The sequence below is a fragment of the Leekyejoonella antrihumi genome, assembly GCF_007845645.1.
Taxonomy (GTDB): Bacteria; Actinomycetota; Actinomycetes; order Actinomycetales; family Dermatophilaceae; genus Leekyejoonella; species Leekyejoonella antrihumi.
The window spans coordinates 115,344-168,863 of the sequence record NZ_VCQV01000007.1; the positions used below are offsets into that span (position 1 = coordinate 115,344).

A 53,520-nucleotide genomic window follows, 5' to 3' on the forward strand; every position below is an offset into this window, starting at 1 on the left:
GTCGATCTCCGCGATCGTGTAGCCACCCAACGACACCGGACCGGTCTCGACGAGGTGGACCAACGCCTCGAGGGTGCCATCGGGGATGTCCGGCTCGCCGGTCTGCAGTGTGCTCACTAGTCGTCCTTCTGTTGGTCGCTGGCCGGCACGCGCCGCATCGCGCACCGGATCTCGCGCTTCCCGCCACGCACTGTGGTCGCCGCCGTGTCTCCCGCCTCCGGCAGGGACCAGTCTTGGCCCGCCACCCGCGCCTCGTCCAGCAGCGTGCGGGCCACGGCCGGCGGCGCCCCCTTGGCATAGACCTCCGAGGCGCCGAACAGTCCTCGGCCATTGCGGGACTTGGGGCGCAGCACCAACTCGGCGAGGGTGTCGCGCCGCTCCGGGGGCGGAAACCGTCGTGCCAGATCGGGTGAGGCCGACGTGGTGTCGTCCTGTTCCTCGACCTGAGCGAGGGCCCTGGTCAGCTCTGCCTCCGCATAGGCGGGCACCGGCACCGTCGAGGACATACCCGGTGAGAGGTACACGGGGTGGCGTTCGGTCTGCTTCGACAGACCCCACGGCCCGACGTTGCTCTTGGTGAATCGATAGACGACGTAGTCACACAGGTGGAGGAAGTCGTTGAAGGTGGGCAGGTGGAAACCGTCCCCCATGGCCGCCGGCGTCTTCTCCAGCTGGACCCAGGTGCCGGTTTTCGTCCGACCGTGAAGCTTCTCGCGGACCAGCGGGCCCTTCAGCCCCAGATCGGGGTACTGCTTCTTGTCGATGTTCTTGTGATGGCTCGACAACCGCTCGTGGGTCTTGGGAAACCGCCAGCTGGTGTACAGATCCGGGTCGTCAACAAGGACGTGCGCACCGCACAGCACCTCACGCAGCTGGGCGACATCGAGCCCGTGCGTCTCGAGGTCGGCGATGACGGTGGCCTCGCCCTTGGTGAGCCGGCTCGCCGCGAGCTTCAGGCCGGTCCGGTAGACGCCGACCGTCGACGTGATGTCTACGAGCAGCCGCACCCGCCGGCGGACTCGCTCGGCCTCGGAATCGCTGAGGACGGGGCCGCCGGTCTGCTCCTCCGCTGGTCGTTCGCTCATGCCCGTACCGTACGGGATCTGGCGGGACTGCGTCAGGATCCGCGCATACCGGCGATCGTCAGCGCGGCCACCGTGCAGGCGTCCGCCATGGCCCGGTCCGACGCGGACTGCAGGTCGAGCAGCAGCAGGTGACGCGCCCGGTCCTGCGATATGTCGACGGCGGGGGAGTGGGCCAGTCCGAGATCGGCCGCGGCGCCGGTGGTTGCCGCCTGCTGCAGGACGCGCAGCGCGCGGCCCGGCAGCCCAGGGGGCAGGCCCCAGCCATTCAGGACGATGCGGTCATCGATCCGCCCTCGCAGGGTGGAACCTGCCCAGGGCTGCACGTCCAGGCCCTCGAGCGCGCCGATGGCGCCGGTGAGCTGCTCGCGAAACCCGCGTTCGATCTCGGACTCCCGCAGTGCCTCCAGCCGGTGGGTCGGGATGGGGTCGCAGTCGTATGCGGTGAACCGCACGGTCGTGCCGACGTCCCCCTCGGGTCCGAACTCCTCGACGGTCGGCACCAGTGCGCCTCCGATGCCGGGGACGAACACGCACTCGCCGCAGTCGGTGGCCGCCTCGACCAGGTCATTGTTGCCTCGTGGCAGGCCGCGGACATCGCCGGGACGGGGTAGAGCGCAGACCAGGACCCGTTCGCCGAGGTCCTGCCACAGCTGCAGCTGCGCCACGTCCCCATCGACGTGGTCTATGTCCGGCAGGGCTCGGCGGAGTGCCTCGGCCAGATCGACATGGCCGGACCACGCGGCCGTGATCCAGAGGCTGAGGCGCACCGAGGCAGGCAGGCTGGACATCCTTTCCATGATAGAGGGCCGGCCACCGCGCGTTGTCCTCCCTTTCACCTCGTGCACGCCACACCCGGTGCTGGCCGGGGGCCGTGCCCCGGCCCCCGCTAGGGTCGTGCCCATGAGTGATGTGCTGGCGCTGGCGGGTGTGTCTGTCGTGCGCGGCGGTCGTCCGCTGCTCGATGACGTCACCTGGGAGGTCGAGGAGGGCGAGCGTTGGGTCGTCCTGGGACCGAACGGTGCGGGCAAGAGCACCCTGCTGCAGCTCGCCGCGGGCCGGATGCATCCGACGACCGGCGTCGCGGGCGTGCTCTCCGAAGTGCTGGGTGCGGTGGACGTCTTCGAGCTGCGGCCACGGATCGGTTTGTCATCGGCAGAGATCGCCGGACGCATACCCAACCGGGAACGGGTGGGTGACGTGGTGGTGACCGCGTCCTACGGCATCGTCGGGCGCTGGCGGGAGGACTACGACAAGCTCGATCACGCCCGTGCGCTCGAGCTGCTCGGGACGCTCGGCGCCGCGCACCTGGTGGACCGGACCTACGGGACCCTCAGCGAAGGAGAGCGCAAGCGGGTGCAGATCGCACGGGCGCTCATGACCGATCCCGAGCTGATGCTGCTCGACGAGCCGGCCGCGGGTCTGGATCTCGGTGGGCGCGAAGACCTCGTGGCTCGACTGGGGACACTGGCTCAAGACCTCGAGGCGCCGGTGACGGTGCTGGTGACCCATCACGTCGAGGAGATCCCGTCGGGATTCACCGACGTCCTGATGTTGCGCGATGGCAAGATCGTCGCGGCCGGGCCGCTGGAGCTGACGCTGACCGCCGAGAACCTCAGCAAGACGTTCGGGATGCCTCTGGAACTGGATCGGCACGGCGACCGCTGGAGCGCCCGCGCGCGCAGATAGCGGGCCACCGGGTGACTAGAGTCTTGGCGTGACCGTCCTCCACGCGCTGCTGATCCTGCTGGCAGGGGTTGCCGCTGGGACGATCAACACCATCGTCGGATCGGGCACCCTGGTGACGTTTCCCACCCTGCTCGCGTTCGGCATACCCGCCGTGAACGCGAACGTGTCGAACACCTTGGGCCTGGTCGCCGGCGGTGTCTCCGGCAGCCTCGGCTACCGCAAGGAGCTCGTCGGCGCCGGGCGGACGGTCCGGCGGCTGCTCCCGATGTCGTTTCTCGGCGCGGCAACCGGCGCGCTGCTCCTGATCTGGCTGCCGCCGGGCTGGTTCAACACGATCGTGCCGGTGCTCATCTTCATCGGCGTCCTGCTGGTGGTGCTGGGTCCCTGGCTGCAGCGTCGGGCCGCGGCGGCACACACCGACCAGGCGGCGACCGCGTCGACCGCGCGGGGGATCGGGCTGCTGGTGGGCATCTACGGCGCCGGTGTGTATGGCGGGTACTTCGGCGCCGCGCAGGGTGTCCTGCTCGTGGGGCTCATGAGCGTGCTGATGACCGATCCGCTGCAACGGATCAACGGCATCAAGAACATCCTGGGCCTGGTGGTCAACGCGGTCGCAGCGGTCACCTTCATGATCGTCGCGTGGAACCACATCGACTGGCGGGTCGCGGGACTCATCGCGATCGGCTCCTTGATCGGTGGGGTCCTCGGGGCACGCGTGGGTCGCCGGTTGTCCCCGTGGGTGCTGCGTGCCGTCATTGTGGTGATCGGCGTCGTCGCGATCGTGCAGCTGTTGAGGAAGTGAGGTGAACACCCACGTCACGTCGATCACCGACCCCGCCGACGAACGGGTGCGGGACTACTTCTCGCTGACCGATGTGGCCCTCCGGCGACTGCTCGAGCCCGAGCGTGGCCTCTATATCGCCGAGAGCGAGAAGGTGATTCGGCGCGCATTGGGCGCAGGTCACCGGCCGCGATCGTTCCTCATGGGGGAGCGGTGGCTCACCGACCTGGCCGACGTCGTGGACGACGCTGCCGCTCTCGGGGTGCCGGTCTATGTGGCGGAGGCATCCGTGATCGAGCAGCTGACCGGCTTCAAGCTGCACCGCGGCGCACTGGCCGCGATGCACCGGCCCGCGCTGCCCTCATACGCCGAGATCCTGCGCGATGCGCAGCGCGCGATTGTTGTGGACCACAGCAGGGTGGGGTCTTCCGAGCCGCCTGCTCCGGAAGCGGATCCGCAGGTCCCATCCCGGTCCAGGATCGCCGTCCTCGAGGACTTGGTTGATCATACGAATGTTGGTGCCGTGTTTCGGTCAGCCGCGGCGATGGGCGTTGATGGCGTGCTGGTCACGCCGCGCTGCGCAGACCCGTTGTACCGCCGGGCGATCCGCGTGTCGATGGGCACTGTCTTTCAGGTGCCGTGGACGCGGATCGACCCCTGGCCCGATGGCATCGAGGTGCTGCAGGAGCAGGGCTATGTCGTAGCTGGGATGACCCTTGCGAATGACGCGATCACCCTCGATGAGTTGGTTGCGCAGGACCATTCGAGGCTTGCGCTCGTCTTTGGCACCGAGGGTCACGGCCTCTCGGCACGGACCTCGGCCGCCGTCGATCTACGCGTAAAGATCCCGATGAAGGGCGGGGTCGACTCACTGAATGTGGCGGCCTCGTCCGCGGTCACCTTCTACGCGACCCGGTAGCAGGCGGCGTCGGCGTCAGCTTCCTTGAGGGTTGATGTCGTGCGCAAGGTAGACCAGGCCGCCCTTTTCATCGGGCTGGAGCCGGTCACGGCTGAAGCCGACCCGGGCAAGGGCGCGTAGAGAGGCGGTATTCCGGGGACGCACGGTGGCCCAGACTGTAGCGGAGCCGGCACGGTGCGCCTCGGCAGCGACGGATCTGGCCGCCGAGGTGCCGTAGCCGCCGCCTGATGTTTGGCGCCGATCTCGAATCCCGGCTCTGGCTCGTTGCCGGTGCGTCCGACGAGCAGGCCGCAGTTGCCAATCGGCTCGCCGCCCGGCAGCCGCACGCTGTACCAGGTGACGCCGTGGTCGCGACGCCGTGCAGTTCGTCGAATGATCCAGTCGCGGGTCTGGTCCACACTGGTGAAGGGCCCGTCACCAACCGTGTGGGTCAGCGGATCGGAGAAGATCGCGTGCAGCGCACCGACATCGTCCAGAGAGAACACTCGAAGTTCGAGCCTGTCGCTGGTGAGTCCGTCGGCCATCTGCGGCACTGACCCCGTCACGGCGCCGGCGGCGCAGTGTCCACGGCCGGTTGTCTCACCGGTGGACCATAGCGCCGGTCGCTGCTCATTGATGCCGACCGGACAGGCCAGGTCGGGAGATCGGCCTACGGCGACGGCGACGCTACTTCGAGAGGCCGTCGATGACCTGCGCTCCGGGCAGCAGTGCCGCATCCGCGCCGGCGAGTCGCAGCTTGCTGTGCCGGACGCCGGATCCGATGACGATCGAGTCGGCCTGGATGACACGGGCGTCGATCAGCACCGGCCACGCCGTTGGCAGCCCGAGCGGGGTGATGCCGCCGTACTCCATGCCGGTGCGTTCGACCGCGGCATCCATCGACATGAACGACACCTTCCGCACGTCGAGGTGCTTGCGGACGACGGTGTTGATGTCGGCGCGCGTGCTTGCCAGCACCAGCACTGCTGCAACGCGCTCTTCGCCTGCGCGCTTCCCGGACACGACAACGCAGTTCGCGCACTCCTCGAGGCGGATGTCGGACCTTTCGACGAGCGTGGCCGTGTCAGAGATCGACGGATCGATCGGCGCGACCTCGACGCGCTCACGGATGGCGACAGTGGCGAGGGCGGACACCGTCGGCGGTGCGAGCAGCTCGGGGGAGTCCAGCGCGGGAGTCCAACGCAACGTGGTCATGCCCATACGGTAGCCAGCAAGATAGTTGGGTTGCAGTAGGCACTACACAGGTTGCTGCCCGCGCAGGTAGGCGGTGGCTGCGGGTCCGGTCAGTTCGGGGTCTTCGCCGGCGCGTTGGTAGGCGTCGGGGGTGGTCCAGTAGGTGCAGCCGTCGGACTGGGCGTACATCCATGCGTCGGGTGAGACTCCAGGGGGTCGGTCGGGACGGATCGGTGCCGTCGGTGGCGCGTCGCCTGGCATCGCCTCGGCCGGCGGCGCGTCGGGCGGCATCGCGTCGGGCGGCGGTGGTGGCGGCGGTGCTGGCGGCGGTTCGGGCTCAGCCGGCGCGGCAGCGGGGTGCTTACGGACGGCGTCGCTGGCCAGGTCGCGTGCGGTGGGTGCGTGGCCCAGGCCCCCTGTGGGCGGTGCTGGTGGGGTGCCGGGGCCGAAATCGACCCAGTACGGGTGCAACGCCTGGCCGGTCGGCCCGATATACCGCCGCGGCCTCGTCGGGCGCGGTGTGGCCTCGCGCGCTGACGTGCTCGTCGCGGTGCGCGTCGTGGTGGTGGCCGCACAGGCGGGCCAGATTATCGATGTCCGTCAAACCCCCGTCGCGCCAATGCTGAAGGTGATGGACCTCCAGGTGATAGATCGACAGGCACCCCGGATACCTACAGCCCCGATCACGGTCCTGCACGAGCCGGCGGGTCCGCTCGGGCACGATGTGCTGCGCCCGACCGACATCGACCGGTGACCCACCGGTCTCCCACACCGGTTGCAAGACCCCGTCACAGGTCAACCGGTCCACCACCACGCCGGGCAGCGCCCCACGCTGATGCAACCACCCGGTCCCCTCGGTGCCCAGATGCAGGTAGACCCGGTACCTGGACTCCCGCGACGGCGTGACCTGCCCCGCCTGCAGCAGAGACCGGGTGACCACCTCCTCCACCGCGGCGCCGAGAGTGGCCGCGGGATGCCCCGCCTGAAACAGGGCGTCCTTCGCCTCGATCAGCGCCTGCTCAACCAGCGCACCAACCTCCGCCGGGGCGCTGAACTCCAGATGGAACCGCCCCTCCCGGTATCCCATCCGCACCCACGCCGGCCGCACCGCGGGATCCCACGAGTCCGGACCCGCCGGCACCCCGAAAAGCCGACCCACCCGCCGGGGGGCCCTGGCCCTGCTCGTCCTCCTCCTTCCCGCCGTCTGCACCCGACTCCGACTTCGGGTCAGGCTCCGGGCCTGGCTCCTGGTCGGGATCTGCCGCTGCCGCGAACTCCGGCTCTGGTTCTGGCTCGGGGACAGGGGCGGGTTCGGGGAAGGAGTACTTGCACAACGCCCGACGGAGCTGGGTCACGCTCGCGTGCGGCGCGAACTCGGCCACCTCACCATCATGAGTCGCGGGAGTGTGCCGCGCCACGACCGCGGCCTGATCCAGCGTCAACGCGCCGGTGTCCACACTCGCGCGCATCCTCGGCAGCTCAGGCGTGCGAGTGGCGACGGCGACCAGGTCGCCCGCCCGCGAGGGCGAGACCCCCGCGAAGCAGGCCAACCAGTGCTCGATCGAGCGGATCCCCGCGACTGCCCACAACTGCTGATCGATCACCCGGTCGGTCAATGCCAACAAGTCCGCCTGCGCCGCATTGACCCGACCGATCACCACCGACAACTGCTCCCGAGCGGCCTGCGCCGCCCGATCGAACGGCACCACCGGCTCCCACGAATCAGAAGACACCGAACCTCCAGCATCATCAACCAGATCCGGCTGTTGAGATGTCGTCGACGTCCCCATAACCCACAGTCAACCACCCACCACCGACAACCCCTCACCACGGCGACAGGGCAGGCATCCCAGGCCTATCGCGACGGCAGTCGTGCGGTGGAAACGCAAGCAATTGCCGACGAACTCACTGCACGCGAGGTGGCAGGCGAAGCCCCATGAGCACGTCGTCGACTCTTTCGCCATCGAGCACGAACTCGCCCGGCAGTGTGCCTTCGACCACGAATCCCTCTGACTCGTAGAGGCGTCGAGCACTGCGGTTGTGTCCCAGCACCCGCAGCGTCACGCGCTGCGCGCCACGCTCTGACATCTCGCGGACAGCCGCCCGCACGAGGGCCTGGCCGACCCCCCGCCGGCGGGCACGCGGACTCACATCCAGGCCTTGGATCTGACGGACGTGGGAGCCGGTCTCCATCGGGTAGGGGCGGCCGATCAGGAGGTATCCCACGATCTCGCCGTCGATCTCGGCGACCAGCACGTCGTCCGGCTGGTGGTGCTCGTTGAAGAAGGGCTCACTCAGAGGGCTTGGCGCAGGCATGGGGTTGTGCACGTGTGACCAGGAGCTGTGGGCGAGCTGGCGCAGAGCTCGGTCATCACTCGGGAGCCCGGCGCGTATCAGGGGAGCGGGATGCCGGCCGTGAGGGTCGCCGAGCGCCGCAGCAGGATCGGCTGCGATAACCGACGGTTCCACTGCACCGCCTACCATCACTCGGACCAGACGCCGAAGCTCGACCGCCGGGTCATCGGTGACGCCGCCGTGCACCGGTCCCGGTTGCAGCACGGTGCTGCGTGGCGCACTCAACCACCCGAAACGCTGACCGGGTCGACGCAGCTCCGGTCGACCGGGAGCTGTGTCGCCACGACACAGCTGCACAGCCTCGTCCAGGCAGCGACGGAGGTCGACGAGGTCGAGCGACGGCGAGAACGACTGAAGTCGCTGCGCATCCAGCTCATACCCAATATCGAGGAACCCTGCCAGCTGGCTGTAGAGCACCACGCCGACGTTGCGGAACTCCTCGCGCACCACATCCGGCACGCAGCGCAGGACGACGTACTGGTATCCGAAACGGGAGGCCGTAGTCACGCCGGATCCCGGGGCAGCCAGGCCTGCGGCGCGGCAAGGCGAGCAACGAGGTTGTCGACGTATGCGGTGCGCACGGCAGTGGGATCATCAAGCCCCGCAGCGGGTTCCAGCCAGTCGTCGGGAACGAGGCCGACGACGTCCTCGAGCAGTGCGGTCGTCACGTGAGTCGACAGACGCTCATGGGTCTCGGACAGTCCCTTCGCAACGCCGCGCATGATGTGGGTGCTGCTGTCGAAGGGTTGCGCGGCAAAGCGATCCGGGCGCGAACCCTTCCCGGGCCAGGAGTGGTGGAAGTAGAGCGCGGCGCCGTGATCGATGCACCAGGTCTGGCCGTGCCAGCGCAGCAGGTTGGGATTGTTCGGCGTGCGATCGACGTTGGCGGTGAACGCGTCGAGCCACAGGATCGTGGCGGTCTCGTCAGGATCTGGCGGCGCGGACGCGTCATACCCGAAAGCGCCTGGCAGCAGGTCAACTCCGAGGTTGAGCCCCACACTCGCGGTCAGCAGGTCCTGCACCTCTTCGTCGGCTTCGTACTTCGCGATCTGCTCGGGCAGCTCCACTGCCTTGAGCTCGGGCACCCGCAGCCCGATCGCCCGTGCGAGCTCGCCGACGATGACTTCGGCGACCAGCACCTTGAGGCCCTGGCCGGCTCCGCGGAACTTCATCACCCAGGTGCCCAGGTCGTCCGCCTCGACGACACCGGGCAGCGAACCGCCCTCACGCAGCGGCGTGACATAGCGGATCGCGCGGGCGGTGGGTAGCACGTCCAGAGCCTACTGGCTGCGGTCCGCGGACATCAGCAGCTCGTAGGAATGCTGCCGCTCGGCCGCATCATGAATATTGGTCGTGACCATGAGCTCGTCGGCGCCGCAGGCAACCCCGCGCATCCGAATGCGCCGGAGCACTTCGTCGGGCGTGCCGACGGAGGTGAAGTGTGCGAACGTCGCGACCATGCGTTCGTCCAGCTCGGTCCATTCGTGGGCGGCGGCCTCCTCGGGCGAGGGGAGCGGCCCGGGGGAGTTCTGCCGCAGCCGCACCGTGGAGAGCGCAGCGGCCCGACCGAGCGCGGTGGCCCGGTCGGCATCGTCAGACACGATGGCGGACACGGCGAGCATGCTGTGCGGCTCGGTGAGCGACTCCGGCATGCCGTTCGGCCGGAAGGTCTGCCGGTAGGCGTCCATCGCCTCACCGGGGTCGGCGTTGCCGAAGTGTCCGGCGAACGCGAAGGCGGTGCCGAGCAGCCCGGCCGCCTGCGCGCCATACATGCTGGAGCCGAGGATCCAGATGGGCGGCAGGGGAGTGTCGTTCGGCTGGGCGCTGATCGGGGCGAACGGGTGGTCCTTCGGGAACCCGTGGACGTAGGCGAGCAGCTCGGCATACTGCTGCGGGAAGTCATCCGCGGCGACCGCCTCCTTGCTGCGACGCAGGGCGAAGGCCGTCAGCTGGTCGGTGCCCGGCGCCCGGCCGAGACCGAGGTCGATGCGCCCCGGGTGCAGTGCCTCGAGGACCCGGAAGGTCTCTGCCACCTGCAGTGGCGCGTGGTTGGGCAGCATGATCCCGCCGGCACCGACGCGGATGGTGGATGTCGCCGCCGCTATCGAGGCGATCATGACGACGGGTGAGCTGCTGGCGACACTCGGCAGGTTGTGGTGCTCGGCCACCCAGTACCGCGCATACCCCAGCCGTTCGGCCGTCTGGGCCAGCGCAATGGACTCCTTCAGCGCGTCGGACCCGGTGCGTCCTGACGAGATCGGGGAGAGATCGAGAACGGACAAGGGAATCGTTGGCTCAGTCACACAGACGTCAAGGCCCGCGGGCGCCGTGGCATTCCGTTGGATCGCCGAAATCGGTCCTCATCGAACGCTCCGATGTCGGTGGTGCAGTCGATAATGAGTTCATGACTACTTCGGGTGATGGACAGAGTGTTTCTGGCACTGCGACCGGTGGCGCCGCCTCTCGCACGGCCGCCGCAACCATCGTCTTGCGACGACGGGCCGGTATGTCGACCCTTGCCGACGTGGCGGGTCCCCTGACCTCCGCGCAGCTGGGGGAGCGGGTCGGTGCGCATCCCGATGATCTGACGGCCGTTCGGCAGGCGGCGGAGGAGTCCGGACTGACGGTGGTCGAGGAGCACGGACCGTCTCGTCGGATCCGGGTCGAGGGACCTGCCGACACAGTCAAGCAGTGGGTCGACAAGGTGCCGGAGCACGTCGGCGAGATGGTCACGGCGGTGCTGGGTGGAACCTCGCCGCAGGCCTACCCGCGGTCGATGGTCGCGAGCCCCCATGCTGCGGGTGTGAGCTACACCCCGCTGCAGCTGGCGGAGATCTACGGTATGCCGCGGGCGGACGGCACGGGCCAGACGATCGCCATCATCGAGCTCGGCGGGGGCTTCGGGCAGTCCGACCTCGACACCTATTTCAAGGGTCTGGGTCTGGCTACGCCCAACGTCAAGGCCGTCGGTGTCGACGGGGCCACGAACGTGCCGGACAAGGCTCCCAATGGTGCCGATGGTGAGGTGCTGCTCGACATCGAGGTGGTCGGTGCGATCGCGCCGAAGTCGGACATCCTGGTCTATTTCGCGCCCAACACCGATGCCGGCTTCCTGGATGCCATCACCACCGCCGCCCATGCCACTCCGGCACCGACGGCGATGAGCATCAGCTGGGGTCAGAGCGAGGACCAGTGGAGTCAGCAGGCGCGCACGTCGATGGACGACGCCTTCGCCGACGCCGGCTCGCTCGGCGTGACGGTCACCGTCGCCGCCGGTGACAACGGCAGCGGTGACAACGACACCTCGGGTTCGGGTGCGCATGTGGACTTCCCGGCATCGAGCCCGCACGTGCTCGGCTGCGGCGGTACGTCGCTACATGCCTCGGGCGGCAAGGTCAGCTCGGAGACCGTCTGGGACGACGGCGGGCAGGGTGGAGCCACCGGTGGCGGCGTGAGCGACACCTTCCCGGTGCCGGCCTGGCAGACGAATGCCGGCGTGCCGGCCCGGTCGGGTGGCGGCACGGGTCGTGGCGTGCCCGACGTGGCGGCAGTGGCCGACCCGCAGACCGGATATCAGGTGCTGGTCGACGGCCAGAGCATGGTGATCGGCGGTACCAGTGCCGTGGCGCCGCTGTGGGCGGGCCTGGTCGCGCGGATCGTCCAGCTGACCGGCAAGAGGGTCGGCCTGGCGCAGCCGACGCTCTATGCCGGGGTGACGCCGGCCGATGCCTCGACGCACCTTCGGGACATCACGCAGGGAAGCAACGGCGCCTACAACGCCGGGCCCAGCTGGGACCCGTGCACCGGTCTAGGGGTGCCCGAGGCGGCGACGTTGCAGGCGTTTTCCGGGCAGCCGGGCGACATCGGTGCGCCTGCCACCGGAGACGGGGGGAACACCGGCGGCTGAGGTCGCGGCCACCGGCCCAGGAACACCGGTTAGTGTCGACGGCATGCCGCTCAAGCCTGCCGAATCCGTATTCACCGCACCCATCGCCGCCACCGGTCTCATCGGAGGTTTCGTCGCTGCCCAGGAGACGGGCATACGTCCGCTCGGGGGTGTGCTGCTGGCCGCCGCCGGCGGGTATGCCGGCCGCACCTGGCTGGCACGCAAGGGGCCGGCGACGGCGAGCGCTCTGGGTGCCATCTACGTGCTCGGTTTCGGTCTGTCCCACCCGCTGGCCAAGAAGATCGGCGCCTGGCCGTCCGTGTTGACCGTCGCGGGGCTGTCGGCCGCCGCGTCGTGGGCGCTGTCGGATCGCGCTTGATTCGGGCCGCGCCGAGGTAGGACATGCACTCGGTAGCCGACTAGGGTTACTCGCATGGAACCGGTCTACTCGTCAGTAATCTCCTTCGCGATGGGCGTCTTCAAGGCGCAGGGGCTGCGCTTCACCTGGACCGGCACGCAGCACATCCCGCGCACCGGTGGGGCGGTCGTCGCAATGAACCACATCAGTTACATGGATTTTGCGTATGCCGGGTATCCGGCGAAGGATGCCGGTCGGCTGGTGCGGTTCATGGCCAAGAAGGAGGTCTTCGACCACGCGATCAGCGGGCCGTTGATGCGGGGGATGAAGCACATCCCGGTCGACCGAGCGGCCGGCGCCGGCGCCTACCGGGAGGCCGTTGCGGCGTTGCGAGGCGGTGAGCTCGTCGGCGTGTTCCCGGAGGCCACGATCTCCCGGTCCTTCGAGCTCAAGGAGTTCAAGAGCGGGGCGGCCCGGATGGCGCAGGAGGCGGGCGTGCCGATCGTGCCGATGGTGCTGTGGGGGTCCCAGCGGGTCTGGACCAAGGACCACCCGAGGCGGCTCGGCCGCACGAAGGTGCCGATCGCGTTGCGCATCGGCGAGCCCATCCCGGTGCCGGTCGACGCCGACATCGACCAGATCACCGCGGAGCTGCACCGGGCCATGGAGGCCATGCTGCACGAGGTCCAGGCCGGCTACGAACCGATGACCGGCGATGACGCCGTCTACCTGCCGGCCAGGCTGGGCGGCGCGGCTCCGACACCGGAACGGGCCAAGGAGCTGGATCAGCAGGAACTGGCGGAACGCCGCCGTCGCAAGGCCGGCTGAGCCCATGGAGCGATGTTCCGTCACCCGCCAGGGAATCCTGAGCGCTCACTTCTGACCTGCAACTCGACGGGCCTGCTGCCACCGCCGTTTGAGTGCTAGTCCGCCCAGCATGAAGCCCTCGGAGGAGCCAACTGTCGAGGTGCCGATCGACTGCTCAGGGTCCGGGCTGTGCCACAGGTCCGCCAGGATGTGTCAGCAGTTCTCCCGATCTTGGCGGTCTGTGGGTACTCGTCCTTGTCGACGATGTTCTTGTCATAGGCGCCTGCGTAGATCTTGTCGGCATGCTCGTCCATCCAGGTGCCGACGAAGGTGGCCAGGTTCAGCCGAGAGCTGCCGTCGAGGATCGTCTGGTCATGCACGATCTGGTAGGCGGTCTGCGGGAGTATCTCGCCGTCGCCCAGTCGATGTCGTGGCGTGGTCAACCGCTCGCCATACCGGGTGAACTCCGGTGTCATATCATCAAACTCGGGCCAATTCGGCATCGCGGGCAGCCCTTCGTCAACTGTGCTCCGATCGGCGCTTTCGACACTTGGTCGGATGGCTCGGACGCTAACACCGCAACCTTCGTGAATCGTGGGAGTCCGAGGTATTCGAGTCCGAGGTCCAGGCATTGACTTGTCTCGCGCGGGACGTCCGGGCGGCAGGGGCAGCAGCCCCGCTGTCGGACCCATCGGGCACAGTGGCGACATGACGGACACGACGACGAGTGATGGGGCGCCATCGATCGAGACGGTGGCCGACCGGGTGCTGCGTCAGTTGGCCGGTGACGGCGCAAGCCTGCGCGACGGCCAGCTGCAGGCGCTGCAGGCGCTGACCGGGCCGGGTGCTCGGGCGCTGGTGGTCCAGGCGACGGGATGGGGCAAGTCGGCGGTCTACTGGATCACGACCTCGTGGTTGCGCAGCAACGGGCGCGGCCCGACGCTGGTCGTCTCGCCGCTGCTGTCACTCATGCGAGACCAGGTCGCCGCCGCGGCACGCGCCGGGCTGCGCGCGGCCACGGTCAACAGCTCCAACCTGGGCCAGTGGGGCGAGATCGAGCGGGCCCTGCTCGCGGACGAGATCGACGTGCTGCTGGTGTCACCGGAACGCCTGGCCAACCCCGGCTTCGGCGCACGTGTGCTGGACACCCTGACCGGTCACCTCGGACTGGTCGTGATCGACGAGGCGCACTCCGTCTCCGACTGGGGCCACGACTTCCGGCCGGACTATCGCCGAGTCGCGGACGTCTTGCGACGGCTGAACCCGAGCGCGCCCGTCCTGGCCACCACCGCGACCGCCAATGCTCGCGTGGTGGACGACCTGGCCAGGCAGCTGGGTGAGGAGACCCTGGTGCTGCGCGGCCCGCTGGCCCGGTCCAGCCTGCACCTGGCCGTGGTGCCACCCCTTGCGCCCCTCGAACGCTATGCGTGGGTGGTTGACCATCTGGCGCAGCTGCCCGGCTCCGGGATCATCTACACCCTCACCGTGGCCGATGCCGGCCGGTTGACACAGGCACTGCAGCAGCACTTCGGCGACGACCCGCAGCTGCAGGTGGCCGCCTACACCGGCGCCCTCGACGGGGCCGAGCGAGAGCGTCTCGAGGACGCGCTGCGGGACAACCGGGTCAAGGCCCTTGTCGCGACGTCCGCCCTCGGAATGGGTTATGACAAGCCGGATCTCGGCTTCGTCGTCCATGTCGGCTCCCCTCCGTCGCCGGTCTCCTACTACCAGCAGGTCGGTCGTGCCGGCCGTGCGATCGACCGGGCGCTGGTCGCACTGCTGCCGTCCGCGGCGGACGACGGCGTGTGGGACTACTTCGCAACAGCAACCATCCCGCGTCGCGATCAGGTCGAGAAGGTGCTGGCCCTGCTGCGAGAGGCGTCCGAGCCGATGAGCGTGCCCGCGATCGAGGCCGAGAGCGGGGTGCGGCGCACGCGCGCAGAGTTGATGCTCAAGCAGCTCGCGGTGGATGGTGCGGTCGAACGCCGAACGGAGGGCTGGCTCAGCACGGGCGAGCCGTGGACCTACGACCAGGCCCACTACGACGCGGTGGTCGCGGTGCGGCGGCGGGAGGCCGACATCATGCGCCGCTACGTCGAGGGGAGTGGCTGCCTGATGCAGCTGCTCGGGGAGTCGCTGGACGACCCCGAGGCGGCGCCCTGCGGGCGGTGCTCGGTCTGCAGGGGTGGGCTGCCCGAGCCCCTCGTCAGCGCGCCCTCGCCGCAGACCGTTGCCGAGGTGCGCGGTGTCCTGCGGCAGGAGCAGCATGTGCTCGACCCGCGCAAGATGTGGCCGGGTGGCGCGTTCGGGGCGCGCGGCCGGATCCCGGCAGGGCTGATGGCGGAGCCGGGTCGGGTGCTCGTGCACGCCGACGCGGCCGAGTGGGGCGAGCTGCGGGACGGGCCGCTGCGCAGCGACGGCGAGCCGCCGGAGGATCTGCTGCAGGCGGCGGTGCAGTGTCTGGCCGGGTGGAAGGCACACTGGGCCGAGCGGCCCTCGATGGTCATGGCGTTGCCGGCGGCGGGGCATCCGGTGCTGACCGCCGGCGTGGCGCGGCACCTGTCCCAGGTGGGTCGGCTGGAGTATGCCGAGTGGCCGGTGCAGGCAGCCCCGGGCATCGATCTCACCTCGTCCGACGAGGCCGCGGGCTGGCGGTCGTGTCTCGAGGAGCACCCACCGCCTGCGTCGAGTGGCCAGGTGGTCCTGCTGGTGATCGACTCGTCGTCGTCGGGTTGGGTGACGACGGTTGCCGCGGCAACGCTGCGCCAGGCCGGGGCGGTCAGGGTGCTACCACTGCTGGTTCATCGCAACCTGTGAACCACGTGGTGGGTGCGTCGTCTCCATCAGTGGCTAGGGTCGGGGACATGCGTGCACTGACTGTGGTCCCGATGAAGAAGAACTCCCTCGAGGTGAAGGACATGCCGGCCCCGGACGAAGGGCTCGGCGACCTGCTCGTCCAAGGCCTGGCGGTCGGTGTGTGCGGCACCGACCACGAGCTCGCGGAGGGCCTGTATGGCTGGGCGCCGGAGGGTTCCGATCGGCTGATCATCGGCCATGAGGGGCTCGGCAAGGTGATCGATGCTCCGGACGGCAGCGGCTTCAGCGCCGGGGACCTGGTCGTGAGCATCGTGCGGATGCCCGACCCGGTGCCGTGTGGGGCTTGCGCTCACGGGGAGTGGGACATGTGCCGCAACGGCAAATACACCGAGCACGGCATCAAGGAGCTGCACGGATTCGCCGCAGAGCAGTGGCGGGTGCAGTCCAAGCACACCGTCAAGCTCGACCCGTCGCTCCAGTCGGTGGGAATGCTCCTCGAGCCGACCACAGTCGTGGCCAAGGCGTGGGAGCAGGTCGACCGCGTCGGCGGTCGCGGATGGTTCGACCCGAAGTCGGTGCTGATCACCGGTGCCGGTCCGATCGGCCAGCTCGGCGCCATGATCGGAGCACAGCGCGGCATGGACGTGCACGTCCTGGACCGGATGACCGACGGCCCCAAGCCCCAGCTGGTTGCCGACCTGGGCGCCACCTACCACAGCGACCCGGTCGACGAGGTGCTGAAGAAGGTCAGGCCGGAGGTCATCATCGAGGGCACCGGCGCGGTGCCGGTGATCAAGGCGGCCCTGCAGGACTCCCAGCCCTACACGATCACCGTGCTGACCGGCATCTCGAACCCCGGCACGGAGACACCGCTCGACCTGGGGGCGCTGAACCGCGACCTGGTGCTGGACAACGGTGCGGTTGTCGGTTCGGTCAACGCGAACCGGCGGCACTACGAGGCGGGCGCGAAGGCACTGGCGGCGGCGGACCGGGGCTGGCTGGAGCGGCTGGTGACTCGTCGGGTGCCGCTGGAGAAGTTCGCCGAGGCGTTCAAGCCCGCGCAGAACGACGTCAAGGTCGTCCTGACCATCGGTGACTGACCGGGCGGGCGATGCTCGGGTTTTGCTTGCGGGTCTGATGGTGGGGCGTGTCAGGCGTCACGTATTCGTAGTAGGACGCCGGCGGTAGTGAGCGACCCGGCGGCCCACATGGCCAGGATCCCGAGTCCGGCCCAGGGGGCGATCACCTGGGCGGGAGAGCTGGTGGTGACTTGGACGGCGAGGCCGGCGGTCATGGGGGCGATCTGTTCGAGATGCCGCCGGAGCGGGTCGCTGACGGCTTGGGCGAGAAGGGGTGGCAGATAGAGGAGGGCGAGTACAACGCCGACGGAGACAGCGGTGTCGCGGATCGCGGTAGCGATGCCCAGGACGAGTAGAGCGATGAGGATCAGGTAGAGCACGCTGCCGGCGGCGGCACGTAGCGTTGCGGTGTGGGCAAGGGAGACAAGTGGATAGCCGTCTGCCGTGCCGAGCCCGGCGCCGGGGAGCATCAGTCGCCCGGTCATGAGGCAGCCGGCGACGGCGACCAGTCCGGCAATCAGCGTGAGGCCGGTGAGATTGACGGCCTTGGCGGCCAGCACGACGGTCCGCCGCGGCATCGCGGTGAGGGTGATGCGGATCATCCCGGCGCCGTACTCCTCACAGACCGTCAGAACGGCGAGAACGGCGATGATGGCTTGACCGAGATCGATGCCGGTCAAGGCGAGCTTGGTGGGGTCCTGCCTCGCGGCATCCGGTCCGGTGGAGGTGTGCGTGGCGGCGGCGATGATTGCGGTTGTCCCCACGGTGACGGCGACGGTGCCGGCGAGGAGCCAGGTGGTGCTGGGCAGGGTGCGCAGCTTCGTCCATTCAGCGCGCACCGCGGCCGACCATGCGGGACGCAACTCGTCGCGCAGCACGGTATGGGGCCGGGGTGGGCCGGTCTGGGTGCTCATGCGTCTCGGCGATGGAGCAGGTAGGTGGCCAGGGCGAGGGCGGCCGCGGTGTATGCGGCGAGGACGGCGAGGCCGGCCCATGAGCCGATGGGGTAGTAGCCGTTGGCCAGGGTGAAGGGGTAGCTGACCAGCGCGGAGCGGGGCAGGGCGCCGAAGACGGAAAACGCGGCGGCCGGGCTCGCCCGATACAGCCAGGTCGCCGCGGGTGCGCCGGGACCGAGCACGCCGGGACCGAGCAGGTTGGGCAGAACATACACGATGATGCCGGCGGTCACGGCTCCCGCGGCGCGGCGGAGGATGGCCCCTAGGGCGAGGGCCCCGACGGCGGTGAGCGCGAGCACGAGTCCGGCACCGACGGTGACCCGGACCTGGGTGGTCGTGCTGGTCGGGAAGATGTAGTTGCCGTTGGTGGTCAGAGCGTGGTGGCCGAGCGGGATGGCGAGGGCGGTAGCGACGACCCCGACCGTGAAGGCGACCGCGGCGATGACGAGCGCCTTGGCTGCGAGCACAACACCTCGTTGCGGGGTGGCGGCCAGGGTGGTGCGGATCAGGCCTCGGCGGTACTCGCCGGTGATGAATCCGGTCGCGATCACGATCACCACGACGAGCGCGACGACGATCCCGAACAGCAGCGATTCTGAGGCGGTACTGCCGCCGGCGAGAGTGGCCACCGCGGGGGCGATGTCGCCGGAACCGGTGATCGTGACATTGGCGCCGGAGCGGTGCGTGCTGCCCGCTCCGAGGGTCGGGTAGTAGTCGCGTGGGCTCATCCCGATGCTGCGGGCCGTCCAGCCAGACGCCGTCCGGCCGGTGAACGTGAGATCGTTGAAGGTCGCGGTGGCCTGGGTGGCGGCACCCGTGGCGCCGTCCTGGTAGGTGACCGGCGAGGTGGCGAATAGTCCGATGTCGACGGTGGCGGGCAGGCCGGCCAGCCGGGTGGTGCCGATCTGGCGCCAGGTCGTGCCGTTGTCGGAGTCGTAGCCGGTGATCGTTTCGGCGGTGCGGGTGAGCCGCAGCCACCGCGGCGACGAGCTCGTCTGTGTGCCGGACCGGCCGGGTTGGTCGCGGGTGTAGTTGTGCTGGAACTGGATGCCGTGGCTGCCGGTGGCGCAGATCGCGGCGTAGGCCGATCCCTGACGGGTGCTGGGGGTGAGCAGAATCCCGACCTTGGCCCAGCCGGCCAGCCCGGCTCGGGTGTGCGCCGTTGACGGGGCCTGGTTGGCCGGGCCGGTGTAGATCACGCCGGTGAGCGAGCCGATCCGGGCGGTGAGGGTGCCGTCACCGATCAGTGGCTGTGTGTAGTACTGGTAGCTGTCGGCGACGGCCTCACCGCCAGGCCCGTTCGGGACGAATGGGTGACCCGCGGTGCAGTTGCCGGCGCCGGTGCAGATGCCTTGGTGATGACCATTGGCGACAACGAAGGTGAATCCGACGCACAGCAGCCCGGCGAGGACCAGGCCGATCAGCCAGCCCCGGACCGTGCGGAACTTGACCCACTCCGCCCGCAGCGCGGCGGTGGCTGCGCCATGTGCGGGCCGACGGGTCCGGTTGGCCGGCTGGCGGGCAGGGCTGCTGGTCACTCTCACGGCTGCACCTGCGTCCCGGCCCGGTACTGGGTCGCGCCGCCGGTCAGCTGCAGGTAGACATCCTCCAGGCTGGCCCGCTGCGCGGTGACCTCGGAGAACGCGACTCCGGCGGGCGAGAGCACCTCTACGACGCGTTGGGCGGTGATCCCGCCGACGATCACGGTGCCGCGGTCGGTGACCGTGGCTCGGGCTCCGGCGCGCTGCAGCACCGCGGCCGCCTCGCTCGGCGTCGGGGAGCGCAGCAGCACTCGGTCGGAACCGGCCCGCGCGACCAACTCGTCGACGGTGGCGTCGGCGAGCACCCGACCCCGGCCTACCACGACCACCTGGTCGGCGATGCCTTGCAACTCGCCCATCAGGTGACTGGACACCAGCACTGCCCGGCCCCGCGCGGCGAGGGAGCGCAGGAACCCACGGATCCAGATGATCCCCTCGGGGTCCATCCCGTTGAACGGCTCGTCGAGGATCAGCACCTCGGGATCGCCCAGCATGGCGGCGGCGATGCCGAGGCGTTGCCGCATCCCCAGGGAGTAACCACCGGCCCTGCGCCGTGCCGCGCTGTCCAGACCGACCAGATCGATCACCTCCTTGACTCGGTCCGTCGGCAGGCGTTGCGAGCGGGCCAGCCAAAGGAGGTGATTACGGCCCGTCCGTGAGGGTTGCAGGGCGGCTGCCTCGACCAGCGCCCCGACCCGGCGAAGGGGATACTTCAGTGCGGCATAGCGCTGCCCGCAGACCAGGGCGTGCCCCTCGTCCTGGTAGTCGAGGCCGAGGAGGACCCGGATCGTGGTCGACTTGCCGGCCCCGTTCGGGCCCACGAAGCCGGTCACCGTGCCTGCAGCCACGGAGAAGGTCATGCCGTCCAGGGCCTGGGTGGGCCCGAACCGCTTCCGCAGCCCGCTCACCTCAATGCTCGCGTCGTTCATGCGCTCGTCCGTTCCAGATCGTTGGGAAGAGGCATCGCTCGTTGCCTTACGACCGTTCTACGGATCGGTCGGTGTCAGCCCGGTGTCAGCCACCGACACCGGGCTGACACCGGCGGGCAGGCATGGTGAGATCACTGAAAGCGAATCCGGGGTAGAGGTGTGCTGCCACCGGGAGAAAGGGGCACAGTCGTGAGAGTGCTCGTCGTCGAGGACTTCGAGGTGCTGGCCCGCTCGATCGGGATCGGGCTGCGACGGGAGGGGATGGCCGTGGACGTCGTCCTTGACGGCACCGAGGCGCTGGAGCGTCTGACCGTCACCCGTTACGACGTGGTGGTGCTGGATCGGGACCTGCCCGGTACCCACGGCGATGAGGTGTGCCGGCAGCTCACTGCCGATGGCGCCGGCGGCCGGGTGTTGATGCTCACCGCTGCCAGCACTGTGCAGGACCGTGTCAACGGCCTCGGGTTGGGTGCGGATGACTACCTGCCCAAGCCGTTCGACTTCTCCGAGCTCGTGGCCCGCGTTCGAGCACTGGCGCGCCGCTCCACACCGGCAGCACCACCCATCCTGCGGGCGAAAGACGTGGTTCTGGATCCCGCTCGTCGAGTCGCGTCCCGGTCCGGGCAACGGCTGGAGCTGAGCCCGAAGGAGTTTGCCGTGCTGGAGTGCCTGATGACCGCGAGTGACCGCGTGGTGTCGACCGAACAGCTGCTGGACGGGGTATGGGACGAGGCCGCCGACCCGTTCACCACCACAGTCAAGACCACCATCCGCCGGCTGCGGGCCAAGCTCGGTGACCCGCCGATCATCCACACCGTCCGCGAGGCCGGCTACCGAATCGGCGAACCCTGATGTCACCACGCGGTCCGCTGACCTACATCTTCCGATCGGGACGGCCCGTCCTGCGCGTCCAGCTCACCCTGCTGTATTCGGGGCTGTTTCTGGGGGTGTTGGCAGCGGCGCTGTTCGCCGCGGGTGTGCTCTACCAGCACAGCGCGGCCAGAGCCCCCAACGGTGCCTCCGCCGCCAGCGTCGGCGGCAGTCACGCATTCGACACGGGCCCCGCCATCATCGGGCTGATAGCCGCCGTCGTCGCCATCGCCGGAGCGTGGTGGCTGGCCGGACGGTTCCTGCGACCGCTGCGCGCCATTGCCGCCACCGCACAGGACATCTCGGCCGCCAACCTGAATCGGCGCCTGCACCTCTCCGGCCCGAACGACGAGCTCACCGATCTCGGCCGGACCCTCGACGACCTGTTCGGGCGCCTCGAGGCATCCTTCGACGCACAACGTCACTTCGTCGCCAACGCGTCCCACGAGCTGCGGACCCCGCTGGCCGGGCAACGCACTCTCCTGCAAGTGGCACTAGCCGATCCCGACGCCGATGCACAGAGCCTCCGGGCGGTATGCGAAGAAGCCCTGCAGCTGGGCGGCCAGCAAGAACGTCTCATCGAGGCGCTCCTCACCCTTGCCACCAGCGAACGCGGAGTCGAGCGGTGGGAACCGGTCGACCTCGCAGAGATCACCGGTAGCGTGCTGGCGGCCCGGCAAGACGCCGCCCGGCACGAACGCCTCCACATCGCCACCACCCTGAACGCCGCACCGACGACCGGGGATCCGCGGCTGGTCGCAAGCCTGGTCGCGAACCTGATCGACAATGCACTACGCCACAACGTCGACGACGGGCACGTCTCGATCACCACCGACTCCACCCCGGAACAGGCGGTCATCAAGGTGAGCAACACCGGCCCAGCAATTGCGGGCCAAGAAATCGAACGACTCTTCCAACCCTTCCAGCGGACCGGCGCCAACCGGGTCCAGCACGACGGACACGGCCTCGGCCTCGCCATCGTGTCCGCCATCGCCGAAGCCCACGCCGCGGCCCTCAACGCCGAACCTCGCCCGCACGGAGGGCTCGACGTCGAAGTCCGCTTTCGCAAACCAGGCATCGCTAGCGCCTGACCGAGCCCGCTTTGTTCGAGCGGTCGCATCAGAGTCGGCTCGAGTCGCGTCGGAGGCGTGTTCGACACTTTCGCCCCGCGGGTTTGCGGTCTGCGGACATACTCAGCCCATGAAGTGGTACCGGGTGCTCCTGCTGGCGGTCCTTGTCGTCATCGTCGTCCCTGTCGGCGGGCTGTGGCTCTGGGGAAGACCACGCGCCCACGTCCCGCTGCCTACGGCCCGGGCGTCACCTGTCGACGTCGTCAAGATGTACGTACGTGCGATGAACGACCGGGATTTCAGCGTGTGCACCCGGATGCAGGTCTCTGACGGTCAGGACATCGGCGCGGGTTGGGCCAGCCTGCCCGCCCCGAACATCACCAATTTGAGGATCGGCGACGTCCACGCGATGACGCCCGGATTGCGGAGCTGGAACGAGAGTGTCGTGGTCGACACGACCGCGACCTTGAACAACTTCGAGGGCTTTCACAACAGCCAACCCGACCAGCCGTGGTCATTCGAACTTGTCCGACACGACAGTTCGAAACCGTGGCGCATCATCGACCAGGGCCAAGGGTGAGACTCTGCGGCACGCCCTCCATGTGAACGGCTCGCGAGGTGTTCAATCGTCGCTGCAACTCGACACCCAGGCATGCGCGAGAATGGCCGGGTGCGCACCCAGTCCAGCATCATGCATCTGGACCTCGATGCCTTCTTTGCCGCGGTCGAGCAACGTGACAAGCCGTCGCTGCGTGGTAAACCGGTGTGCGTCGGCGGCGTGGGGCACCGAGGGGTCGTTGCCACTGCCTCTTATGAGGCGAGGGTATTCGGTGCGCACTCCGCCATGCCGACCGCCGAGGCGCGTCGGCGGTGCCCCGCGGGCACCGCGTTCCTCTATCCGCGCGGCGCCGCCTATCGCAAGTCCTCCCGGGTCGTCATGGACCTGCTCCGCGAGGTGTCTCCGGTCGTCGAGCAGGTCTCCGTCGACGAGGCCTATGTCGACCTGTCCGCGCCCGGCACCCACGACCTGTCGACCGACGGGGTGCGCGCGCTGGTGGGTGACCTGCTCGCGCGCATCCACGACGAGACCGGCGGGCTGACGGCGTCCGCGGGCGTGGCGTCCAGCAAGATGCTCGCCAAGATCGGCTCCGACCTGGAGAAGCCGAACGGGCTGGTCGTGGTTGCGCCCGGTCGTGAGCTGGAGGTGCTCGCCCCGTTGTCGGTGCGAGTGATCGGGGGTGTCGGCCCGGCGACGGGGAACCGGTTGCGCACGTTCGGCGTCGAGACGGTCGCCGACCTGCAACGTATGCAGGTGCCGGACCTGGTGAGCATCCTCGGCGAGTCGCACGGCAAGGGCCTGCACGAGCTGGCGTTTGCCCGTGACGACCGGGAGGTCGTCGTCGAGCGTGAGGCGAAGAGCATCTCGGCCGAGGAGACCTTCGAGACGGACATCGCCGATCGGCACCGGCTGGAAAGGGAGCTGCACGGTCTGACCGAGCGGGTCGCCGGTCGCCTCACCAAGAGCGCGACCTTCGCGCGCACGGTCTCGATCAAGGTCCGACACCACGACTTCTCCACGCTGACCCGTGCCGAGACCCTGACACATCCGACGGGGGACCCGGTCGTCGTGCTCGGGGTGGCCAGACGTCTGCTCGCCGCTGTCGACGTGTCGGATGGCCTGCGACTGCTCGGCGTCGGCGTCTCGGGCCTGACGGACCACGCACAGGAGCAGATCACGTTCGACGACGTGGTCGAGCAGATCGAGGCTGGCCAGCCTGACGAGGCGCCGGCCGAGGGCGTGACCGAGGAGGTCCTGGCCGCGCCGACGGAGTCGGGCGACCTCGACACGGGTGGGCCGCAGTGGGGTGCGCGCAGCGAGTGGTCGCCCGGCCAAGACCTCCGGCATGACGTGCATGGCGACGGGTGGGTGTGGGGCCGCGGACTCGGCCGTGTCACCGCACGGTTCGAGGGACCAACCACGGCACCCGGGCCGGTGCACACCTTCCGAGCCGACGACCCGGCGCTGCAGCCGGCCGACCCACCGCAGTGGTAGCGGCGGGCGGGTCCGCAGGCGCGGTTAGGGTGCACAGTGTGATCGGATCCGAACCGGCAGACGTCCTCGCGGCCTACCGCGAGCGCCTCCGTGACATCCCTTCGGTGCCCGGTGGTGGCGCCGGGGCGCCGGTCGATGAGCTGGTGCACACCTCGGTGTCGACCGCCGGGGCGGCGCTTGCCGGCGCGATCGGCACCCTGGGTTCAGTCGGCCTACGGTCCCGCGAGGCCGTCGTGCGCCGGTTCGTCGAGGACGATGGGGTCACCTACGGCACCACGAGCGGCCACCTGCGCGGGCGCAGGTGGCAGCTGGACCCACTTCCCGTGGTGATGGCGGGCGGTGAGTGGGCCGCGCTGTCCGCCGGACTGGTGCAGCGCGCGGAGCTGTTGGATCGGATCCTGGCCGACATCTACGGGGAACGCCGCCTCATCCAGGACGGCATCGTGCCGGGTGAGGTCGTGTTCGGCCACGCCGGGTTCGTGCCGCAGACCGATGGCACATTGGCCGGCGACGGCCATCACCTGGTGCTTCCCTCGACCGATCTGGCGAGGATGTCGGACGGTTCCTGGACGGTGATCGGCGACCGGGCCCAGGCGCCGTCCGGAGCCGGTTATGCGATGGCCGATCGGCGTCTGATCGCGCGTGCCCTCCCGCGTCTCTACCGCACCTGCGCACTTGCGCGGCTGCGCGTCTTCTTCGATGAGGTCGGTATGACGCTCGCGGACCTGGGCGCGCCCGAGGACGGGCTGGGGCGGGTGGTGCTGCTGTCGCCGGGGCCAGGGAGCGAGACGGCGTTCGACCAGGCGTTCACGGCGTCACTGCTCGGCATACCGCTGGTGCAGGCCGAGGACCTGGTCAGCCACGACGGACGAATCTGGCTGCGTGGCACCGGCCGCGAGGAGCGGGTCGACGTCATGCTGCGCAGGGTCGATGCGGAGTGGTCGGACCCGTTGGAGCTGCGGTCCGACTCGCAGCTGGGTGTGCCCGGACTGATCGAGGCAGTGCGTTCCGGAGCGGTGCGGGTGGTCAACCCGCTCGGCGCCGGGGTGCTGGAGAACCCGGGCCTGCTGCCCTACCTCCCGGCGGCCTGCCGGGCACTGCTCGGTGAGGAGCTGCGCCTGCCCGGGCCGCGCACCTGGTGGTGCGGCGATCGAGCCTCGGCCAGAGAGGCGGTCGAGCGGATCGGCGACCTGGTGATCAAGCCGCTCAGTGCCGGCCCCGAGCACGTGACGCGATTCGGTTGGCAGCTCTCGGCGCCCGAGCTGCGCGAGGCGCGCGCCCAGATCGACGCCCAGCCCTGGGCGTGGGCCCTGCAGGAGCCGGTGGCGATGTCGACGGTGCCCGTCGTGAGCGGTGCCGCGTTGGTGCCTCGACGCTTCGTGCTGCGGACCTTCGGCGTGTCGGTGCAGGGGGAGTACCGCTTCATGCCCGGCGGTCTCGGCCGGGTGTCCGACGACGCCGGTAGCCAGCTGGTCAGCAGCAGCCTCGGCGCGCGGGCCAAGGACGTCTGGGTCGAGTCGTCGGCGACCGTCGCGCCGGCGGCGGTGCGAGCGCTGCGACCGATCTCGATGGCGCCCGGTCACGCCGCGGTCGGCCGTGGTCTGGCGCCACGGGTGGCGGACGACCTGTTCTGGCTCGGGCGATATGCCGAGCGTGCCGAGTCGTTGTCCAGGCTGCTGCTGGTGGTCGACGAGCTGCTGGGCGACTACCTCGGGCGGCCGGAGTCCCCGGGATCGGTCGTCATGCGGGCGATGGTGCAGGCCGCGGCCGGCACCACGGGTCGGCGAGCGCCGGAGGACTTCGACCCCACGGCCGTCACCCGGATGCTGCGACAGCTCGTGCTCGAGGAGGGGACGCCGGGCACGCTGGCCTTTGCGGTGGCGCATCTGGTGCAGGACGCACAGGCCGCCCGGGACCTGCTGTCGGTCGACACCTGGATGGTGTTGAGCCGCCTGGAGCGGGCCTTCGAGCCGGGGGACGACCCGGATGCGCCGCTGCAGCCGGCGCTGGACCAGGTGCTCGAGTCGCTGCTCGCCCTCAGCGGGTTGGGCGCCGAGAACATGGTGCATGACCCGACCTGGGCGTTCCTGGATGCCGGCCGCCGCGTCGAGCGGACCCTGCAGACGGTTGCTCTCCTGCGCAGGACCATCTGCGAGGAACGATCACCGATCATCGACGGGCAGGTCACCGAGGCGGTGCTGCGAGTGGGCGACAGCCTGATCACCCACCATCGCCGGCTTGCCGCCGGTCAAGGTCCCGCATCGCCGGTGCGTTCGGCGCTCGATCTGCTGCTGCTGGATGTCGCCAACCCGCGGTCGGTCGCCTACCAGCTCGATCTGCTGAGCGCCGCCCTCGGGCGGGTGCCGGGAGAGCCCCTGACGACGGCCGTAGAGCGGGTGCAGGACCGCCTGCTGCCGAGCGATCTGGACCACCTGTGCGCCGACGGTCGCGCCGGTCTGCGCGCCCTGCTGGCCGATGTGGACGAGCAGGTGCGTGGCATCGCGACCCTGGTCGCCCGCACCCACTTCGTGCGACCGGCACCACACCGCAGCATGTATGGGGGAGACCTCACCGTGGGTGGCGGGGCGCGATGACGAACGACGACCTGCACTCCCGACGCATCTACGACGTGCACCACCGCACCGAGTACAGCTACGCGGAGTACGTCACCGCGTCGTATGGGCGGGCCTGTCTGCGGCCGCGGGACACGCCGCACCAGCAGGCGTATTCGAGTCGGATCGAGATCGTTCCGGCGGCGGGCACCCTGACCGAGCATGTCGATCTCTTCGGCAACTTCAGTCACTACTTCGAGGTGCGCACCCGGCACACCGAGCTGAAGGTCCACAAGAGCAGCACCGTGCAGGTCGAGTGGCCGCGAGTCGACGTGGACGGACTGAACCGCTGGACGGTCGGCTCAGCCGTCGAGGAGCTGCGGCGGGACGACGCGATCGACCGCGTCACCGGATCGCTCTACCGGCTGCCCTCCAGCCTGGTCGAGATCGCCGCGCCGGTGCGGGCCTATGCCGAGAAGGTTCTGGTGCCACGCCGTCCCCTCGGTGAGGCGCTCGAGGCCCTCACTCACAGCATCCATGACGAGATCGCCTACGAGCAGGGTGCGACCACGGTGACCACGACCCTCGCCGAGGTCCTGGAAGCGCGCGCCGGAGTGTGCCAGGACTTTGCCCATCTCGCCGCCGGATGCCTGCGGCATGTCGGGTTCCCGGCGCGCTACGTCAGCGGATACCTCGAGACCTCACCCCCCGCCGGCCAGCCGAAGCTCGAGGGTTCGGACGCCAGCCACGCGTGGTGCTCGGTGGTGGTCCCGGGTGGTGAGTGGGTCGACCTGGATCCGACCAACGACCACTTCGCGGACTCGCGCTACATCGTCACGGCCTGGGGACGCGACTTCCGCGACGTGTCGCCGATGAAGGGGGTCATCTTCACCGAGAGCGGCAGCAGCACCCTGCATGTGGCGGTCGACGTGGTGCGACGCGCCGATCACGAACTGCCGGCGCGAGCCGCCGCGGCCGGTGACTCCGCCGATGGGTCATGATGGGCTGGATGGGTGGTCCGTGTCCGCCACCCACGCGACCCGGGAGGAGAAACCCATGCTGAAGGACCTCGGTCGGTGACCTCGCCGAGCACCAACCCGCACCCGGTGACCGGGCAGGAGTTTGCCTCACCGGTGCCGCCAGGCACCGGCTGGCCCGGAGACCCGGCCGATGCGACCACTCCGGTTGCGCACACCGCTGCGCAGGTCCGCAGCCTGGCGCGGACGGCAGACGACGTCGATCAGCTGGACGCGCGAATCTCGGTGTGCCGAGCGTGTCCTCGCCTGGTCAAGTGGCGGGAGGACGTCGCGAGGACCGGCCGACGCGCATCCTTTGCGGACCAGCCCTACTGGGGCAGACCGGGGCCCGGAGTCGGCGAGCCGAATGCACCCGTGCTGGTCGTCGGCCTGGCGCCTGCCGCCAACGGCACGAACCGCACGGGTCGGATGTTCACGGGGGACCGGGCGGGGGACTGGCTGTATGCCGCTCTGCACCGCGCCGGCTACGCCAACCAGCCGACCTCGGTCGCGAGTGGCGACGGACTCGAGCTGCGCGGCATACGCATTGTGGCGACGGTGCGGTGCGCGCCGCCCGCGAACAAGCCGACCACCCTCGAGCGGGACACCTGTGGGCCCTGGCTGGACCGTGACCTGCAGCTCGCGGAGCCGACGCTGCGGTCAATCCTGGCGCTGGGCTCGCTGGCGTGGAACGCCACGATCACGGCCGCGCGACGGATCGGCTGGCAGGTGCCGCGGCCCAAGCCGAAGTTCGGTCACGGCGCCACCGCGACCCTGCTGGCCGGTGACCGGCCGGTGCAGCTGTTCGGCAGTTATCACGTGAGCCAGCAGAACACGTTTACCGGCAAGCTCACCGAGTCGATGCTCGACGATGTGATTCGACGGCTCTGAGGGTTACGCCGGGCGCGAACAGGTGTGCCATTCGGTCGTACTGGACGCTCGGGCGTGCCTACGATCCGGTATGGACCATTCGACTCCGCTGCTCCGTGACGTGTTCGGCCGGTTGCTGCGGCGGGCCCGAAACGCCCAGGGCCGCACCCTGGCCGACGTGGCGGCGCAGGCCGGTGTCTCGATGCCCTACCTGTCGGAGATCGAACGCGGCCGCAAGGAGGCCTCCTCCGAGGTGCTGGAGGCGGTATGCCGTGCGCTCGGCTCGAGCACGACGGAGCTGGTCGGCGCGGCGCACCGGGAGCTGGCCACGGTGACCCCGCTGCATGCGGTGCGGTCGCTGCCCCGCCCGGCGCGGACGCTCGCGCGGGCGACCGATGCCCGTCTGCTTGCGGCATAACTACCCCGGAAGGACCTGGTCTGCGCGCTCGATCACCTCGTCGGCAAGCCCGAACCGGACGGCCTGGGTCGCCGTGAGGACGTTGTCCCGGTCCGTGTCCTGGCGCAGCTGCTCGGTCGAGCGGCCGGTGTGCCGGCTCAGAACCTCCTCGACCTGTGCTCGCACGCGCATCAGCTCCTCGGCCTGCAAGGAGAGGTCGGAGATGGTGCCCTGCCCGCCGCCGGCCGGCTGGTGCAGCAGGACCCGGGAGTGCCGCAGCACGAATCGCCGGCCCGGCGTGCCGGCAGCGAGCAGGATCGCGGCGGCCGACGCGGCCTGCCCGAGGCAGTACGTCGCCACCGCCGGCCGCACGAACTGCATCGTGTCGTAGATCGCCATCAAGGACGTGAACGAGCCGCCGGGGGAGTTGATGTAGAGGGAGATCTCCCGGTCGGCGCTCGTGTCCGACAGGTGCAGCAGCTGGGCCATGACGACGTTGGCGACACCATCGTCGATCTCGGTGCCGACGAAGATGATTCGCTCCTGCAACAGTCGACTGTAGATGTCGAAGGTGCGTTCACCGGATGGGGTGCGCTCGATGACGTAGGGGATCGGGTAGCCGCTCATCCCAGGCCCACCTTCCGGGTCGTCCCCGCCGGTCGGACGTCCTCGAGTGAGCTGACCACGTGATCGACGATCCCGTAGCTCATCGCCTCGGTCGCGTCGAACCACCGGTCTCGGTCACTGTCCGCGGTGATCCGTGCGACGGTCTGACCGGTGTGTTGGGCGAGCAGCTCGCTCATCCGCACCTTGAGGACGCGCAGGTTGCCCGCCTGCCGTTCGACGTCGGCCGCGGTCCCCTGGATCCCGGCGGAGCCCTGGTGCATGAGGATGCGGGTGTTGGGGAGGGCGAATCGCTTGCCCGCGGTGCCTGCGGTCAGCAGGAACTGCCCCATACTCGCGGCAAGGCCCATCGCGAGGGTGCTCACGTCATTCGGGATGAGGCGCATGGTGTCGTAGATCGCGAGCCCGGCTGTGACCGAGCCGCCGGGAGAGTTGATGTAGAGGCTGATGTCGGCGCGGGGATCGCGTGCGGACAGGAGTAACAGCTGCGCGGTGATCCGGCCGGCGACCATGTCGTCGACCTCAGTGCCGAGCACGACGATTCGTTGATGCAGCAGCTCCATGGCCAGGTGGTCATCGAGCAGGGGAAAGGTGGGCCGGCTTGTCTCCGAAGTCATGTGTCCAGCCTGCGTGTCGCCGGCCGATCGCGCCATCAAACTCTGCTCTGGGCAGATCCGAGCCCGACGGGGATAACTGGCGCAATCGCGGGTAGTAGCAAGGTATGAGTACTGCACCGAGCTACAACGACCTGTTCGTCACGATCACCGGCCAGCACGGGCATCTGCGCGCCCTGCTGGAGGAGGTCGCCCATCTGAAGGGGCAGCAGCGCCTCGATGCCCTGGATCTGGTGCGAGCGCACCTCGCGGCGCATGAGGCGATGGAGCAGGGTTGGATCCATCCGATGGCCGCTGCACGTCTGGCCGATGGTGAGGGACATCCTGGAGATGTCGACAACCGCCTCATCGAGGAGCGCGACGCCGGGATCGTGCTTGACCGGCTCCGGGACCTGCCCGTCGACTCTCCCTTGTTCGATGTGCAGTACGCGCTCTTTCAGGAGTCCGTGGTTCACCACGCCAAGGACGAGGAGGATCGCGAGCTACCCCTGCTCGGGACGCATCGCGAGCTGGAGGACCGCATCACGCAGGCTCTGCGCGTGGCGGCCCACGTCGGCGAGGTCGGTGACGGCATTCTGCAGGCCGCATCAAACCAACCCTTCGTGCGGTCCGTCAGCGAGGCTCGCCATGAGCTGGAGCGGTTGGTGGTCGCCTCCGTCGCCCAGTGACTGTTGTGGCCTGCCCCCGGAGACGTCACCGCGTTGTCCGGGTGCCGGGACTATCGTTGTGCGGAGGAACACAGGTCAGCTCAAGAAGTGTGGCTGGCATGGAACCGTCCGTCTGTCTGGAGAGCCATGTCCTTTGTTGGCTACGGCAAACCGAGTCGATCGGGGCGCGACACCTGGTCGCAGGAGCTGCTTGCGCGTGCCCAGCAGGAGACCGACCGGGGCCGGGCCGAACGGCTGCGTCAGCGGGTGGTTCTGGAGAATCAGGCCCTTGCGACCGGGGTCGCCCGCCAGTTCGATCACAAGGGCATCGAGCACGAGGACCTCGTGCAGGTCGCCCTGGTCGGTCTCGTAGAGGCTGTGCGCCGGTACCGCCCGAGTGCGGGTCACGGGTTCACGGCATTCGCAGTGCCCACCATCAACGGCGAGCTCAAACATCACTTCCGGGACCACGGCTGGGCTGTGCGGCCGCCGCGGGCGCTGCAGGAGCTGCATGGTCGAGTTCGGAGGGTAGGAGCGGACCTGGAGCAGACACTGCACCATTCGCCGACCGATGGTGAGATCGCCGAGTTTCTCGAGGTGTCCAGGGAGTCCGTGTGGCAGGCCCGGATGGTGGACGGCCAGTACCGCGCGGCGTCCCTGGACGCACCGATGCAGGGTGCTGCTGAGCCGTCGCTCGGGGAGACGATTGCTGACGTGCACGGCGATCCGTATGACCGACTCGTTGCCCGCATTTCGCTTCGGACCGCACTGGAAAGGTTGGAGCGACGCGAGCGAGTCGTGCTCCGACTTCGCTTTGTGGACAACTTGACCCAGCAACAGATCGGTCGTCGTGTCGGTGTCAGCCAGGTGCAGGTCTCACGTCTTCTGCGCGATGTCTACGGCGAGCTGCGGGTCACGATCGAGGATCGAGAGCATTGCAGCGACTACGCTCCGGCGGTCAGTGGTTGCGCAGTGCCTCGATGAGCTCGTCCTTGGTCATGTCGGACCGGCCGTCGATGTCTATCTCCTGAGCCCGATTGCGCAGTTCGTCGACGGTCCAGTCCTCGTAGCTGCCATGCGAGCCACCCTTCGATCCGACGTGCGACCGGGAGGTGTTGCTCGCCGCGTTCGCAATGCGAGCGGACTTCTCCTTGCTGTTGCCTTCGTCTCGGAGCTTCTCGTACAGCTCGTCGTCCTTGATGGATGGTCCAGGCTCACGTTCTGGCATGACGATCTCCTTTTCAGTCGGTGTTCGTCTCGTTAGGCTCTGCCCGACCGCGTCATCACGTAGGCGTCGACCAGCAGGGTCAGGACCGGCCGGCCCGCACCATTGGTCAGCTCGGCCGAGGTTGTGACCAGGGCACGTTCGCGCGCGTCCGGCACAACGCCTTCGACACGCACCGTGCCGGTGAGGGTGTCCTCTGCGCGGACCGGGCGGAGGAACTTGGCCTCTCGGAAGGAGCGTCCGGCAATCACCTGCCAGTTCTGGAAGACCGCGAGCACCGCCAGCCGCTGATAGATCGAGAGGGTGTGCAGGCCGCTGGCGATGAGGCCGCCGAAGTGACCCTCCGTGGCGACATCTTCGTCGAGGTGGAAGATCTGCGGATCCCACTGGTGCGCGAAGCCCAGCAGGTCTTCGCGTGTGACGAGATACGAACCGAGCTGGAAGGTGTCGCCGATCCGGAGATCGTCGGCATAGACGGCGGGATCGTCGGACCGGGGCTGCTGCATCACACCTGGATAGCGCATTACCCCTGCCGATGGCAACATGTGCGAAACCCGTCGAGCAGTCGGCAAAACACGGGCGGCAGTGGCGGCCGAGCTCACTCACCGCTTCGAGCAGGACGGTCTTCCGACGAATGAGACGGTCGATGCCCGCGTTGCCGAGGTATTGGTCAACCCCGATCGTGGCGGGCTGGCAGTCATGACTGACGAAGGGACGCTCCTGCACGGCGAGGCCGACGTGAAGGGTGGCAAGCCGGCCCATCGAGACCCGGAGCGCGGGCCCTTCTACTCCTGACCCGTGCAGCGCAGGCCCGGCGTCGTCAGGACGCCTGGCTGACGCTTCCGCCATGCGGCTGACCCGGCTCCCGCAGCCAGGCAATGGCCTCCGAGAGGTGCAGAGCCGCCTGACTGTATCGTTCCGCCGTGGTGGCGTTCAGGTCCTTCGGCTTGGACTGGATCGCATTCGTGCACACCACTAGTGCGTCAAGCAGCGCGGTCTGCGCTTCCTCCGGTGTTGCCATCTGTGCCTCCTGGTATCCGGTGCGGGGGTTCGCCCAGACCACGATATGGCCTCACTCGGTCTCCAGGATGGTCGCCAGCGCGGCAATGGTCGATGGCCCTACCCGGCAGCACCCACCGACATAGGCCGCTCCCGCGGCTACCCACCCCGGGGCGAGACCGACGTCGTATGCGGCTGCGCCCTGCCACCCTCTTGCGGCTGCGCTCCACTGCTCGCCGCTGTTGGGATACGCGACGGTCGGCTTGCCGGTGACGGCGTGCGCGGTCTCCAGCGCGGGCAGCACATCGGCCGGCGGGCAGCAGTTGACCCCGACCGCGAAGACGGTCTCGGCCGAGGCTGCGACGGCGAACGCGTCGGACAGGTGCTGACCCGCGCGCGTCCGCCTGCCAAGAATGGAGAACGAGAGCCACGCGGGGAGCCCGACCTCGTCCAACAGGTCGACCAGCACCTCCGCCTCGTCGATATCGGGGATGGTCTCCACCGCGAAGAGGTCGGGCCCAGCCGCCGCGAGCAGCTCGAGACGCGGCAGATGGAAGTCGCGAAGCTGCGCATTGGACAGTCCGTAGTGCCCCCGATACTCCGAGCCATCGGCGAGGGTCGCGCCATACGGCCCGACGGATGCGGCGACCCATCGGCGAGTTCCATTCGACGCCAACGAGTCTCGAACATTTCGCGCGATAGTGACGCTGCTGCCGATGAGCTGCTGTGCTTCACGGTTGCCGAGCCCGGCGGCTACGAGACCGGTGAGGCTGGCCTGATAGCTGGCGGTCGTGGCCACGCGAGCGCCGGCGTCGAAGTAGGCCCGATGGACGGCGGCGATCTCCGCGGGCGCGTCTCGCAGCAGACGCGCCGTCCAGAGCGCGTCGGACAGGTCGTGGCCCCGATCCTCAAGGGCGTTCGACATCCCGCCGTCGAGCAGGACGACGGGCGCACCGTCGATCTGAGCGGGTCCAGCAGGTGCAGCAGCTCCGGTCATTTCACCAGTGTCACAGACGTTCGAGCTCCGGCGTTTGGGTCGGAGGCCCGTTGGCCCTGAGGTAGCATGCCCGGACCCGACGATGGAGGCATGAATGAATCTGGAGAAGGTGATCTTCGGCTTCTTCGTGCTGTTGGCCGCCACCCTCAACTTTGGCTTTTTCGTTGGTGACATGGGCGATCCGCACATGCACAACATCTATGAGCTCTTTGCCGCGGTCGTAGTCAACCTGATTGCAACGGTGCTCAAGTTCGGTGACCGCACGCAGATCGGTGCGGTGCATCTGGCCACGAGCCTGGTCGCGAGCCTGCAGCTCATCGCGGCCTCGGTCATGTGGACGTGGGCGAACCAGGTGTCGTCGGCCGGACTGACTCACGGGGCGATGGCCGGTGTCGTGTCGATGTCGGCGGGCGCGCTCCTGGCGAATCTCGTCTCGGTCGTCCTGCTGGTCGTCGAGACGGTCTCGTTCCAACGGCGGTAGGCCACAATGACCAATCCGCTGATCGTTGCCTGGCACCGGATGGTCGGTGGTCAAGACGCGTCCAAGGACGTCGAGTCTGTGCCGCCGAGGACGGCATCGTTGGTGTCCGATGAGGCGGGTCAGCCGGAGGCCGCCGTGCTGCTGGTGCTGCGCCGACTGCGGGTCCCGATCATCCTGGTCATCTGCATCTTCTCCGCCAGCGTGGTTGGCCTGTCCATCATTCCCGGCAAGAATGCGGACGGTCAGGTCATTCACCTGTCCTTGTTCGACTCGTTCTACTTCATCAGCTACACGGCGACGACGATCGGCTTCACCGAGATCAACGGCGAGCTCACGACAGCACAACGCATGTGGGTCACACTCTCGATCTATCTGAGCGTGCTGGGCTGGGCGTACGGCATCGGGTCGCTGCTCGCGCTGGCGCGCGACGAGTCCTTTCGTCGGACGTTGGCTCGTCGACACGTCGCTCGCAAGGTGCGGCACTTCGCCGAACCGTTCCTCATCCTGGTCGGATACGGCAGCACCACGAAAGGTATTGCTCGAACCCTCGATGCGATGGGTCGCCGGTTTGTCGTCGTCGACACTCATGACGCACGCGTGTCCTCCGTCGACCTCGATGGCTATCGGGCCGACACCCCCGCTCTGCTCGGTGACGCGCGCGACACCCGCAACCTGGTGCTTGCCGGTCTCGCACATCCGCAGTGCGAGGGCGTGTTGGCCCTCGCCGGTGACGACAAGGTCAACCTCGACGTCACCATGACGACTGCGCTCCTGCGACCCGGGCTGCGGATCATCGCCGGAACCACCTCGCGTGAGATGGCGGGGCGAATGCAGTCCTACGCCGACTGTGACGTGGTCAATCACCTCGACCGATTCGGCGACCACCTGCGCATCCTGCTGAGGTCACCCGCTGCATACCGGCTCATGGTGTGGCTGACCAGCGCACCCGGGACACCGCTGCTGGAGCGACGCCCGAGACCCGCGGGCGGGCGGTGGGTGGTGTGCGGCAACGGTCCGTTTGCCACCGAGCTGAAGTCCGATCTGCACGCGGAGGGTGTTGAGGTCACGGTTGTCGGCACGGAGGACGGCCATCGGCTGGAGGAGGCCGACCTCGAGACGGCGTTTGCGTTCGTGGCCGCCAGCGCCGATGACACGACCAATGTGTGGCTGCTGGAGTCGGCTCGGCGGGTCAACCCCCGCCTGTTCACCGTTGCTCTCGAGCATCGGCTGTCCAACGTGCCGCTCTTCCAGGCGCTCGACGTCGACTTCGGGATGACGCCGCCCGAGATCATGTCGATCGAGGTGATGGCGCGACTGGCGAGTCCGACCCTCATGCGGCTGCTCCCACAGATTCCGCACCTGGGCGACCAGTGGTCCGTCGCCATGACCGACCGCCTGGTCGAGCGATGCGGCCGGCGCAAACCCGACCTGTGGCGGATCCACCTGGACGACGAGTTCGCCCGGTGGGTGCAGCCATGGCTGCAGGGCGACGGGATTCCTCTCGGGGATCTGCTGCGCGACCCGCTCGATCGTGACACGTCCCTGGCGATGGTCGCGCTGGCGCTGATCCGCGGGGGAGAGGCGTTGCCGGGCCCGTCGGACGACGAGGTCCTCAGGCCAGGTGATGAACTGCTCATCGCTGCGGGGACCCCGGCCCGACGGATGCTGGAGGCAACGTTGTCGGACCCGGTCACCGCGGCCTACGTCATGGAGAACCGCGTCGTCCCGTCGACCTGGGTATGGCGGAAGCTGTCGCGGCGCGGTTCTGGACTCGGCGCAGCGCGATGATCTCGGTGGGTCATGACGTGCGGGTGGCGCGTGTCCAACTGGACCTGAGTGCGGCGCCCGCGCTCACCGTTCGGGCTCTCGCGCTACGACGACGGGCACAGACACGACGTTCGGCTCTTTCTGCACGAGGGACGTGACCTCGGCGGTGGCACTGCTGGTGCCTGTGACCTCGGGCTGCGGCGGTGCCGAAGGGCGGGTGCCGTCAGAGCCCAGCTCGGCGCCGTCCACGTAGTGGTACTTGCCGCCGCGCAGGTAGGACGCCACCGCGGCGATCAGGCAGGCAATGATCGCGAACACGAACGCGTACTGCAGCCCGTGCTGGAACGGTCCCGCGATCAGATGCGGGAAGTAGCCGCGGCTGGTCAGGGTGGCCGCATGGCCGGCCGGCAACGCCCCCAGGACATGCGGTCCGAGCAGGCTCTGGATCGGGTTGTAGCCGAGGAGGGCAGCAAACAGCGTGCCGACCGGCGGGAGCGCGGCCACCTGGTGCGCCGCCGCCGTGGGGACGCCTTGGCTGACCAGGCCCTGGTAGAGGTGCGAGGGCAACGTCGCCGACAGGCCCAGAATCAGCAGCGAGAAGAAGATACCGATCGACAGCACAGTTGCGGCGTTCTGGAACGTTGCGGACATCCCGGCACCGACACCACGCTGGTCCGGCGGAAGGCTGTTCATGATCCCGGCCCGGTTGGGGGAGGCGAACAGTCCCATGCCGGCGCCGATGAGCAGCAGGATCAGCGCGAACCAGACGTAGGAGAAGTTGACCGGCAGCAGGAGGAAGAGGACGAAGCTGGCCGCGGAGATGAGCATGCCACCGGTGGCGAACGGCCGTGCGCCATACCGGTCGGACAGGAGTCCTGAGATCGGCGCAGCGGCCAGGAAGCCGATCGTCAGCGGCAGCATGTAGATCCCGGCCCACAGCGGCGTGGACGCGAAGTCGTACCCGTGCAGGGGCAACCAGATGCCTTGCAGCCAGATGATCAGGATGAACATCAACCCGCCACGGCCGAGAGAGGACAGCAGGCTGGCGACGTTGCCTGCGGTAAAGGCCCTGATCCGAAACAGTGGCAGCCGGAACATCGGGTTGTCGACCTTCGTCTCGATCACGGCGAAGACGACCAGGACGGCGATTCCGCCCAGCATCTCGGCCAGGACGGTGGGATTCGTCCAGCCCATGTTGTGCCCGCCGTAGGGCTGGATGCCGTAGGTGATGCCGACCAGTAGCGCCACCAGGCCGACGGCGAAGGTGATGTTGCCCCACCAGTCGATGCTCGCCTTCTGCCGGATGCCGGTGTCCTGCAGCTTCAGGTACGCCCAGATGGTCCCGAAAAGGCCGAAGGGTACGGAGACCACGAAGACCAGGTGCCAGTCGATCGGGCCGAGCACTCCGCCGAGCACCAAACCGATGAACGATCCCGCGATCGCCGCGACGCTGTTGATGCCAAGTGCGAGACCGCGCTGGTCCTTGGGGAACGCGTCGGTGATGATCGCGCTGGAGTTGGCGAACAAGAACGCGCCACCGACCCCCTGCAGCACTCGCATGATGATCAGGTAGATGGCTCCGGCGCTGCCGTGCATCCAGGACACCGACAGCAGGATCGAGAAGACCGTGAAGATCGCGAAGCCCAGGTTGTACATCTTCACCCGGCCGTACATGTCACCGACGCGCCCCAGGCTCACCACCAGTACGGCGGTGACCACCAGGAAGCCCAAGATCAGCCACAGCAGATAGCTCACGTTCGCGGGAAGCAGCGGGTTGAGCTTGATGCCACCAAAGATGTTCGGCAGGGCGATCAACAGGATGGACGAGTTGATCGTGACCATCAGCACGCCGAGGGTGGTGTTCGAGAGTGCTATCCACTTGTAGTGCGGGTCATTGCGAAGCCGCTCTCGCCGGGCCGCGGCCCGCGCCTTGCGGCTGCTGCCGGCCGTCATCGCACCAGCACTCTGATCGTCTACCGCCACGGTCGACCTCTCGTCGCTACTCTCGAACTTTTGCATACTTAGCCAATGCTAACTACTATGTGCGAGAACAACCTGAATGCCCCCGCAGGCAGAGGCATACAAATATGCCGAGAGGTCCACACATCTTGTGGACCTCTCGAGGGTGTGTATGCCGCTCGGTGCGGGGGAGGGCGCGCCCGCCACCGAACCACCTTGGGTCTGGCCTGCCAGGAGCCGGTTTCGCGAAAGCCCCACGCGCTCGCAACGAGCACGTGGGGCAAAGCTGGTGTCCGAGGGGGGACTTGAACCCCCACCCTCTATACGAGGACTAGCACCTCAAGCTAGCGCGTCTGCCTATTCCGCCACCCGGACGTGGGCGTGACCCGATTCTGTTGAACCTGGCCAACGACCGGAAACACTAGCACGCAGAAAGCAAAAACTCTGCATCGACCGCCGGTCCCCAGCCACCAGTCCAGTATCCCTCAGCCGGCCCGAAAGGGCACCGCGGCGGCCGGGCCGAAACGGTCGCCGCGATGACCGCGGTCAGTCGGCGACCTTGACGACCAGCTTGCCGAAGTTCTTGCCCTCCAGCAGTCCCTGGAAGGCCTCGACCGCGTGGTCCAGGCCCTCGACCAGGTCCTCCTTGTGCTGCACCGTGCCGTCCGCGATCCAGGCCGCCATGTCCTGCTCGAACTGCGCGCCCAGCTCCTTGACGAACTCACGCTGGATGAACCCGCGCACCGTCAGGCTCTTCCGGAGGATGGCGCCCATGAGCTGCGGCACGCGGTTCGGCCCGTCCGGCAGCGACGTCGCGTTGTATCCGGCGACGAGCCCGCACACGGGAATGCGCGCGAACTCGTTGAGCCGGGGGAGCACGGCGTCGAAGACCTTCCCGCCCACGTTCTCGAAGTAGACGTCGATGCCGTCCGGCGTCGCGGCAGCGAGCTGGTCGGCAAAGTCGGCCGCCCGGTGATCGATCGCGGCGTCGAACCCGAGCTCCGTCAGGTAGGCGACCTTCTCGGGGCCTCCGGCGATCCCTACCGCCCGAGCGCCCTTGGCCCGGGCGATCTGACCGACTGCCGATCCCACGGGCCCGCTCGCGGCGGCGACCACCACGGTCTCCCCGGGCTGCGGCGCGCCGATCTTGAGCAGTCCGGCGTATGCCGTGAAGCCCGGCATGCCCAGCACGCCCAGTGCCGTGGACAGCGGGGCCCTGTCGGCGTCCAGCCGTCGCAGATGTGCCGTCCGCTCGATCGAGTGGGTCTGCCAGCCGCCATACCCGAGGACGACGTCGCCGGGGCTCAGGTCGCCCCCGGGGGCGGCAACGACTCGAGACACGGTCCCGCCGACCATCGGGCCGCCGATCTGCACCGGCGGCGAGTACGACGGGGCGTCGCTCATCCGACCGCGCATGTAGGGGTCGAGCGAGAGGTACAGCGTCTCGAGCAGCGCCTCACCCTCGGCGGGCTGCCCGAGGTCGAGCGTCTCGGTCCGGAAGTTGTCCTGCTGGGGTGCGCCATGCGGACGGGACGCGAGCACGATACGGGTGGTCGACGGCATACGGGGGAGCTCCTTGGTTCGGTGCGGTGTGGTCCCTCTCGTGAACGAGGCGACGCGTCCGGGCATTCCGCCGCGGGCGCCGGCTGTCGGTGCGGCGTGCCAGGCTGAACGCGTGCTACTTGCCGAGCTGGTGACCGCGTCGACGCGGGTTGCCGCGACCCGATCCCGCAACGCGAAGGTCGAGGCGATTGCCGATGCGCTGCGGTCTGCTGAGCCGGCCGAGGTGGGCCTGGTGGCGGCATACCTCTCCGGCGTGCTCCCGCAGCGCCGGCTCGGGGTGGGGTGGCGCGGCTTGCGGGAGGTCAGCCAGTCGGCCGAGCACCCGACGTTGCAGGTGGCCGAGGTCGACGCGGTCTTCGGCCAGATCGCAGGGGCGCACGGCGAGGGTTCGGTGGCCCGGCGTGCCGGTCTCGTGCGCGACCTGCTCGCGCGGGCGACCGAGGCCGAGCAGCGGCTGCTGCGCGGGCTGATCGCGGGCGAGATCCGCCAGGGCGCCCTCGACGGCGTGATGCTCAAGGCCATCGCTGCGGCCTTCGACGTGCCGGAGGGTGCTGTGCGTCGCGCCGTGATGCTCGCCGGGTATGCCGCGCCGGTCGCGGCGGCGGCCATGGCCGGTGGTGAGGCGGCACTGGACACGATCGGGCTGCAGGCCGGCCGCCCGATGCGCCCGATGCTCGCGGCCTCGGCGCCAAGCATCGGCGACGCCTTCGAGGAGCTCGGCGGAGCCGAGGTCGCCATCGAGTGCAAGATCGACGGGATCAGGGTGCAGGCGCACAAGCTCGACGACGAGGTGCGGCTGTTCACGCGCAGTCTTGAGGAGGTCACGGACCGACTGCCCGAGGTGGTTGAGGCGGTCGCCTCGCTGCCGGCGCGTGCGCTCGTGCTGGACGGGGAGGTCGTTGCGCTGCGACCGGATGGTCGGCCGGAACCCTTCCAGGTCACCGGCGCTCGCACCGCAAGCCGCAAAGATCCACAGCAGCTGCGCACAGTCACACCGGTCACACCGCTCTTCTTCGACATCCTGCATCACGCCGGCGCCGACCTGCTGGACCGGCCGGCACGCGAGCGTCACGCTCTGCTCGCGGAAACGGTGCCGTCGCAGTGGCGGGTCGCGCGCGCCGAGCCGGCCGGCGCGACGGAGGCGCAGCAGCACTTCGAGGAGTGGGTGGCCGCGGGGCACGAGGGCGTCGTCCTCAAACGGCTCGACTCGACGTATGCCGCGGGGCGCCGCGGCGCCGGGTGGGTCAAGGTCAAGCCGCGGCACACGCTTGATCTCGTGGTGCTTGCGGTCGAGTGGGGGAGCGGTCGGCGTCGTGGCAAGCTGTCCAACATCCACCTCGGTGCGCGAGATCCACAGGCCGGTGGGCTGGTGATGCTCGGCAAGACGTTCAAGGGGATGACCGACGAGATGCTCGAGTGGCAGACGCGGCGGTTCGATGAGCTCGCTGTCGAACGGGGCGACCACGTCGTGACAGTCCGACCGGAGCAGGTCGTCGAGGTCGCCTTCGACGGTGTGCAGCGGTCCACCCGGTATCCGTCGGGTCTGGCGTTGCGATTCGCCCGCGTCATCCGTTATCGCGATGACAAAAGCGCCGACGAGGCGGACACGATCGACACGGTCCGAGCGCTGGGCGGGCTCTGACCGGGCTGACCATCGACTGGTCATACATGGGAAGGTGGGCGTATGAGCACGCACGACGACACCCAGACCGGGCCGGAGGACGAGGTCGTCCGCATCTGCCAGGACCTCATCGGCATCGACACGAGCAACTACGGCGACGGCAGCGGACCGGGGGAGCGCAAGGCCGCCGAATACGTCATGACCGAGCTGAGCGACGTCGACCTCGACGCCGAGCTCTACGAGAGCGAGCCCGGCCGGGCCAGCGTCGTGGTCCGTGTGGAGGGTGAGGACTCGTCACGGGGCGCCCTGGTCGTGCACGGTCACCTCGACGTCGTGCCGGCGAACGCCGAGGACTGGCAGTCCGATCCGTTCGGCGGAGAGATCTGTGAGGACGGCTGCGTATGGGGTCGCGGTGCGGTCGACATGAAGGACATGGACGCGATGATCCTCGCCGTCCTCAAAGACCTGGCCCGCACCGGCAAGAAGCCGCCCCGCGATGTGGTGTTCGCCTTCCTGGCCGACGAGGAAGCGGGTGGTCTGAAGGGCAGCCACTGGCTGGTCGACAACCACCCCGAGCTGTTCGAGGGGGCCACCGAGGCCATCAGCGAGGTGGGTGGCTACAGCGTGACCTTCCCCGACAAGCAGGGCCAGGCGCAGCGCGCCTACCTGCTGCAGACGGCCGAGAAGGGCATCGCTTGGCTCCGGCTGCGCGCCCATGGACGCGCGGGTCACGGGTCGGTCCCCAACGACGAGAACGCCGTCGTCCGGCTGGCCGAGGCGATCGCCCGCATCAACGCGCACGTGTGGCCACGCGAATACATCGCGTCGGTGCGCCAGCTCCTCGACGGGCTGTCCGATCTGACCGGCGTGACGTATGCCGATGACGACGCGGCCGAGCTGCTGACCCACCTCGGCGGGGCGCGCGGTTTCGTCGAGGGCACCCTGCGCGACACCGCGAACTTCACCATGCTGGACAGCGGCTACAAGCACAACGTGATCCCACAGACTGCCTCCGCGTCCTTGGACTGCCGCTTCCTGCCAGGGCACGAGGAGGACCTGATGGCCACGATCCGCGACCTGGCGGGGGAGTTCGTCGAGGTGCAGGTGCATCACCGCGACATCGCGCTGGACGCGCCGTTCGACGCCCCGCTGGTCGAGGTGATGAAGCAGTCCCTGCTCGCCGAGGACCCGGCCGCGGCGATCCTGCCCTACTGCCTGTCCGGTGGCACCGACAACAAGGCCCTGAAGCGGCTCGGCGTCACCGGTTACGGCTTCGCGCCGCTGCAGCTGCCGGCCGACCTGGACTTTGCGCCGATGTTCCACGGGATCAACGAGCGTGTGCCGACCAAGTCGTTGAAGTTCGGTGCCCGCGTGCTGAGCCGCTTCATCGCCGACTGCTGATCGCATCGGCACCCGCCCTTGGCGGCATGCGTGTGCACGGCCGGCGCCACCGAACGCGACGCCCCCGGCAAGTCGCGGCAGCGGCCAGACGTGTGTGCCGGCGGCTGCCGGCGGCAACCCAATCGGCCTGCGCGTCGTCGAGATCGCAGTTTGTTGCCTTAAAACGGGGAGGGGAAGGGCTGAGAATTGCGATCTGGTTGACGGGTAGCGCCGAAAATTGCGACCTCGGCGACGCGACGTTGTGAAGCGTGCAACTGAATCCGCCGATGCACCATATGGCCACCGAGCGGCAACCTATGGGGCGCCCGGCCCGGTCACGGGCGCCATGCGTCCACCGAAGCGGCACCTTATGGCGGTTGCCGCACAAGCAACCGTAGCCGGAGTCGTCACCGCAGAGGGAACGGGATATGGCGACGGTGACATGGTCCTCGTCGAGCTGAGCCTCATAGGTTCACGGTGAGCTCCGCCGACTACCTGCACTTCGTTGTGCAAGCGCCGTTCGTTCACGGCGACAAGCGCGGATCCTAGATGTCGTTCCTCGCGCGCACGCGTGGCGAATCCAGGGTCGGCGGCGGAATCCGCCCTGTCCTGGCGCGATGGATTTCGAGCCCATGTGTGAGGCGTACTCGTCCAGGTCTGAGCAGTACATCGGCCTGATCGACGACGACTGGCAAACCGACGACGATGCCGAGAAAGATCTGGTGCGGCGGCATCTGACGGGTCTTGCGGGCCCAGTGCTCGACGTCGGCTGCGGACCGGACCCGGCCACTGGACCGCGTACCTGCATTTCCGCGGCGCTGATGTGATCGGCGTCGACATCGTCCCGGAGTTCATCGCCCACGCTCAGGCGACCTATCCCGGCCCGCAGTTCCAGCTCGGCTCGATGATGGAGCTCGACGCTCCCGAGCACTCCGTGGCAGGAATCCTCCCCTGGTACTCGACCATCCATCTCCCACCGTCGGATCTCGATCGGGTTCCGCCGGCTCCTTGTCTCCGGCGGCCTGCTGATCGCCGGTTTCTTCGACAGCGACGACGATGTGGCCGCGTTCGACCACACGGTCATCACGGCCTACCGGTGGTCCATCGTGACCTTCGCGGAGTGTCTGGCGAGGGCAGGGTTCATCGAGGTGCAGCGACTACAGCGCCAGTTCCCAGAACGACCGGACCGTAAGTACGCCGCAATCGCCGCGCGCGCATGCTGATGGCCGGCTATTGGGTGGCGATCTGCATGGCGCTCAGCATGTTCGGCAGGGTTTCCGGGTGGGCTAGCTTCAGCAGTGCGAGTTCGCCGGGGCTGAACCAGCGTAGATCGTCGTGTTCTTCGGGGGCGGCGTTGACGGGCTCTCCGGTCCAGCGAGTCACGAGGAACGCCGTCATGTCGACATCGGTGTCGGCTACCACCATCGGAATCGGCCGTGGGTCGTGGACGTGCACACCGATTTCTTCGAGGCACTCACGGCTGACCGCTTCGTGGGGCAGCTCGCTCGGCTCGACGTGCCCACCCGGAAGGCCCCAACGGTCGGGACAAGCCTGACGCATGGGATGACGATGCACCATCAGCACGAGACCGTTGCGGACGAGAACGGCGGCCGCGATCGAAATCTGGGTACCCATGCGGGCAAGGCTATGGGCGTATACCGACAGTGACCTTCGAATAGTCGTTCGCCGTGCACAGATCGGCTGCAGCCTCGCAGCTTTTCGGGCCACAGCCGCGCCTCGGCTGGGCTGACAACTTCCGCGGATCCTGGATGTGCCCAGCATCGTGGTCATCGTCCTCGGTCCGGAACATCGCTCGGTAAAGGTTTGCCCATATTTTTGGAGTGCGGCCGATTCCTCCTTGAATCGTCCTGTCACACAGCGATTTCCTCGATCCGTCGATGCGTACCGGTTGCAGCGCATATCGCGTTCCGCTCCGCACGACGCACCGAATACGCCCTGTAGGTCCCCATATTCACCTCGGGAGATGAGCATGCTCGCTAAGTTGAGTCGCAGGTCGCGCCACGTCGCCGCAATCACCGCCGTTGTCACGGTCAGCACCGCAATGCTTTTGAGCATGCCGGCTCGAGAAGCAAATGCCGCGACGTCGTTCACCGTCTTCAACGAGACCCAGGGCGATCACTCGACCTGGGCGCTGGACCAGTTCGGCCTGACCAACAACGCGGTGGTCTACGACCGGTGGGGACTGACGTGCTCGACAACCGGGTGCAGCAACGTGCCCTCGCAGAGCACCTTCGAGTCCGCGATCACCAGCGTGGTCAGTCAGTTCGGCGCCAGCCCCACGACTCCGATCGCACTGGACTTCGAGGGAATCGTTCCGGACAGCGCGACCTCGAACGCGCAGGCTCAGCAGGACCTCAATCTCTATGAGGAACTGGCTACCTGGGCGCACGGCGCTGAACCGTCGGCTCCGATCGGAATGTACTCCTACGACTGGAAAACGGCCTACGACTCGTACACTGCGCAGCTCTATACCGGCGGCTACTTCCAGTTCTTCGCACCGACGATGTACAACCGCTGGGCGACGGTGGCGGACTGGAAGGCCGAACTCAGCGCTGCCGTGTCCAACGACAAGTCCATGGATTCGAGCCTGCCGATCTACCCGTTCATCTGGCCGATGTGGGACAACGGCTCCAGCGCCGAGCTGTCTGCGGCCGACTGGACCACTGAGTTCAGGGACCTGGAGCCCAGCACGCAGGGTGCGATCGTCTGGGCCAATTCGGCCACCACGCTCGACACGACCTCTTGCGGATGGCTGAGTGACCTGTCCTACGAGATGAGTGTGCTTGACAACAAGCAAAGCACCGGCCCTCTGACCGTGACCGCGGCGGTGCCGAACACGTGCGAGATCTCCCATGGCGCCACCACCGCCGTCCCGCTCACCATCACCAACAACGGCACCTCCACCAGCGTGGCGACCACTTTGAGCGCCCAGCCGGGACCACAGGGAATCACCGAGGCGTATACCTCTGCGGCCGTGCCCGCCCTCGCACCGGGGGCCTCGTACTCGACGACTCTCAACATCACCGTCCCGTCGAGCGTGACCGACCAGACTGCCTTGCTGCAGATCAACTACGGCACCGGTTTCCGTCGCCTCACGGTCATCGTCGACTGAAACGTGCTCACGAGGCATGGGCGCCGGGAGTTGTCGTAGAGCTCCTTGTCAGGCGGCCAGCACGACCGTGCGAACGAAGTCGACAGGCTGATCACCGCCGTTGACGTAGGCGTAGAGCCGGTCGCTGCGTAGCCGGCAGGAGGCCCCCGTCGGGACGACCACTTCTTGATCGTCGACGGTGATCGTGAGGGTCCCGGCCAGCACGTAGAACAGTTCCTGGGACCGTGTCGGGTCTGCCTGGCCACGGTAGGTGTCGCCGGGGGCCAGGTGCCACAACCAGAGGTCTGCCGAGCGTGATTCCGCAGTCGCGATCAGCAGGTGCGCGCTGCTGCCCGCCTGGCTGGACCACACCAGGGTGTGGTCGGCCTGTGGGTGCACGACCACGGGTGCGTCGGCCGCCGAGTCGCCGAGCAGGTTGGTGAACTCGGTGCCGAGCTCGCGGGCGATCCGGGTGACCGTGACCAGGCTGGGGTTGGCTTGGCCGAGCTCGATCTGGGTCAGCAGTCGCCGGCTGATCTGCGACCGGTCGGCGAGCTGCTGGACCGTGAGGGTCCTGATGGTGCGCAGGGCCCGGATCCGGGACCCAACCTGCGAGAGGAAGTCCTGGTCGAGCGCACCATCACCGGTCGGGGTGCCGACACTTGCTTCGTTGTCGTATGCGTTCACGGTCTTAGATCGCGAACAGCTGGGTCGGGTCCTGGAAGGCCTTGAACTCCAGCGCATTACCGGACGGGTCGAGGAAGAACATCGTCCACTGCTCACCGGGCTCACCCGGGAAACGGACATAGGGCGCGATGACGAAGTCGGTGCCGGCGTCCGTCAGTCGCTCCGCGAGCTGCTGAAACTGCTGCACGCTGAGCACCAGCCCGAAGTGCGGTACGGGCACCTCGTGGTCGTCGACCCGGTTCGTGCCGGCCACCGCGTTGATGTGGCCATCGACCTGGTGCGTGACGACCTGGTGACCGGACACGTTCCAGTCGGTCCACCGATCGGCGGAGCGGCCTCGGTCGAAGCCGAGCACCTCGCCGTAGAACTGGCGGGCGGCAGCGATGTCATGGACAGGGATCGCGAGGTGAAACGGGGGAAGGGCGGTCTGAGGGATCTGTGACGGAGTCATAATGAGCAGTGTAGTGCGCATGGGAAGGCAAATAAGCTGCGCATATCGCGGAGGCTAATGTCGCCGACAACGGTCGCGTCGCCTTGTCGTTGACGACCTTCTCAGCATCCAGCCCTGGCGGCCGAGGTGCGTGGAGATCCGTGGGCGCGGCGAGGCTATCGTCGAGCCTACAGACGCCGTCTCTCCAGGCCCCATCATCCGCGTCCACCCCACCCGCGTCATCAGCTTCGGACTGGACGAAACCGACACTGAGGCGCACCGACTGACGATCAACGCCCGCGACGTCGGGTGACACAGGTTGTGCAACGCTGGCAACGACAGTTGACGGGGCTGACCTTGGAGATGATGTGAGCACGCTTCTGCTCAATGTGACGTTCGACTGCGCCGACGCTGCGGCGACGGCCCGCTTTTGGAGCGGCGTCATGCGGTGGCCGTGCACGAAGGAAGAGATGCCGGGCAATCCGTACTGGCTTGTCGGTGCGTCGGATGAAAGCACGCCTCGACTCGTGTTCGTGGAAGTGCCCGAAACCAAGACCGTGAAGAACCGCGTTCACCTCGACGTCGTGGGAGGTGACGGTTCTCAAGACGAGGAGGTCTTGCGAATCGAGCGCTTGGGTGGCCAGGTGCTCGATGATCGGCGACAAGCCAGCCCGCGAGGATGGGTCGTGATGGCCGATCCCGAAGGCAACGAGTTCTGCGTTGAGGGCGGGTGGAGACGCCGCCGGCAAGCTAGCAGGATGCGGCGAAGACGGGTGTTCCAGCCGGGACGTCCACGAAGATGACGGCGCACCGCAGGCCGATCGTCTTGCGGTGATTCTCTCGACTGTTTGCAGCTGCGTAAGGACTTCGCGGCTGCCGCCGGCCTCAGGGCAGGAGCTCCCAGAACTGTTTACGCGCTGGCATGGCGTGGATCACCAACTCCTCACCGCTGTCGAAGATCAGTACGACGGTCTCGAGCAACCGTGCTTGTGGGTCGAAGCCGAGCCGCAGTTCACGATGCGGCCAGTCGTCTTCCTCAAGAGGCTCGATCCACTGCGATCCAAGTCGGCGGCCTGCACCGCGTCCTCGCTCGACACCCCCTGTTTGAGTGCTGCGTGAACCTTCATGCGGCGAAGTTGGCGAGAGCCCGCCGAATCGCCTCCGAACGCGACAGGTCGCGTTCGGCCAATTGATCCAGCGCGGCGCTACAACCTGCATCGGCTCGGCCCCACGCACCGGTCGACCACGCCCGCGACCCGGCATGACCGGTCGACTCCACAGGAGCGGCACGTCCCTGAGGCACGGAACAACCTGCGTCAGCGCGACCGTGAATCCAGGACAGGTCGGCGTGGCAACCCTCATCGCCGTAGGGCGATCGGTGTACGGGACTGGGGACGGTGCTAGCTATAACGTGTTGCTGGAAATGGTGCCGTGCGGCGGCTCGGCCTGACTGACCGCTACGAGCTGCCGGGAAAGACGTAGTCGATCTCTTCGCCGGTCGTGGGATAGCCGCGGCGGTGGAAGGCTGCAGCCATTGGGGTGTTCGCGCAGTCGGTGGAGGCCTTGATGATCGACGCGCCGGCATCTGCCAGGACGCGGGTGCCGTGGTCGAGTAAATCGTCGATGTATCCGTGACCGCGATGTCCGGGTAGCACGCCGACGTAGGCGATGATCGAGTTGTAGTCGTTGCGTGTTGGGATGACCAGCCCGACGGGCTCGCCGCGGGGCAAGCAGCCAATCGCCCACCAGTCGCGGGATCCGCGGTAGGTCGGGAACTCTCCGTCAAGCTGCTCGGTGGCGACATCACGCGGTGAACCGGTCTGTAGCTCGGCGCGGCTGTGCTCGTCGAGCGTGCCCTCGAGGACTCTAGTGAGCAGGTCGAGTAGCTCGCCATGGCCCTCCGGTCGGCGGAATGTGAGCCGGCCCGAGTCTGAGGGTGAGGTGGTGCCTGGGCCCCACTGGAGCCGAAGTCGCTCGACCAGTCGCCGGCCACCGAGATGCTCGATGACTGCGGTGCGCTCCGTGAGCTCCCTGGTCTGCGCGGGGTCGTTGCGCCAACCGGCTTGCAGGTACCGACCGTATTCCGGTGGTGCGGCGGTCAGGTCCATGGCCGCCAACGCGCTGCGGACGAGCTCGGACGCGACCACGTGTCGATCGGCGGTTGTGGGGTCCAGGTCAAGGACGTCCATCAGTAATGGTCTTTCCGCTCCTGCCCGGCCCCACCAGGCGGCCCGCGCCACCAGATGGTCGTCGCGCAGGGCCAGCCACATCCACTCTGGTCGTCGCCGCGCGTGCTGAAGGTCGTCGGCATACTCATCGTCGAGGACGTAATTGAGCTGGTTGAACAAGGGCAGGTCATTGGGCCCGGACAATGGGCGGATGATGAGGTGAGACATGGCACTCCTGAGCTGGACGCGCTGCCGGTGACTATCTCAACCGAGCGGTGGAGCGCACGGCAGCCATGTACGAACAATGGTCATGCGCTGCCTCCTGTCCTCGATGCGCATGTCCAGGCTAGCCAGCAGGAACCGCTACCGCCTAACGGTTTTCCAGTGCCGCCCAGACCGCCACTACGTGCACTGGTCTGGTCTGGTCGTCGAACGATCGGGATCGGCGACCGAGTGGGCGATGCTCACCTCAAGCCGGAGTCGTCTCGAAGGGCTGAGGCGAGTTCGATCGGTTGTGGCGTCGTGGCCGGGGCACGGAGGCGGGTTTATCGCTGCGCGTTGATCGTCGCCCGCCGGAGCTCGGTGCTCACGAGCAGGTCGACGTTGTTGGTTTGCTGCTCGATATTGCCGAGCCCGGGTGTCAGGGCTTGCACGGACGGGTCGGTGATGTTGTCGAGCATCCGCGGCACGAGGCCCTGGTCGATCTGCAGGTATGGGCGGTCCCAGAAGGGCACGCAGACCGGATCCACGGAAGGGATCCCGACCTGTCGCTGTAGGGATGCCAGCGCCTCCAGCGCGGCGGTCAGGTGGTCGCTGCGAGTCCGCCATTCGTTCGCGGCGAGCGCGTCCTGCAGGTGCTGACCGACTTCTGCGGGCAAGGGCAGGCCGCGGAATGTGATGCCGCGCCACTTCGAGTACGGCGCCCAGCGACGGCACAGGACAAAGGCCAGGTGCACCGCGATGTCCACGAGCCGCGCGGCGATGACACGTGATCCCAGCTCGTCACCGCGGTCGCCAGTGCGTCCCATGATGGGGAGCTCCTGGTCGATACGCTGCCAGTCGACGGCCGCGACGTAGGACCACAGGTCGTCGGGGTACCAGGTCAGGGCGTCGCGCAGGGAGGTGAGCATGCCGTCTCGGTCCTCGAAGACCTTGCCGGCAGTGACCTCGAGCACGGTCTGGCCGGTAAGCGAGAGCCAGTCAAGAGGTGCGGCGTGGATGCGGGGGTCAAACCCCAATCGGGCCGAGACAATCTCCTCGACGGTCAGGACGTCGAGGGCGAGAACGGGATCGTCCTGGCCGGTGAACGCGAACCGGGTGGGAAGGCCGGCGAACTCGGCGGGCAGTTGATCGGTAAGAACGGTGCGGACGTCTCCCTCGTCAACGGATCGAACGAAGAGCTGTAGCCGAAGACCCCAGTCGTGATCACGAGAGGTTTGATCGTCGAGTCCGAGCACGTCAGACCCGCTGCCGATCCGGGCTGCGGCTCGAGGGATGCCCGGACGGTGTTCGTCGAGTATGGGCGCCACGATCTGCTGCCAGTATGCACGCGCCAAACTGAGCCCGTTGGTGCAGGATTCATTCGCGATCGCCACGCCCATACCTTGCCACGCCGATAGCGAGAAGCCGACCGCCCTTCACCGTCTTAGACCACCCACCGTCGAGCGCGTTCTCATCGACAAGACCGCACGCTTCGTCGGCGCACCTGACCAGCAGCCGAGGTACTGGTCGGTCGGACCACAACTGCTTCGAACTCGCAGCCGACGATCACGCGACCCCTGACCGTCTGCTGGCGACGATGAATACGAATGCCCAACTGCATGCTGCGGCAGCGACTGTCACAGATCCGCGGGCTCGAGCCGCTATCGCAATGGCATCCGCCCGAATCCCTTGCCCGCGCCGTCCTCGCGCGGCTTTTCCCGCACCGGCCGCGGATTACACCTGCTGCGGATCCGGGTCAGATGTTGGTGTACATAACCGGCCGAGCACCCCTCGGCGAGTTGGCTCGCCTCACCGAATGGCGCTGGTACGGATCTCCCATTGACACCTCCACCCCATCAGATGAAGCCGCGCACCATCGTGACCAGCTATCACCGTGTGCCGATCGGCTAATGGGCCATCGCGTTGACGGCCGTGCGGATAGTTGGACCCCATACGGCGTGCACGACAAGACGGGGTGGGTGCAGACTGCACCCACCCGCGTTATGATCGACGCATGTCGAAAGTCCTGCAGATTCGCGGCGTCCCTGACGAGGTCCACGACGCCTTGGCGCAGGCAGCGCAGGCTCAGGGGCTGTCGCTGACCAAGTACGTGCTACGAGAACTTGAGCAGTTGGCCAGGCGGCCACAGGTCGTGCGCGACAACGCCGCAACCATTCGCCGGACCCAGCAGATGGTCCAGGGACAACCCGACCGAGAGACGATCTTGGCCGTGCTGCACGAGGGTCGCGGGGAGTGAGGATCGTCGATGCCGGCGTCATTGTGGAGTTGCTGGCCGGTGACCTGGACCCGGACCTACTGGGTGAGGAGGAGCTCGCCGCACCCCACTTGATCGACAGTGAAGTCACTCATGTGTTGCGCGGTCTTGTCCGTCGTGGCGTGCTCAGCGAGGAGCAGGGTGACTTGGCGCTGGAGGGATTCACCGAGCTCGCGATCACCAGATTTCCCGCCAACTGGCTCCTCCCACGCATGTGGGCCCTGAGGCACAACCTGAGCGGCTACGACGCCACCTACGTCGCCGTCGCTGAGATGACCGATGCCACCGCGCTCCTGACCACCGACGCCCGTCTGGCTCGCGCGCCCGCACCCCGCTGCAACATCCAACTGCTGTGACCACCGGCAGCTGATCGGCCCGGGCGCCCGTTTGCCGACATGCGGTGCATCAGCCCACCAGTTAGCGCCATCCGCTTCTGGAGACCCGCCCGGAGACCCGCCCGATTATCGCTGGATTGTGACCGGCATCGCTCTACAGCGCGGTTCGCTCAGCGCATGTTGAGTGTCAGTTTGCGAGCGGAACGTGACATGAGGCAACTTCATGGACAAGTCGCCTGATGACCGGACGTCGTTCACCTCGACTACAAGGACGCCGACCATGCCTACCGACTCACAATCGCCACTGTGCCACGTCGGGATCTCGACGTCCCCGACAGTAACGTCGCCGAACTCAGTGGTATCGGGATCCGCCTCACATCTGTTGAGATCAGCAATGACACGACCGTGGTGATCGACGCGCACTGCGGGCCGAGGTATCAAGCCGACATGACGGCGTTCCGCGCCGCGTACGACCGCTGGGAACAGACCGCCGAGCGGCCGATGGGGCCAATCCCGCACATCACATGCTCAAGCCGCCTGAAACGGCTTTGTCAACAGACTCTTAGCGATGACGTCGGAACGGACTACGTACCGCACGGCGGATGCTCCGGCGGATCTGGCACAGAGTTCGAGTGCTCCCACACCATTGATCCTGTTCCGCCCGTGGATGCGCACCATCTTCGGGTCGACGTCGTGGACCATATCGTCATCTTCGGAACCGTCAGTCTGAACCTGTAGCACACGACGAGGCGGTGTCGAATCCAAACCACCGGCGACGCGTAAGCACGACCACAAGAGCCATCGGCTTCCGGACACGGCAGTCGAGAAGGGCGTCCCGTATAGAGCATCCTTCCCGACGCATCATCGCGAGACGGACGGTGGCGACCGACACCGCAGTTCTCGTCGCCGGTGCTGGTTCGGCTTGTGGGACGACGGACGTGTTCAAGCGCGCATCCTGACCCGCGGCTCTTGACGCCCGGGTCCGACCTGGGCGCACAGCGTCGGTGACATGGCGGGCGTCATGCAACCTTTCGGCACCGCAAGCGTCCTAGCCTTCGAGCCATGTCGTGGCTCGGGGCTGCAGCACGCCCGGGCCGGATCACCATCGACTTAGAGGTTCCGCGGATAGGTCATGGTCGGCGGGTTGGTCGAGTGTCCCAGCGGTGGGTGGTCCAGGCGGTCCGGATCAGGCGCCGGGTGATGATGATGGCGTTGGCCAAGGCGATCAGAGAGTC

At 68.0% G+C, this 53,520-nt stretch carries 57 protein-coding genes, 1 tRNA gene and 3 pseudogenes (1 of these 61 cut by a window edge); 31 read left to right on the top strand and 30 right to left on the bottom strand.

Going from position 1 to position 53,520, the window contains the following annotated elements:
• The 3 genes in view from FGL98_RS07255 to FGL98_RS07265 are tightly spaced (at most 32 nt apart) and all read right to left on the bottom strand, a layout consistent with a single transcriptional unit that may run on beyond the window.
• Nucleotides 1-117, bottom strand: partial view of a hypothetical protein gene (locus FGL98_RS07255; protein ID WP_146316064.1) — the 5' portion only. 597 nt of this gene lie to the left of the window's left edge; the window shows 117 of its 714 coding nt (coding positions 1-117); its start codon is at nucleotides 115-117; its stop codon lies beyond the left edge, outside the window.
• Nucleotides 117-1,085, bottom strand: a complete 969-nt coding sequence (locus tag FGL98_RS07260) for a hypothetical protein (RefSeq protein ID WP_146316065.1) — start codon at nucleotides 1,083-1,085, stop codon at nucleotides 117-119. The genes FGL98_RS07255 and FGL98_RS07260 overlap by 1 nt, the downstream gene beginning before the upstream one ends.
• 32 nt (nucleotides 1,086-1,117) lie before the next feature.
• Complete coding sequence (locus FGL98_RS07265; RefSeq protein ID WP_146316066.1) at nucleotides 1,118-1,873, bottom strand: hypothetical protein; 756 nt, start codon at nucleotides 1,871-1,873, stop codon at nucleotides 1,118-1,120.
• A gap of 112 nt (nucleotides 1,874-1,985) precedes the next feature.
• On the opposite strand from FGL98_RS07265, the gene FGL98_RS07270 reads away from it, so the two are divergent.
• The 3 genes from FGL98_RS07270 to FGL98_RS07280 are packed head-to-tail and all read left to right on the top strand — an operon-like array spanning nucleotide 1,986 to nucleotide 4,471.
• A complete protein-coding gene (locus FGL98_RS07270; protein WP_146316067.1) occupies nucleotides 1,986-2,771 on the top strand; it encodes an ABC transporter ATP-binding protein in 786 nt (261 codons plus the stop codon).
• Between the two features lie 28 nt (nucleotides 2,772-2,799).
• The gene (locus tag FGL98_RS07275; RefSeq protein ID WP_146316068.1) at nucleotides 2,800-3,573 is read left to right on the top strand and encodes a sulfite exporter TauE/SafE family protein; all 774 of its coding nucleotides are present in this window, start codon (nucleotides 2,800-2,802) and stop codon (nucleotides 3,571-3,573) included.
• A gap of 1 nt (nucleotide 3,574) precedes the next feature.
• On the top strand, nucleotides 3,575-4,471 hold the full coding sequence (locus tag FGL98_RS07280) for a TrmH family RNA methyltransferase (RefSeq protein WP_146316069.1): 897 nt from the start codon (nucleotides 3,575-3,577) through the stop codon (nucleotides 4,469-4,471).
• Here the strand turns inward: FGL98_RS07280 and FGL98_RS25310 are convergent.
• The 8 genes from FGL98_RS25310 to FGL98_RS07320 all read right to left on the bottom strand — a co-directional run bounded on the left by FGL98_RS25310 (nucleotide 4,456) and on the right by FGL98_RS07320 (nucleotide 10,302).
• Nucleotides 4,456-5,016, bottom strand: a complete 561-nt coding sequence (locus FGL98_RS25310; RefSeq protein WP_246136417.1) for a GNAT family N-acetyltransferase — start codon at nucleotides 5,014-5,016, stop codon at nucleotides 4,456-4,458. The genes FGL98_RS07280 and FGL98_RS25310 overlap by 16 nt on opposite strands.
• Before the next feature lie 121 nt (nucleotides 5,017-5,137).
• Nucleotides 5,138-5,665 (bottom strand): YbaK/EbsC family protein, encoded by a 528-nt coding sequence (locus tag FGL98_RS07290; RefSeq protein ID WP_186526028.1) that lies wholly within the window; start codon nucleotides 5,663-5,665, stop codon nucleotides 5,138-5,140.
• A gap of 42 nt (nucleotides 5,666-5,707) precedes the next feature.
• Complete coding sequence (locus FGL98_RS07295; protein ID WP_146316073.1) at nucleotides 5,708-5,935, bottom strand: hypothetical protein; 228 nt, start codon at nucleotides 5,933-5,935, stop codon at nucleotides 5,708-5,710.
• A gap of 70 nt (nucleotides 5,936-6,005) precedes the next feature.
• On the bottom strand, nucleotides 6,006-6,731 hold the full coding sequence (locus FGL98_RS07300) for an HNH endonuclease signature motif containing protein (protein WP_146316074.1): 726 nt from the start codon (nucleotides 6,729-6,731) through the stop codon (nucleotides 6,006-6,008).
• Nucleotides 6,664-7,377 (bottom strand): 13E12 repeat family protein, encoded by a 714-nt coding sequence (locus tag FGL98_RS26215; RefSeq protein ID WP_246136418.1) that lies wholly within the window; start codon nucleotides 7,375-7,377, stop codon nucleotides 6,664-6,666. Before FGL98_RS26215 ends, FGL98_RS07300 begins: the two co-directional genes overlap by 68 nt.
• 172 nt (nucleotides 7,378-7,549) lie before the next feature.
• A complete protein-coding gene (locus tag FGL98_RS26905) occupies nucleotides 7,550-8,506 on the bottom strand; it encodes a GNAT family N-acetyltransferase (protein ID WP_186526030.1) in 957 nt (318 codons plus the stop codon).
• A complete protein-coding gene (locus tag FGL98_RS07315) occupies nucleotides 8,503-9,270 on the bottom strand; it encodes a HipA family kinase (protein WP_146316078.1) in 768 nt (255 codons plus the stop codon). The genes FGL98_RS26905 and FGL98_RS07315 overlap by 4 nt, the downstream gene beginning before the upstream one ends.
• A 9-nt stretch (nucleotides 9,271-9,279) precedes the next feature.
• Nucleotides 9,280-10,302 carry an LLM class flavin-dependent oxidoreductase gene (locus FGL98_RS07320; protein WP_222432047.1) on the bottom strand — a complete coding sequence of 341 codons (1,023 nt, stop codon included), beginning with the start codon at nucleotides 10,300-10,302 and terminating at the stop codon, nucleotides 9,280-9,282.
• 101 nt (nucleotides 10,303-10,403) lie between these two features.
• Between FGL98_RS07320 and FGL98_RS07325 the strand changes: the two genes are divergently transcribed.
• From FGL98_RS07325 to FGL98_RS07335, 3 genes are read left to right on the top strand one after another with little or no spacing between them, the layout of a single operon-like run.
• Nucleotides 10,404-11,906: a S53 family peptidase gene (locus tag FGL98_RS07325; RefSeq protein ID WP_186526031.1), complete on the top strand. Its 1,503-nt coding sequence runs from the start codon at nucleotides 10,404-10,406 to the stop codon at nucleotides 11,904-11,906.
• A 43-nt stretch (nucleotides 11,907-11,949) separates the two neighbouring features.
• The gene (locus FGL98_RS07330) at nucleotides 11,950-12,264 is read left to right on the top strand and encodes a hypothetical protein (RefSeq protein ID WP_146316079.1); all 315 of its coding nucleotides are present in this window, start codon (nucleotides 11,950-11,952) and stop codon (nucleotides 12,262-12,264) included.
• Nucleotides 12,265-12,318: 54 nt separating this feature from the next.
• Nucleotides 12,319-13,071 carry a lysophospholipid acyltransferase family protein gene (locus FGL98_RS07335; protein ID WP_146316081.1) on the top strand — a complete coding sequence of 251 codons (753 nt, stop codon included), beginning with the start codon at nucleotides 12,319-12,321 and terminating at the stop codon, nucleotides 13,069-13,071.
• Nucleotides 13,072-13,122: 51 nt separating this feature from the next.
• Here the strand turns inward: FGL98_RS07335 and FGL98_RS07340 are convergent.
• Nucleotides 13,123-13,553: pseudogene (locus FGL98_RS07340) on the bottom strand (pyridoxal-dependent decarboxylase); the annotation flags it as partial.
• 205 nt (nucleotides 13,554-13,758) lie between these two features.
• Here FGL98_RS07340 and FGL98_RS07345 point away from each other — a divergent pair.
• Both FGL98_RS07345 and FGL98_RS07350 read left to right on the top strand, forming a co-directional pair.
• A complete protein-coding gene (locus FGL98_RS07345) occupies nucleotides 13,759-15,867 on the top strand; it encodes a DEAD/DEAH box helicase (RefSeq protein ID WP_146316083.1) in 2,109 nt (702 codons plus the stop codon).
• A gap of 47 nt (nucleotides 15,868-15,914) precedes the next feature.
• A complete protein-coding gene (locus FGL98_RS07350) occupies nucleotides 15,915-16,967 on the top strand; it encodes a glucose 1-dehydrogenase (protein ID WP_146316085.1) in 1,053 nt (350 codons plus the stop codon).
• A gap of 50 nt (nucleotides 16,968-17,017) precedes the next feature.
• Here FGL98_RS07350 and FGL98_RS07355 read toward each other — a convergent pair whose 3' ends face one another.
• Genes FGL98_RS07355 through FGL98_RS07365 form a run of 3 tightly spaced genes read right to left on the bottom strand, consistent with a single transcriptional unit; the run spans nucleotide 17,018 to nucleotide 20,372 of the window.
• Complete coding sequence (locus tag FGL98_RS07355; protein ID WP_222432049.1) at nucleotides 17,018-17,860, bottom strand: ABC transporter permease; 843 nt, start codon at nucleotides 17,858-17,860, stop codon at nucleotides 17,018-17,020.
• A complete protein-coding gene (locus FGL98_RS07360; protein ID WP_146316087.1) occupies nucleotides 17,857-19,446 on the bottom strand; it encodes an ABC transporter permease subunit in 1,590 nt (529 codons plus the stop codon). Before FGL98_RS07360 ends, FGL98_RS07355 begins: the two co-directional genes overlap by 4 nt.
• Entirely contained in the window at nucleotides 19,443-20,372 is a 930-nt protein-coding gene (locus FGL98_RS07365; RefSeq protein WP_146316088.1) for an ATP-binding cassette domain-containing protein, read from the bottom strand. Before FGL98_RS07365 ends, FGL98_RS07360 begins: the two co-directional genes overlap by 4 nt.
• A gap of 189 nt (nucleotides 20,373-20,561) precedes the next feature.
• Between FGL98_RS07365 and FGL98_RS07370 the strand changes: the two genes are divergently transcribed.
• The 8 genes from FGL98_RS07370 to FGL98_RS26695 all read left to right on the top strand — a co-directional run bounded on the left by FGL98_RS07370 (nucleotide 20,562) and on the right by FGL98_RS26695 (nucleotide 29,221).
• A complete protein-coding gene (locus FGL98_RS07370) occupies nucleotides 20,562-21,224 on the top strand; it encodes a response regulator transcription factor (RefSeq protein WP_146316090.1) in 663 nt (220 codons plus the stop codon).
• Nucleotides 21,224-22,333, top strand: a complete 1,110-nt coding sequence (locus tag FGL98_RS07375; RefSeq protein ID WP_146316091.1) for a sensor histidine kinase — start codon at nucleotides 21,224-21,226, stop codon at nucleotides 22,331-22,333. Before FGL98_RS07370 ends, FGL98_RS07375 begins: the two co-directional genes overlap by 1 nt.
• 109 nt (nucleotides 22,334-22,442) lie before the next feature.
• The gene (locus tag FGL98_RS07380; RefSeq protein WP_146316093.1) at nucleotides 22,443-22,892 is read left to right on the top strand and encodes a hypothetical protein; all 450 of its coding nucleotides are present in this window, start codon (nucleotides 22,443-22,445) and stop codon (nucleotides 22,890-22,892) included.
• A 90-nt stretch (nucleotides 22,893-22,982) separates the two neighbouring features.
• The gene (locus tag FGL98_RS07385; protein ID WP_146316095.1) at nucleotides 22,983-24,365 is read left to right on the top strand and encodes a DNA polymerase IV; all 1,383 of its coding nucleotides are present in this window, start codon (nucleotides 22,983-22,985) and stop codon (nucleotides 24,363-24,365) included.
• Nucleotides 24,366-24,403: 38 nt separating this feature from the next.
• On the top strand, nucleotides 24,404-26,959 hold the full coding sequence (locus FGL98_RS07390) for a circularly permuted type 2 ATP-grasp protein (RefSeq protein ID WP_146316096.1): 2,556 nt from the start codon (nucleotides 24,404-24,406) through the stop codon (nucleotides 26,957-26,959).
• The gene (locus FGL98_RS07395; protein ID WP_146316098.1) at nucleotides 26,956-27,918 is read left to right on the top strand and encodes a transglutaminase family protein; all 963 of its coding nucleotides are present in this window, start codon (nucleotides 26,956-26,958) and stop codon (nucleotides 27,916-27,918) included. Before FGL98_RS07390 ends, FGL98_RS07395 begins: the two co-directional genes overlap by 4 nt.
• A 75-nt stretch (nucleotides 27,919-27,993) precedes the next feature.
• On the top strand, nucleotides 27,994-28,824 hold the full coding sequence (locus FGL98_RS07400; RefSeq protein WP_146316100.1) for a uracil-DNA glycosylase: 831 nt from the start codon (nucleotides 27,994-27,996) through the stop codon (nucleotides 28,822-28,824).
• Between the two features lie 70 nt (nucleotides 28,825-28,894).
• The gene (locus tag FGL98_RS26695; RefSeq protein WP_146316101.1) at nucleotides 28,895-29,221 is read left to right on the top strand and encodes a helix-turn-helix domain-containing protein; all 327 of its coding nucleotides are present in this window, start codon (nucleotides 28,895-28,897) and stop codon (nucleotides 29,219-29,221) included.
• On the opposite strand, the gene FGL98_RS07410 is transcribed toward FGL98_RS26695, so the two are convergent.
• Both FGL98_RS07410 and FGL98_RS07415 read right to left on the bottom strand, forming a co-directional pair.
• Nucleotides 29,222-29,827, bottom strand: coding sequence for a ClpP family protease (locus FGL98_RS07410; protein WP_146316103.1), 606 nt, complete (start codon nucleotides 29,825-29,827; stop codon nucleotides 29,222-29,224).
• On the bottom strand, nucleotides 29,824-30,441 hold the full coding sequence (locus FGL98_RS07415; protein ID WP_146316104.1) for a ClpP family protease: 618 nt from the start codon (nucleotides 30,439-30,441) through the stop codon (nucleotides 29,824-29,826). Before FGL98_RS07415 ends, FGL98_RS07410 begins: the two co-directional genes overlap by 4 nt.
• A 104-nt stretch (nucleotides 30,442-30,545) precedes the next feature.
• On the opposite strand from FGL98_RS07415, the gene FGL98_RS07420 reads away from it, so the two are divergent.
• Nucleotides 30,546-31,106, top strand: coding sequence for a hemerythrin domain-containing protein (locus FGL98_RS07420; protein WP_146316106.1), 561 nt, complete (start codon nucleotides 30,546-30,548; stop codon nucleotides 31,104-31,106).
• Between the two features lie 126 nt (nucleotides 31,107-31,232).
• Nucleotides 31,233-32,069, top strand: a complete 837-nt coding sequence (locus FGL98_RS07425; protein ID WP_146316108.1) for a sigma-70 family RNA polymerase sigma factor — start codon at nucleotides 31,233-31,235, stop codon at nucleotides 32,067-32,069.
• Here the strand turns inward: FGL98_RS07425 and FGL98_RS07430 are convergent.
• Complete coding sequence (locus FGL98_RS07430) at nucleotides 32,044-32,313, bottom strand: DUF7218 family protein (protein ID WP_146316109.1); 270 nt, start codon at nucleotides 32,311-32,313, stop codon at nucleotides 32,044-32,046. The two genes, FGL98_RS07425 and FGL98_RS07430, sit on opposite strands and share 26 nt — an antisense overlap.
• Nucleotides 32,314-32,345: 32 nt before the next feature.
• Complete coding sequence (locus FGL98_RS07435) at nucleotides 32,346-32,816, bottom strand: MaoC/PaaZ C-terminal domain-containing protein (RefSeq protein WP_146316111.1); 471 nt, start codon at nucleotides 32,814-32,816, stop codon at nucleotides 32,346-32,348.
• Between the two features lie 37 nt (nucleotides 32,817-32,853).
• On the opposite strand from FGL98_RS07435, the gene FGL98_RS07440 reads away from it, so the two are divergent.
• Nucleotides 32,854-33,105 (top strand): hypothetical protein, encoded by a 252-nt coding sequence (locus tag FGL98_RS07440; protein ID WP_146316113.1) that lies wholly within the window; start codon nucleotides 32,854-32,856, stop codon nucleotides 33,103-33,105.
• A 25-nt stretch (nucleotides 33,106-33,130) separates the two neighbouring features.
• Here the strand turns inward: FGL98_RS07440 and FGL98_RS07445 are convergent, their stop codons facing one another.
• Nucleotides 33,131-33,331 carry a hypothetical protein gene (locus FGL98_RS07445; RefSeq protein ID WP_146316115.1) on the bottom strand — a complete coding sequence of 67 codons (201 nt, stop codon included), beginning with the start codon at nucleotides 33,329-33,331 and terminating at the stop codon, nucleotides 33,131-33,133.
• 51 nt (nucleotides 33,332-33,382) lie between these two features.
• Nucleotides 33,383-34,306 (bottom strand): homocysteine S-methyltransferase, encoded by a 924-nt coding sequence (mmuM, locus tag FGL98_RS07450; protein WP_146316117.1) that lies wholly within the window; start codon nucleotides 34,304-34,306, stop codon nucleotides 33,383-33,385.
• 94 nt (nucleotides 34,307-34,400) lie between these two features.
• On the opposite strand from mmuM, the gene FGL98_RS07455 reads away from it, so the two are divergent.
• Together FGL98_RS07455 and FGL98_RS07460 are read left to right on the top strand one after the other, a co-directional pair.
• Complete coding sequence (locus FGL98_RS07455) at nucleotides 34,401-34,787, top strand: DUF6394 family protein (RefSeq protein WP_146316118.1); 387 nt, start codon at nucleotides 34,401-34,403, stop codon at nucleotides 34,785-34,787.
• A 6-nt stretch (nucleotides 34,788-34,793) separates the two neighbouring features.
• The gene (locus FGL98_RS07460; protein ID WP_146316120.1) at nucleotides 34,794-36,575 is read left to right on the top strand and encodes an NAD-binding protein; all 1,782 of its coding nucleotides are present in this window, start codon (nucleotides 34,794-34,796) and stop codon (nucleotides 36,573-36,575) included.
• Nucleotides 36,576-36,638: 63 nt separating this feature from the next.
• Here FGL98_RS07460 and FGL98_RS07465 read toward each other — a convergent pair whose 3' ends face one another.
• The 3 genes from FGL98_RS07465 to FGL98_RS07475 form a co-directional block, all read right to left on the bottom strand.
• On the bottom strand, nucleotides 36,639-38,537 hold the full coding sequence (locus tag FGL98_RS07465) for an MFS transporter (protein ID WP_246136419.1): 1,899 nt from the start codon (nucleotides 38,535-38,537) through the stop codon (nucleotides 36,639-36,641).
• Between the two features lie 263 nt (nucleotides 38,538-38,800).
• A tRNA-Leu gene (locus FGL98_RS07470) sits at nucleotides 38,801-38,888 on the bottom strand.
• A 171-nt stretch (nucleotides 38,889-39,059) separates the two neighbouring features.
• Nucleotides 39,060-40,076, bottom strand: a complete 1,017-nt coding sequence (locus FGL98_RS07475; RefSeq protein ID WP_146316124.1) for an NADP-dependent oxidoreductase — start codon at nucleotides 40,074-40,076, stop codon at nucleotides 39,060-39,062.
• 112 nt (nucleotides 40,077-40,188) lie between these two features.
• Between FGL98_RS07475 and FGL98_RS07480 the strand changes: the two genes are divergently transcribed.
• The 5 genes and pseudogenes from FGL98_RS07480 (at nucleotide 40,189) to FGL98_RS26240 (ending at nucleotide 44,300) form a co-directional block, all read left to right on the top strand.
• Nucleotides 40,189-41,718: an ATP-dependent DNA ligase gene (locus tag FGL98_RS07480; protein WP_146316126.1), complete on the top strand. Its 1,530-nt coding sequence runs from the start codon at nucleotides 40,189-40,191 to the stop codon at nucleotides 41,716-41,718.
• Nucleotides 41,719-41,760: 42 nt separating this feature from the next.
• Nucleotides 41,761-43,098, top strand: coding sequence for a M20/M25/M40 family metallo-hydrolase (locus FGL98_RS07485; RefSeq protein WP_146316128.1), 1,338 nt, complete (start codon nucleotides 41,761-41,763; stop codon nucleotides 43,096-43,098).
• A 596-nt stretch (nucleotides 43,099-43,694) separates the two neighbouring features.
• Nucleotides 43,695-43,904, top strand: coding sequence for a hypothetical protein (locus FGL98_RS26235; protein WP_246136420.1), 210 nt, complete (start codon nucleotides 43,695-43,697; stop codon nucleotides 43,902-43,904).
• A pseudogene (locus tag FGL98_RS27070) lies at nucleotides 43,901-44,011 on the top strand (SAM-dependent methyltransferase); the annotation flags it as partial. The gene FGL98_RS26235 and the pseudogene FGL98_RS27070, both read left to right, overlap by 4 nt.
• A gap of 124 nt (nucleotides 44,012-44,135) precedes the next feature.
• Nucleotides 44,136-44,300 (top strand): hypothetical protein, encoded by a 165-nt coding sequence (locus FGL98_RS26240; RefSeq protein WP_246136421.1) that lies wholly within the window; start codon nucleotides 44,136-44,138, stop codon nucleotides 44,298-44,300.
• A gap of 7 nt (nucleotides 44,301-44,307) precedes the next feature.
• Here the strand turns inward: FGL98_RS26240 and FGL98_RS07495 are convergent, their stop codons facing one another.
• The gene (locus FGL98_RS07495; RefSeq protein WP_146316130.1) at nucleotides 44,308-44,712 is read right to left on the bottom strand and encodes an NUDIX domain-containing protein; all 405 of its coding nucleotides are present in this window, start codon (nucleotides 44,710-44,712) and stop codon (nucleotides 44,308-44,310) included.
• A gap of 355 nt (nucleotides 44,713-45,067) precedes the next feature.
• Here FGL98_RS07495 and FGL98_RS07500 point away from each other — a divergent pair, with 355 nt between their 5' ends.
• Nucleotides 45,068-46,210, top strand: a complete 1,143-nt coding sequence (locus FGL98_RS07500; RefSeq protein ID WP_186526032.1) for an NEW3 domain-containing protein — start codon at nucleotides 45,068-45,070, stop codon at nucleotides 46,208-46,210.
• A gap of 48 nt (nucleotides 46,211-46,258) precedes the next feature.
• Here FGL98_RS07500 and FGL98_RS07505 read toward each other — a convergent pair whose 3' ends face one another.
• Nucleotides 46,259-46,876, bottom strand: coding sequence for a helix-turn-helix domain-containing protein (locus FGL98_RS07505; protein WP_186526033.1), 618 nt, complete (start codon nucleotides 46,874-46,876; stop codon nucleotides 46,259-46,261).
• 4 nt (nucleotides 46,877-46,880) lie between these two features.
• Nucleotides 46,881-47,327 carry a VOC family protein gene (locus tag FGL98_RS07510; RefSeq protein ID WP_146316136.1) on the bottom strand — a complete coding sequence of 149 codons (447 nt, stop codon included), beginning with the start codon at nucleotides 47,325-47,327 and terminating at the stop codon, nucleotides 46,881-46,883.
• A gap of 347 nt (nucleotides 47,328-47,674) precedes the next feature.
• On the opposite strand from FGL98_RS07510, the gene FGL98_RS07520 reads away from it, so the two are divergent.
• Nucleotides 47,675-48,109 carry a VOC family protein gene (locus FGL98_RS07520; protein ID WP_222432051.1) on the top strand — a complete coding sequence of 145 codons (435 nt, stop codon included), beginning with the start codon at nucleotides 47,675-47,677 and terminating at the stop codon, nucleotides 48,107-48,109.
• Between the two features lie 654 nt (nucleotides 48,110-48,763).
• Here FGL98_RS07520 and FGL98_RS07530 read toward each other — a convergent pair.
• Together FGL98_RS07530 and FGL98_RS07535 are read right to left on the bottom strand one after the other, a co-directional pair.
• The gene (locus tag FGL98_RS07530) at nucleotides 48,764-49,702 is read right to left on the bottom strand and encodes a GNAT family N-acetyltransferase (protein WP_146316138.1); all 939 of its coding nucleotides are present in this window, start codon (nucleotides 49,700-49,702) and stop codon (nucleotides 48,764-48,766) included.
• A 317-nt stretch (nucleotides 49,703-50,019) separates the two neighbouring features.
• On the bottom strand, nucleotides 50,020-51,069 hold the full coding sequence (locus tag FGL98_RS07535) for a DUF4037 domain-containing protein (protein ID WP_246136422.1): 1,050 nt from the start codon (nucleotides 51,067-51,069) through the stop codon (nucleotides 50,020-50,022).
• Nucleotides 51,070-51,689: 620 nt separating this feature from the next.
• On the opposite strand from FGL98_RS07535, the gene FGL98_RS07540 reads away from it, so the two are divergent.
• The 3 genes from FGL98_RS07540 (at nucleotide 51,690) to FGL98_RS07550 (ending at nucleotide 53,023) form a co-directional block, all read left to right on the top strand.
• The gene (locus FGL98_RS07540; RefSeq protein ID WP_146316140.1) at nucleotides 51,690-51,932 is read left to right on the top strand and encodes a FitA-like ribbon-helix-helix domain-containing protein; all 243 of its coding nucleotides are present in this window, start codon (nucleotides 51,690-51,692) and stop codon (nucleotides 51,930-51,932) included.
• The gene (locus FGL98_RS07545; RefSeq protein ID WP_146316141.1) at nucleotides 51,929-52,306 is read left to right on the top strand and encodes a type II toxin-antitoxin system VapC family toxin; all 378 of its coding nucleotides are present in this window, start codon (nucleotides 51,929-51,931) and stop codon (nucleotides 52,304-52,306) included. The genes FGL98_RS07540 and FGL98_RS07545 overlap by 4 nt, the downstream gene beginning before the upstream one ends.
• Before the next feature lie 285 nt (nucleotides 52,307-52,591).
• Complete coding sequence (locus FGL98_RS07550; protein WP_146316142.1) at nucleotides 52,592-53,023, top strand: hypothetical protein; 432 nt, start codon at nucleotides 52,592-52,594, stop codon at nucleotides 53,021-53,023.
• A gap of 392 nt (nucleotides 53,024-53,415) precedes the next feature.
• Here the strand turns inward: FGL98_RS07550 and FGL98_RS07555 are convergent.
• Nucleotides 53,416-53,520 (bottom strand): annotated as a pseudogene (locus FGL98_RS07555) (IS5/IS1182 family transposase); the annotation flags it as partial.

Coding starts and splice junctions, on each gene's coding strand:
- FGL98_RS07260 (WP_146316065.1), bottom strand. CDS start 1,085: ATGAGCGAACGACCAGCGGAGGAGCAGACCGGCGGCCCCGTCCTCAGC.
- FGL98_RS07265 (WP_146316066.1), bottom strand. CDS start 1,873: ATGTCCAGCCTGCCTGCCTCGGTGCGCCTCAGCCTCTGGATCACGGCC.
- FGL98_RS07270 (WP_146316067.1), top strand. CDS start 1,986: ATGAGTGATGTGCTGGCGCTGGCGGGTGTGTCTGTCGTGCGCGGCGGT.
- FGL98_RS07290 (WP_186526028.1), bottom strand. CDS start 5,665: ATGACCACGTTGCGTTGGACTCCCGCGCTGGACTCCCCCGAGCTGCTC.
- FGL98_RS07295 (WP_146316073.1), bottom strand. CDS start 5,935: ATGCCGCCCGACGCGCCGCCGGCCGAGGCGATGCCAGGCGACGCGCCA.
- FGL98_RS07300 (WP_146316074.1), bottom strand. CDS start 6,731: ATGGGATACCGGGAGGGGCGGTTCCATCTGGAGTTCAGCGCCCCGGCG.
- FGL98_RS07325 (WP_186526031.1), top strand. CDS start 10,404: ATGACTACTTCGGGTGATGGACAGAGTGTTTCTGGCACTGCGACCGGT.
- FGL98_RS07330 (WP_146316079.1), top strand. CDS start 11,950: ATGCCGCTCAAGCCTGCCGAATCCGTATTCACCGCACCCATCGCCGCC.
- FGL98_RS07335 (WP_146316081.1), top strand. CDS start 12,319: ATGGAACCGGTCTACTCGTCAGTAATCTCCTTCGCGATGGGCGTCTTC.
- FGL98_RS07345 (WP_146316083.1), top strand. CDS start 13,759: ATGACGGACACGACGACGAGTGATGGGGCGCCATCGATCGAGACGGTG.
- FGL98_RS07350 (WP_146316085.1), top strand. CDS start 15,915: ATGCGTGCACTGACTGTGGTCCCGATGAAGAAGAACTCCCTCGAGGTG.
- FGL98_RS07355 (WP_222432049.1), bottom strand. CDS start 17,860: ATGAGCACCCAGACCGGCCCACCCCGGCCCCATACCGTGCTGCGCGAC.
- FGL98_RS07365 (WP_146316088.1), bottom strand. CDS start 20,372: ATGAACGACGCGAGCATTGAGGTGAGCGGGCTGCGGAAGCGGTTCGGG.
- FGL98_RS07375 (WP_146316091.1), top strand. CDS start 21,224: ATGTCACCACGCGGTCCGCTGACCTACATCTTCCGATCGGGACGGCCC.
- FGL98_RS07380 (WP_146316093.1), top strand. CDS start 22,443: ATGAAGTGGTACCGGGTGCTCCTGCTGGCGGTCCTTGTCGTCATCGTC.
- FGL98_RS07395 (WP_146316098.1), top strand. CDS start 26,956: ATGACGAACGACGACCTGCACTCCCGACGCATCTACGACGTGCACCAC.
- FGL98_RS26695 (WP_146316101.1), top strand. CDS start 28,895: ATGGACCATTCGACTCCGCTGCTCCGTGACGTGTTCGGCCGGTTGCTG.
- FGL98_RS07410 (WP_146316103.1), bottom strand. CDS start 29,827: ATGAGCGGCTACCCGATCCCCTACGTCATCGAGCGCACCCCATCCGGT.
- FGL98_RS07415 (WP_146316104.1), bottom strand. CDS start 30,441: ATGACTTCGGAGACAAGCCGGCCCACCTTTCCCCTGCTCGATGACCAC.
- FGL98_RS07420 (WP_146316106.1), top strand. CDS start 30,546: ATGAGTACTGCACCGAGCTACAACGACCTGTTCGTCACGATCACCGGC.
- FGL98_RS07425 (WP_146316108.1), top strand. CDS start 31,233: ATGTCCTTTGTTGGCTACGGCAAACCGAGTCGATCGGGGCGCGACACC.
- FGL98_RS07430 (WP_146316109.1), bottom strand. CDS start 32,313: ATGCCAGAACGTGAGCCTGGACCATCCATCAAGGACGACGAGCTGTAC.
- FGL98_RS07435 (WP_146316111.1), bottom strand. CDS start 32,816: ATGCAGCAGCCCCGGTCCGACGATCCCGCCGTCTATGCCGACGATCTC.
- FGL98_RS07440 (WP_146316113.1), top strand. CDS start 32,854: ATGTGCGAAACCCGTCGAGCAGTCGGCAAAACACGGGCGGCAGTGGCG.
- FGL98_RS07445 (WP_146316115.1), bottom strand. CDS start 33,331: ATGGCAACACCGGAGGAAGCGCAGACCGCGCTGCTTGACGCACTAGTG.
- mmuM (WP_146316117.1), bottom strand. CDS start 34,306: ATGACCGGAGCTGCTGCACCTGCTGGACCCGCTCAGATCGACGGTGCG.
- FGL98_RS07455 (WP_146316118.1), top strand. CDS start 34,401: ATGAATCTGGAGAAGGTGATCTTCGGCTTCTTCGTGCTGTTGGCCGCC.
- FGL98_RS07460 (WP_146316120.1), top strand. CDS start 34,794: ATGACCAATCCGCTGATCGTTGCCTGGCACCGGATGGTCGGTGGTCAA.
- FGL98_RS07475 (WP_146316124.1), bottom strand. CDS start 40,076: ATGCCGTCGACCACCCGTATCGTGCTCGCGTCCCGTCCGCATGGCGCA.
- FGL98_RS07485 (WP_146316128.1), top strand. CDS start 41,761: ATGAGCACGCACGACGACACCCAGACCGGGCCGGAGGACGAGGTCGTC.
- FGL98_RS26235 (WP_246136420.1), top strand. CDS start 43,695: ATGGATTTCGAGCCCATGTGTGAGGCGTACTCGTCCAGGTCTGAGCAG.
- FGL98_RS07495 (WP_146316130.1), bottom strand. CDS start 44,712: ATGGGTACCCAGATTTCGATCGCGGCCGCCGTTCTCGTCCGCAACGGT.
- FGL98_RS07500 (WP_186526032.1), top strand. CDS start 45,068: ATGCTCGCTAAGTTGAGTCGCAGGTCGCGCCACGTCGCCGCAATCACC.
- FGL98_RS07510 (WP_146316136.1), bottom strand. CDS start 47,327: ATGACTCCGTCACAGATCCCTCAGACCGCCCTTCCCCCGTTTCACCTC.
- FGL98_RS07530 (WP_146316138.1), bottom strand. CDS start 49,702: ATGTCTCACCTCATCATCCGCCCATTGTCCGGGCCCAATGACCTGCCC.
- FGL98_RS07540 (WP_146316140.1), top strand. CDS start 51,690: ATGTCGAAAGTCCTGCAGATTCGCGGCGTCCCTGACGAGGTCCACGAC.